Annotated in this window: 49 protein-coding genes and 2 pseudogenes (2 of these 51 running past the window's edge); 18 read left to right on the plus strand and 33 right to left on the minus strand. The window is 73.0% G+C overall.

From position 1 onward, the window contains the following. From JQX11_RS33645 to JQX11_RS25210, 3 genes and pseudogenes are all read right to left on the minus strand, one after another. Positions 1-318: pseudogene (locus JQX11_RS33645) on the minus strand (hypothetical protein); its annotated part reaches 969 nt to the left of the window's first position; the annotation flags it as partial. A gap of 336 nt (positions 319-654) precedes the next feature. Further along, positions 655-1608 (minus strand): annotated as a pseudogene (locus JQX11_RS33650) (transposase); the annotation flags it as partial. Positions 1609-1649: 41 nt separating this feature from the next. Beyond that, positions 1650-2717 (minus strand): SatS C-terminal domain-containing protein, encoded by a 1068-nt coding sequence (locus JQX11_RS25210; protein ID WP_204927429.1) that lies wholly within the window; start codon positions 2715-2717, stop codon positions 1650-1652. 151 nt (positions 2718-2868) lie between these two features. Between JQX11_RS25210 and JQX11_RS25215 the strand changes: the two genes are divergently transcribed. Continuing rightward, positions 2869-3210, plus strand: a complete 342-nt coding sequence (locus JQX11_RS25215) for a PadR family transcriptional regulator (RefSeq protein ID WP_204927430.1) — start codon at positions 2869-2871, stop codon at positions 3208-3210. 54 nt (positions 3211-3264) lie between these two features. On the opposite strand, the gene JQX11_RS25220 is transcribed toward JQX11_RS25215, so the two are convergent. The 7 genes from JQX11_RS25220 to JQX11_RS25250 form a co-directional block, all read right to left on the minus strand. Beyond that, on the minus strand, positions 3265-3933 hold the full coding sequence (locus JQX11_RS25220) for a permease prefix domain 1-containing protein (RefSeq protein WP_204927431.1): 669 nt from the start codon (positions 3931-3933) through the stop codon (positions 3265-3267). Positions 3934-4022: 89 nt separating this feature from the next. Then, positions 4023-5849 carry a thiol reductant ABC exporter subunit CydC gene (gene cydC, locus JQX11_RS25225; protein ID WP_204927432.1) on the minus strand — a complete coding sequence of 609 codons (1827 nt, stop codon included), beginning with the start codon at positions 5847-5849 and terminating at the stop codon, positions 4023-4025. Continuing rightward, complete coding sequence (gene cydD / locus JQX11_RS25230; RefSeq protein ID WP_204927433.1) at positions 5846-7531, minus strand: thiol reductant ABC exporter subunit CydD; 1686 nt, start codon at positions 7529-7531, stop codon at positions 5846-5848. The genes cydC and cydD overlap by 4 nt, the downstream gene beginning before the upstream one ends. Continuing rightward, a complete protein-coding gene (locus JQX11_RS25235; protein WP_204927434.1) occupies positions 7528-8535 on the minus strand; it encodes a cytochrome d ubiquinol oxidase subunit II in 1008 nt (335 codons plus the stop codon). The genes cydD and JQX11_RS25235 overlap by 4 nt, the downstream gene beginning before the upstream one ends. Before the next feature lie 12 nt (positions 8536-8547). Beyond that, positions 8548-9798, minus strand: coding sequence for a cytochrome ubiquinol oxidase subunit I (locus JQX11_RS25240; RefSeq protein WP_204927435.1), 1251 nt, complete (start codon positions 9796-9798; stop codon positions 8548-8550). A 97-nt stretch (positions 9799-9895) separates the two neighbouring features. Further along, positions 9896-10801, minus strand: coding sequence for a M56 family metallopeptidase (locus JQX11_RS25245; protein WP_204927436.1), 906 nt, complete (start codon positions 10799-10801; stop codon positions 9896-9898). 10 nt (positions 10802-10811) lie between these two features. Continuing rightward, the gene (locus JQX11_RS25250; protein ID WP_204927437.1) at positions 10812-11294 is read right to left on the minus strand and encodes a BlaI/MecI/CopY family transcriptional regulator; all 483 of its coding nucleotides are present in this window, start codon (positions 11292-11294) and stop codon (positions 10812-10814) included. A gap of 214 nt (positions 11295-11508) precedes the next feature. Between JQX11_RS25250 and JQX11_RS25255 the strand changes: the two genes are divergently transcribed. Next, complete coding sequence (locus JQX11_RS25255; RefSeq protein WP_204927438.1) at positions 11509-14949, plus strand: fibronectin type III domain-containing protein; 3441 nt, start codon at positions 11509-11511, stop codon at positions 14947-14949. A gap of 15 nt (positions 14950-14964) precedes the next feature. Here the strand turns inward: JQX11_RS25255 and JQX11_RS25260 are convergent, their stop codons facing one another. Genes JQX11_RS25260 through deoC form a run of 3 tightly spaced genes read right to left on the minus strand, consistent with a single transcriptional unit; the run spans position 14965 to position 18198 of the window. Next, positions 14965-15789 carry an aldehyde dehydrogenase family protein gene (locus JQX11_RS25260; protein ID WP_204927439.1) on the minus strand — a complete coding sequence of 275 codons (825 nt, stop codon included), beginning with the start codon at positions 15787-15789 and terminating at the stop codon, positions 14965-14967. Then, complete coding sequence (locus JQX11_RS25265) at positions 15782-17233, minus strand: aldehyde dehydrogenase family protein (RefSeq protein WP_204927533.1); 1452 nt, start codon at positions 17231-17233, stop codon at positions 15782-15784. The genes JQX11_RS25260 and JQX11_RS25265 overlap by 8 nt, the downstream gene beginning before the upstream one ends. 5 nt (positions 17234-17238) lie before the next feature. Further along, positions 17239-18198: a deoxyribose-phosphate aldolase gene (deoC, locus tag JQX11_RS25270; RefSeq protein WP_204927440.1), complete on the minus strand. Its 960-nt coding sequence runs from the start codon at positions 18196-18198 to the stop codon at positions 17239-17241. A gap of 150 nt (positions 18199-18348) precedes the next feature. On the opposite strand from deoC, the gene upp reads away from it, so the two are divergent. Continuing rightward, positions 18349-18981 (plus strand): uracil phosphoribosyltransferase, encoded by a 633-nt coding sequence (gene upp / locus JQX11_RS25275; RefSeq protein ID WP_088643926.1) that lies wholly within the window; start codon positions 18349-18351, stop codon positions 18979-18981. Between the two features lie 193 nt (positions 18982-19174). After that, positions 19175-19858: a GOLPH3/VPS74 family protein gene (locus tag JQX11_RS25280; RefSeq protein WP_204927441.1), complete on the plus strand. Its 684-nt coding sequence runs from the start codon at positions 19175-19177 to the stop codon at positions 19856-19858. 107 nt (positions 19859-19965) lie between these two features. On the opposite strand, the gene JQX11_RS25285 is transcribed toward JQX11_RS25280, so the two are convergent. The 5 genes from JQX11_RS25285 to JQX11_RS25305 all read right to left on the minus strand — a co-directional run bounded on the left by JQX11_RS25285 (position 19966) and on the right by JQX11_RS25305 (position 25828). Next, on the minus strand, positions 19966-20169 hold the full coding sequence (locus JQX11_RS25285; protein ID WP_204927442.1) for a DUF397 domain-containing protein: 204 nt from the start codon (positions 20167-20169) through the stop codon (positions 19966-19968). Between the two features lie 48 nt (positions 20170-20217). Next, entirely contained in the window at positions 20218-20421 is a 204-nt protein-coding gene (locus tag JQX11_RS25290; protein ID WP_204927443.1) for a DUF397 domain-containing protein, read from the minus strand. Then, on the minus strand, positions 20414-21274 hold the full coding sequence (locus JQX11_RS25295) for a helix-turn-helix domain-containing protein (RefSeq protein WP_307826349.1): 861 nt from the start codon (positions 21272-21274) through the stop codon (positions 20414-20416). Before JQX11_RS25295 ends, JQX11_RS25290 begins: the two co-directional genes overlap by 8 nt. A 629-nt stretch (positions 21275-21903) precedes the next feature. Then, the gene (locus JQX11_RS25300; RefSeq protein WP_204927445.1) at positions 21904-23580 is read right to left on the minus strand and encodes a phospho-sugar mutase; all 1677 of its coding nucleotides are present in this window, start codon (positions 23578-23580) and stop codon (positions 21904-21906) included. 91 nt (positions 23581-23671) lie between these two features. Beyond that, positions 23672-25828: a serine/threonine-protein kinase gene (locus tag JQX11_RS25305; protein WP_204927534.1), complete on the minus strand. Its 2157-nt coding sequence runs from the start codon at positions 25826-25828 to the stop codon at positions 23672-23674. Positions 25829-26058: 230 nt separating this feature from the next. On the opposite strand from JQX11_RS25305, the gene JQX11_RS25310 reads away from it, so the two are divergent. Beyond that, positions 26059-27642 carry an acyl-CoA mutase large subunit family protein gene (locus JQX11_RS25310; RefSeq protein WP_204927446.1) on the plus strand — a complete coding sequence of 528 codons (1584 nt, stop codon included), beginning with the start codon at positions 26059-26061 and terminating at the stop codon, positions 27640-27642. A 672-nt stretch (positions 27643-28314) separates the two neighbouring features. Next, positions 28315-29577, plus strand: coding sequence for an amidohydrolase (locus tag JQX11_RS25315; RefSeq protein ID WP_204927447.1), 1263 nt, complete (start codon positions 28315-28317; stop codon positions 29575-29577). On the opposite strand, the gene JQX11_RS25320 is transcribed toward JQX11_RS25315, so the two are convergent. Further along, the gene (locus tag JQX11_RS25320; protein WP_204927448.1) at positions 29534-30553 is read right to left on the minus strand and encodes a DUF4349 domain-containing protein; all 1020 of its coding nucleotides are present in this window, start codon (positions 30551-30553) and stop codon (positions 29534-29536) included. The two genes, JQX11_RS25315 and JQX11_RS25320, sit on opposite strands and share 44 nt — an antisense overlap. 121 nt (positions 30554-30674) lie before the next feature. On the opposite strand from JQX11_RS25320, the gene JQX11_RS25325 reads away from it, so the two are divergent. The 4 genes from JQX11_RS25325 (at position 30675) to JQX11_RS25340 (ending at position 34167) form a co-directional block, all read left to right on the plus strand. Then, positions 30675-31304 carry an MBL fold metallo-hydrolase gene (locus tag JQX11_RS25325; protein WP_204927449.1) on the plus strand — a complete coding sequence of 210 codons (630 nt, stop codon included), beginning with the start codon at positions 30675-30677 and terminating at the stop codon, positions 31302-31304. 3 nt (positions 31305-31307) lie between these two features. Continuing rightward, positions 31308-32279: a hypothetical protein gene (locus tag JQX11_RS25330; protein ID WP_204927450.1), complete on the plus strand. Its 972-nt coding sequence runs from the start codon at positions 31308-31310 to the stop codon at positions 32277-32279. A 31-nt stretch (positions 32280-32310) separates the two neighbouring features. Further along, positions 32311-33060 (plus strand): SCO6745 family protein, encoded by a 750-nt coding sequence (locus JQX11_RS25335; protein WP_204927451.1) that lies wholly within the window; start codon positions 32311-32313, stop codon positions 33058-33060. Positions 33061-33210: 150 nt separating this feature from the next. Then, positions 33211-34167, plus strand: coding sequence for a GNAT family N-acetyltransferase (locus JQX11_RS25340; RefSeq protein ID WP_204927452.1), 957 nt, complete (start codon positions 33211-33213; stop codon positions 34165-34167). Between the two features lie 139 nt (positions 34168-34306). Here JQX11_RS25340 and JQX11_RS25345 read toward each other — a convergent pair whose 3' ends face one another. Beyond that, positions 34307-34762 (minus strand): gamma-glutamylcyclotransferase, encoded by a 456-nt coding sequence (locus JQX11_RS25345; protein ID WP_067304651.1) that lies wholly within the window; start codon positions 34760-34762, stop codon positions 34307-34309. A gap of 106 nt (positions 34763-34868) precedes the next feature. On the opposite strand from JQX11_RS25345, the gene JQX11_RS25350 reads away from it, so the two are divergent. Next, a complete protein-coding gene (locus JQX11_RS25350) occupies positions 34869-36272 on the plus strand; it encodes an NAD(P)H-quinone dehydrogenase (protein ID WP_204927453.1) in 1404 nt (467 codons plus the stop codon). Between the two features lie 69 nt (positions 36273-36341). Here the strand turns inward: JQX11_RS25350 and JQX11_RS25355 are convergent, their stop codons facing one another. Together JQX11_RS25355 and JQX11_RS25360 are read right to left on the minus strand one after the other, a co-directional pair. After that, complete coding sequence (locus tag JQX11_RS25355) at positions 36342-36674, minus strand: helix-turn-helix domain-containing protein (protein WP_088643940.1); 333 nt, start codon at positions 36672-36674, stop codon at positions 36342-36344. Beyond that, positions 36671-37039 carry a type II toxin-antitoxin system RelE/ParE family toxin gene (locus tag JQX11_RS25360; RefSeq protein ID WP_204927454.1) on the minus strand — a complete coding sequence of 123 codons (369 nt, stop codon included), beginning with the start codon at positions 37037-37039 and terminating at the stop codon, positions 36671-36673. Before JQX11_RS25360 ends, JQX11_RS25355 begins: the two co-directional genes overlap by 4 nt. A gap of 477 nt (positions 37040-37516) precedes the next feature. Here JQX11_RS25360 and JQX11_RS25365 point away from each other — a divergent pair, with 477 nt between their 5' ends. Further along, positions 37517-37795 (plus strand): excalibur calcium-binding domain-containing protein, encoded by a 279-nt coding sequence (locus tag JQX11_RS25365; RefSeq protein WP_088643942.1) that lies wholly within the window; start codon positions 37517-37519, stop codon positions 37793-37795. A 194-nt stretch (positions 37796-37989) separates the two neighbouring features. After that, entirely contained in the window at positions 37990-39204 is a 1215-nt protein-coding gene (thrS, locus tag JQX11_RS25370) for a threonine--tRNA ligase (RefSeq protein ID WP_204927455.1), read from the plus strand. A gap of 52 nt (positions 39205-39256) precedes the next feature. Here the strand turns inward: thrS and JQX11_RS25375 are convergent, their stop codons facing one another. From JQX11_RS25375 to JQX11_RS25390, 4 genes are read right to left on the minus strand one after another with little or no spacing between them, the layout of a single operon-like run. Continuing rightward, positions 39257-41290, minus strand: a complete 2034-nt coding sequence (locus JQX11_RS25375) for an ABC transporter ATP-binding protein (protein WP_204927456.1) — start codon at positions 41288-41290, stop codon at positions 39257-39259. Further along, on the minus strand, positions 41287-43020 hold the full coding sequence (locus JQX11_RS25380) for an ABC transporter ATP-binding protein (RefSeq protein WP_204927457.1): 1734 nt from the start codon (positions 43018-43020) through the stop codon (positions 41287-41289). Before JQX11_RS25380 ends, JQX11_RS25375 begins: the two co-directional genes overlap by 4 nt. Beyond that, positions 43014-43544, minus strand: a complete 531-nt coding sequence (locus JQX11_RS25385) for a MarR family winged helix-turn-helix transcriptional regulator (RefSeq protein WP_204927458.1) — start codon at positions 43542-43544, stop codon at positions 43014-43016. Before JQX11_RS25385 ends, JQX11_RS25380 begins: the two co-directional genes overlap by 7 nt. Positions 43545-43569: 25 nt before the next feature. Further along, entirely contained in the window at positions 43570-44016 is a 447-nt protein-coding gene (locus JQX11_RS25390; protein ID WP_204927459.1) for a DoxX family protein, read from the minus strand. A gap of 85 nt (positions 44017-44101) precedes the next feature. Here JQX11_RS25390 and JQX11_RS25395 point away from each other — a divergent pair, with 85 nt between their 5' ends. Beyond that, positions 44102-44671: a TetR/AcrR family transcriptional regulator gene (locus JQX11_RS25395; RefSeq protein ID WP_204927460.1), complete on the plus strand. Its 570-nt coding sequence runs from the start codon at positions 44102-44104 to the stop codon at positions 44669-44671. A gap of 277 nt (positions 44672-44948) precedes the next feature. On the opposite strand, the gene JQX11_RS25400 is transcribed toward JQX11_RS25395, so the two are convergent. Both JQX11_RS25400 and JQX11_RS25405 read right to left on the minus strand, forming a co-directional pair. Next, positions 44949-46388, minus strand: a complete 1440-nt coding sequence (locus JQX11_RS25400; protein ID WP_204927461.1) for a GuaB1 family IMP dehydrogenase-related protein — start codon at positions 46386-46388, stop codon at positions 44949-44951. Between the two features lie 80 nt (positions 46389-46468). Next, positions 46469-48220, minus strand: a complete 1752-nt coding sequence (locus tag JQX11_RS25405) for an acetyl/propionyl/methylcrotonyl-CoA carboxylase subunit alpha (protein ID WP_204927462.1) — start codon at positions 48218-48220, stop codon at positions 46469-46471. Between the two features lie 130 nt (positions 48221-48350). On the opposite strand from JQX11_RS25405, the gene JQX11_RS25410 reads away from it, so the two are divergent. From JQX11_RS25410 to JQX11_RS25420, 3 genes are all read left to right on the plus strand, one after another. Beyond that, positions 48351-49013, plus strand: a complete 663-nt coding sequence (locus JQX11_RS25410; RefSeq protein ID WP_307826351.1) for a PadR family transcriptional regulator — start codon at positions 48351-48353, stop codon at positions 49011-49013. A gap of 117 nt (positions 49014-49130) precedes the next feature. Then, on the plus strand, positions 49131-50090 hold the full coding sequence (locus JQX11_RS25415) for an ATP-binding cassette domain-containing protein (protein WP_204927463.1): 960 nt from the start codon (positions 49131-49133) through the stop codon (positions 50088-50090). A 17-nt stretch (positions 50091-50107) separates the two neighbouring features. Continuing rightward, positions 50108-50863, plus strand: coding sequence for an ABC transporter permease (locus tag JQX11_RS25420; protein WP_145917889.1), 756 nt, complete (start codon positions 50108-50110; stop codon positions 50861-50863). Positions 50864-51032: 169 nt separating this feature from the next. Here JQX11_RS25420 and JQX11_RS25425 read toward each other — a convergent pair whose 3' ends face one another. The 5 genes from JQX11_RS25425 to JQX11_RS25445 all read right to left on the minus strand — a co-directional run bounded on the left by JQX11_RS25425 (position 51033) and on the right by JQX11_RS25445 (position 55693). Beyond that, complete coding sequence (locus JQX11_RS25425) at positions 51033-51686, minus strand: O-methyltransferase (protein ID WP_204927464.1); 654 nt, start codon at positions 51684-51686, stop codon at positions 51033-51035. A 9-nt stretch (positions 51687-51695) separates the two neighbouring features. Further along, positions 51696-52352: a Maf family protein gene (locus tag JQX11_RS25430; RefSeq protein WP_204927465.1), complete on the minus strand. Its 657-nt coding sequence runs from the start codon at positions 52350-52352 to the stop codon at positions 51696-51698. Between the two features lie 10 nt (positions 52353-52362). Next, entirely contained in the window at positions 52363-53520 is a 1158-nt protein-coding gene (locus tag JQX11_RS25435) for a S8 family serine peptidase (RefSeq protein WP_307826352.1), read from the minus strand. Positions 53521-54883: 1363 nt separating this feature from the next. Further along, positions 54884-55354, minus strand: a complete 471-nt coding sequence (locus JQX11_RS25440; RefSeq protein WP_204927466.1) for a hypothetical protein — start codon at positions 55352-55354, stop codon at positions 54884-54886. Positions 55355-55480: 126 nt separating this feature from the next. Further along, the gene (locus tag JQX11_RS25445) at positions 55481-55693 is read right to left on the minus strand and encodes an acyl-CoA carboxylase epsilon subunit (protein WP_204927467.1); all 213 of its coding nucleotides are present in this window, start codon (positions 55691-55693) and stop codon (positions 55481-55483) included. A 91-nt stretch (positions 55694-55784) separates the two neighbouring features. Between JQX11_RS25445 and JQX11_RS25450 the strand changes: the two genes are divergently transcribed. Further along, positions 55785-57671 carry the 5' portion of a serine/threonine-protein kinase gene (locus JQX11_RS25450; protein ID WP_204927468.1) on the plus strand. It continues 201 nt past the right edge of the window, so 1887 of the gene's 2088 nt are visible here — the first part of the coding sequence; the start codon lies at positions 55785-55787; its stop codon lies off the right edge, out of view.

Below are 57671 nucleotides of genomic sequence, written 5' to 3' on the forward strand. Positions count from 1 at the left end.
CCAGTTCGCCCGCGACCCAGGCGGGGCGGTGGGCTGCTCCGGCTCGGGCCGGCTGACCGGCACCGGGACGTTCAGGTCGGTGGCGCTGAATCCGCCGGTGGGGGCGGAGAGCGCACCGGCGGTCTTCGGCCGGGGCGGGATCACGGTGCGCTGCCGCTCGGCGCGGGCGTTGTTGATCGCGGCGGTGGTCAGCGTCGGCCGGAACGGCTCACCGGCCTCGGCGGGCGGCACGGTGCCGCGCTGTGCCGGAGCGATCGGGGTGATCCCCGGGGGAGGCGGCGGCGGAGCCGAGACCGGCCGGTTCGTCGGGGCGTCCATCCCGCGACGGATCGGCGGGATCATGGTGGTCGGAGCATCCGACCCGCGATGGGCCGCCGGCATGCCCGGGTCGGTACGCGCGGGCGGCACCGAGGTCGGCAGGCCGGCCGCAGCGGCCGGGGTGACCGGTGCCGGGGCTACCGGCGGCGGCGTGATCGGGGCGGGTGCCACCGGCGGCGGGCCGAGCGGTCGGGGCGCGGCCGGCATGCCACTGCCGGGGACCGGCTCGGGACGGCTACGGCGGCCGGTCGGTACCGGCGGCGCCGGCTCGGCGGGCCGGACCGGACGCAGCCCGGGGCCGGTGCCGCTGATCCCGGTCAGCTCGGCGACCTGCTCGCCCCGACGGGCGGCGGCGCGGCGACCGGGCAACGGGCTCGGGACGCTGACCCGGGTGGCGAGCGCGCCCACCAGGGCCTCGCATCCGGCGTCACAGGCGCGCACCGCGGCGACCGACTGCCGGACGGTCTCGGCGACGGCGGAGGTGAGCGCCCGGTTGACGGTGGCCCGGCGCGGGGTCTCGGAGACGGCCACCCGCAGCGCGGTGACCGCCGCCTCGATCTCCCCGGCCTCGGCGACCCCGTCGGCGGTGAGCCGTGCGGTGACCGCCTCGGCGGCCACCGACATGTCCCGGCCCCGGGCCGACGTGCCGGTGAGCATGTTCGGCTCGGGCAACGCGTCGAGGACGGCCAGCGCCACCGGCTCGGCCGGGTCCGGGTAGGCCCGCAGGGCCGCCGGGTAGAGCTCGCGGAGCACCTCGCGCAGGGCCACGGCGGCGGAGTGCCGGCCGCTGGACAGGGCGGCGTGGGCGGAGAGGACCTGCTTGAACCCGGCCAGGTCCCGGGGTGCCGGGAGGGTGACCGCGGAGAGCGCACCCGCCTGGAGGGCACGGGCCAGGCCCACCGCCCGCCGCTCGGCCGGCGCGGACTGCATCTCCTCCAGGGAGTCGTCGTCGGCGAACCGCTCGGCGAAGTCGTCGACCGAGTCGTCGTCGGCGATCGCGAGTGGACGGCCGGCCGCGCTCAGCAGTGAGGTGACCGCGTGGTCGTCGCTGTCGGCCGCGATCGCCACGCCGCTCGGCCCGCCCGACCGCTCCACGAACAGCGTGACGAGCCGGGCGTAACCGGCCGCGTCGTCGCTGATCTCGTGGACATGCAGCAGACGGCCTGCGTCGTCGACCACGGCGGACGTCAGCGTCGATCCGGCCGAGGCCGGTCGGTCGGCCGGATCTGCCGAGGCCAGACCGCAGTACACGCGCACGAGCGCCAAGGCGTCGTCCTCCTCCCGGGACACCGGTCTATTCACTGCCAGCCACTGATGCTCCCCGCTCGGGGTCAGTCGCGCCAGTCCACGACGGCAGAGATCTTGCCGACAATGGTGCGCCATCCCAAGCTTGCGGTCTGGGCCCCGATTTTTTTCAGCCGCCTACGGCCGAGAAATCCACCGACTCCGCCGTTGACAGAAGCGCGGAGCGCCTCGTCGAGGTCGTCCAGGCTCGAACCGGCCGAGAGCATGTCCAGCACGGCGGGTAGCCGCAGCGCGTACGACAGGTCGCGGGCGACCTCGCCGGCCTCGATGAGCAGGGTCGGGTCCCACGTGTCGTGCCCGCCGCGCAGGTTCTCCACGACCAGGTCGAGCTCGTAGGTGTCCTCGTCGCGCGGGGCGATGTCGGCGGGCTCCACCCGTTCGGACAGTTCATTCCAACCGTCCAGTTGAGACAGGTCGTTGGGCGCGCCGGAGCGGATGAAGCTGACCAACGACTCGGGCGTCTTGAACAGCAGCAGCCGGCCCTTGTGGCTCAGGAAGACCGGCACCTCCTCGTCGCCCTCGGCGTCGGCTTCCTCGTCGCCGTCGCCGTCGCCGTCGCCGTCGCCGTCGGTGTCGGTGTCCGTGTCGTCGTCGGTGGCATCGGCGTCCGGGTCGACGGTGTCGGTGTTCACGTCGGCGGTGTCGCGCTTGCGGTCGGCCCGCTTGCCGTCGCCCTCGGCCTTGGTGTCCGCCTCGTCGTCCTCGGCCGTGAGGGCGGCGAACTCCTCGTCGAGGATGATCACCTCGTCGTCGTCCTCGGCCTCGACGACCTGACGCCGGGCCAGGAAGGGGTCGTCCTCGTCGCGCTCGACGACGTCCGTCGGGGTCAGCTCGCGTGCCGGCCGGTACGCCCGGAGCGTGAAGCCGGTGCCGGCGGGCAGGGCGATCTCGACCGGATCGATGTTCAGCTCGTCCCAGAGCGAGCGGTCGACCGGGCCGGGCTCCACGTCGGGCCCGGTCGGCCCATCGGTGTCGCCGAGCTCGGGTTCGTCGGCGTCGGGCCGTTGGGGCGACTGGCGGGCCACGCTGACCTCCGTGTGCGTCGGGTTTAACCATCCGGCGACCGCGCGGTCGCCGAGTGACTCTGGGCACATACCCTAATGGGCGTCCCTGCGTCGGCGGACCCCGCACCCCGGCGGCACCGCGAACCCGCACCTCGGCGGCGCTGTGAACCCGCACCCCGGTGGCGTCCGGGGCCCGTGTCCCGCTGGCGGTCCGGCGGGTCGACAAGTAGCGTAACTACACATGAAGGCTCAGGCGCTGCACGGTCACCTCGACGCCCTGCTCCTGGCCGTGCTGGAGCAGGGGGAGCTGCACGGATACGCCGTCATCGAGGCACTGCGCGTCCGCAGCGACGGGCAGCTCGACCTGCCGACCGGCACCATCTACCCCGCGTTGCGTCGGCTGGAGCGGGCCGGCCACGTGGCCAGCTCCTGGAGCACCGTCAACGGTCGGGAGCGGCGCACCTACCGGCTCACCGACTCCGGCCGGGCGTCGCTGGCCGGTGAACGGGCCGGCTGGCGCGAGTTCAGCGCGACCGTCGGCCGGTTCCTCGACCCCGCCGCCCCACCCCCCGGCCCGGCCTGACCGCCGGCCCGGCCCCGACTTGGCCGCGGCCGGGCCGTCGCCGGGGACGCGGCGTCAGCGGGTGGCCACCAGCCACAGCCGGGTGGCCCGGAAGAGCGTGAAGTAGGCGGCACCGGCCAGCACCGAACCGATGATCATCGGCGGCCAGGTCAGGGCCGCGTCCCACAGCCCGGCCGACCAGGCGAACAGCGCCACCCCGGCGACCGCGCCGACGACCAGCGTGCCGGCCAGCCCGAGCCCGAGCAGCCGCTCGGCCGGCGGGCCGCTGCGGCCCCGCCGGGCCGCCCAGCGCCCGCCCAGCAGGGCCGCCAGCGCCAACCCGGCCACGACCAGCCAGATCCCGTCCACCGAAGCGGCGAGCACCTGGTAGCCCGGCGGCGGGGGCGGCCCACCGCTCCAGCTCGACCCCTGCCAGGTCAGGTCACCGCCGAGGGTCAGCACCACGGCGATCAGCAGCGCCCGCCGGGACAGCCCGCGCAACGCCCCGGCGGCGAGTTCCGCCTGGTACGTCGGGGCCAGCTCGGCAGGTGTCCCGAAGTCGGCCACGGCCCGCCGCTCGGCCTCCCGCGTCGGCAGCCCCCGCTCCCGGTACGCCTCGGTGGCGTCGTCCAGCGCGTCGCGTACCTCGCGGAGCATTTCGGTCCGTAGCCGTGCCGGACCCCGCAGCCGGGACCCCAGGTCCCGCAGCCGCTCGTCGATCGCCGTCCCGTCGCAGGCACGCATGGCACCACCCTGTCACGTGCCGGTGCGCCCGCGCGTCGGGGAGATCCCCGGACCCGCGCCCCGGGGCCGGCCCGGGACGCCGCGCCGGGTCAGGGCGTCAGGGCCAGGTAGCCGCGTTCGGCGGCCGCCTGGAGCAGCCACTGGTCCCGGTACCAGCCGGGGGCGGCGACCAGCTCGGTGTGCCGTCCCCGCTGGACGACCCGCCCCGCGTCGAGCACCACGATCTCGTCCAGCCCGGCCAGGCCGCTGAGCCGGTGAGTGATCACCAGGACCGAGCGTCCGGCGGGGGTGGCCGCCAGCGTCCCGGCGAGCACCGCGTCGGCGGCGACCGGGTCGAGCCCCTCGGTCGGCTCGTCCAGCACCAGGACGCCGGGCGCGGCGAGCAGTGCCCGGGCCAGCGCGAGCCGCTGCCGCTGCCCACCGGAGAGCTGACCGCCCTCCTCACCGACGACGGTGTCCCAACCGTCCGGCTGTTCGCGTACCCAGTCCAGCAGGCCGGCGGCGCGGGTCGCGTCGACCAGCTCCGCCTCGTCCGCGTCCGGTCGGCCGAGCAGCAGGTTCTCCCGGACCGAGGCGTGGAAGACGTACGCCTCGGCGAGCAGGCCACCGACCGCCCGGGGCAACTCCTCGGGCGGGTACGCCGAGACGTCCCGGCCGGCGAGGGTGACCCGGCCGGCGTCGGGTCGTACCGTCCCGGTCAGCACGGCGGCCAGGGTGCTCTTGCCCGCCCCGCTCGGCCCGACCACCGCGATCCGGCGTCCGGCGGGCAGGTCGAGGTCGAACCCGGCCAGCGCCGGGGCGGCCCCCTCCCGGTACCGGACGACGACCCCCTCGAACCGCACGTCGGGCCCGGTCGTGGTCGCGTCCACCGGGACGCTGTCCGCCGCGTCGGTGCCGGGTTCCGGGGTCGGCCGCTGCCGACCGGGGTCACCGTCGGGGGCGTCGTCGAGCAGGGCGGCCACCCGGGCCAGGCCGGCGCGGAGCTGGGTGTGCTGACGCGCCGCGCCGACCAGCGCCAACGCGATCTCCACCGCGGCGAGGGTGCCGACGGCGAGCACCCCCACCAGCACCCCGGACACGTCGGCGCGGAGCGCGGCGAGCACCACCCCGGCGGCGGTCAGCCCCGCCACCAGCACCCCGGCCGCGTCCACCGCGAACCCGGTCGCGGCGAGCCGGCGCTCCAGCCGGGCCAACCGGTCGGCGCGCCGGGTCGCGGCCCGCAGCGCCTGCCCGGTGGCCCCGAAGGCGGCCAGGTCGGCGGCACCGTGGGTGAGGTCGACGGCGTCGGTGGCGAGTGCGCCGCGCAGCGGCGCGACCTCGTCGGCGGCCCGGCGGGTCAGCGCGGTGGCCAGCACCGGCAGCGCCACCCCGGCGACCAGCAACCCGACCGCGAGCACCCCGGCGGCGGGCAGCGAGACCAGCGCGGTCCCGCCGACGGCCAGCACCCCGACCAGGGCGGCCGCCGCCCCGGGCACGAGTACCCGCAGCAGCAGGTCCTGGACGGCCTCGACGTCGGAGACCAGCCGGCTCAGGGCGTCCCCGCTGCGCTGTCCGGCCGGCCCCCGACGGGCGGCGAGGCTGGCGAAGACCCGGGCCCGGACGTCGGTGATCATGCGGAGCACGGCGTCGTGACCGGCGAGCCGTTCGGTGTAGCGCAGCACCCCCCGGCTGACGGCCAGCGCCCGGACGGCGACGATGGCGACGGTGAGCCGGTCCAGCGGTGGCTGGCCGGCGGCGCTCATCAGCAGCCAGGTGGCGGTGGCCATCAGGGCCAGCCCGGCGAGTTCGGTGGCCGACGCGAGCAGCCCGGCCCCGACCAACCGGCCCAGGTACGGCCGGGCCAGCCGCAGCACCACCCGCTCGGGTCCGGTGCCCGGCGGCGGGCCTCCCGCGCCGGGGGGAGGAGCGGTGCTCATCGGCCGGCCTCCGCGGTCGGGGTCAGCTCGGTGACCCGGCCGGCGTCGACGTGCAGCACCCGGTCGGCGTCGGCCAGCAGGGCCGGCCGGTGCGCCACCAGCAGGGCGGTACGCCCGGCGACCAGCCGCCGGGTGGCGTCCAGGACGATCGTCTCGCTCGCCGTGTCCAGCCGGGCGGTCGGCTCGTCGAGCAGCACCAGCGGGGCGTCCCGGAGGAAGGCGCGGGCCAGGGCGACCCGCTGCCGCTGGCCGCTGGACAGCCCGTGGCCGCGCTCGCCGAGCAGCGTGCCCAGCCCGTCGGGCAGGGCCGTCACCACCTCGTCCAGCGCGGCGTCGGCGACCGCGCGGGCCAGCCCGGCGTCGGGGGTGTCGGGTGCGCCGAGCCGGATGTTGTCGGCGAGCGTGGCGGCGAACAGGTGGGCCCGCTGCGGCACCCAGGCGATCTGCCGACGCCAGTCGTCGGGATCGACGTCGGCCAGGTCGACCCCGGCGACGGTGATCCGGCCGGCGGTCGGGGTGACGAAGCCGAGCAGCAGGCCGAGCAGGGTGCTCTTGCCGGCACCGCTCGGCCCGACGACGGCGATCCGTTCGCCGGGCCGGATGGTGAGCGTGACGTCCCGCAGTGCGGTGGTCCGCTCGTAGGCGACGGTGACACCGGAGAAGACGATCTCGCCGTCGCCGGCCGGCGTCCGGGCGGGTCCGGCGGTTGCCGGGGCACCATCTGCCGCGCCGTCCGGTACGGCGGAGACGGTCAGTGCCTCGTCCAGCGCCGTCAGCCCCTCCATGCTGGCGTGGAACCGGCTCCCGGCGGCCCGCAACGGCAGGTACGCCTCCGGGGTGAGCAGCAGCACCAGCAGCGCGGTGGCCAGGGTGATCCCGCCGTCGAGCAGCCGGATGCCGACCGGCACCGCGACCAGCGCCACCGACAGGGTGGCGACCAGCTCCAGCACCAGCGCGGAGAGGAAGGCGATCCGCAGCGTCCCCATGGTGGCCACGCGGTGCCCGTCGGCCATCCGGCGGACCACCCCGGTCTGCGCCCGTGCCCGGCCGAACGCGCGCAGGGTGGGCAGCCCGGCGACCATGTCGAGGAAGTGCCCGCCGAGCATCGACAGCCGCCGCCACTGCCGTTCGGTGGCGGCCTGCGCCTGCCAGCCGAGCAGCGCGCCGAAGACCGGGATCAGCGGGAGGGTCAGCACGATGATCAGCGCCGAACTCCAGTCGGCGAAGACCAGCCGGGCGAGCACGGCGGCGGGCACGGTGACGCTGAGCACGAGTTGGGGGAGGTAGCCGGTGAAGTAGGCGTCCAGGGCGTCGAGGCCGCGCCCGGTGAGGGTGGCGAGCTGTCCGGCCCGCCGGCCGGCGACCCAGCCGGGCCCGTGCCGGCCGACGGCGGCGAGCAGGTCGGCGCGGAGCGTCGCCTTCACGGTGGCGGCGGCCCGTGCGGCGACGGTGCCCTGCCCCCAGGTGACCAGGGCCCGGCCGCCGACGGTGGCGACGAAGCCGGCCAGCGCGCCGGTGTCCAGCCGGCCGTCGATGCCGGCGGCGAGCACCGTGGCCAGGGCGGTGGCCTGCCCGACGACCAGCAGCGCGGTGAGCCCGCCGAGGGCCGCGAGCACGGCGAGGTCGCGCCGGGCCGCGGGGACCCGGCGCAGCAGACGCGGGTCGAAGGGACGGCGGTTCACCAGTACACCGGTGCCCTGCCGTCGGTCCGTCCCCGGAACACCCACCAGCACATCGCCTGGAAGCCTAGTAGGGCCGGCAGGAGGGGCAGCAGCAGCCAGCCCAGCAGCTGCGTCGTCGGCCCGCTGGCCGCCGCGTCGGTGACGGTCATGGTGGCCGCCGGGTCGACCGTGGAGACCAGCACCGCCGGCCAGCGGGCGGCACCGACGAGGGCCACCGGTAGCGCGAGGGTCGCGCCGGTGGCGGCCAGGGCCACCCCGGGCCGACCCCGGCGCAGCGCCGCGCGGGCCGCCAGCAGCGCCCCGACCAGCACCACCACCAGCAGTACGGCGGGCAGCGGCTGGCGGGTCGCCGCGCGTACCCGGTCGGAGAGCAGGCCCAGCGCGGTGGCCGTGGTGACCGCGGCGAGCGCCCCGACGAGGAGCCGACGGGCCAGCCGGGCGGTCGCCGGGGCGTCGGCGGCCGGCAGGCGCAGGGTGAGGAACGTCGCACCGTGCGCGGCGGCCAGGGCGAGCAGGGCGAGCCCGGTGGCGGCGACGAACGGGGTGGCCAGGTGGGTCTGCCCGGCGACGTGGCCGGTGGCGTCGATCGGCAGGCCCTGGAGCAGCCCGGCGAGCAGGGCGCCCCAGCCGAAGGTGGCCAGCGCGCTGCCGGCCACGATCAACCGGTCCCAGGCCCGGCGGGCGGTCGGGCCGGCAGGCCGGCTGCGGAGCTGTACCCCGACGGTGACCAGGATCACCCCGGCCAGGGCCCCGGCCACGGCGGGGTAGTGGCCGGAGAGGAGTTCGCCCTCCAGGGTGGGGAACGCGCCGAAGAGGATGCCGACGGTGGCCACCAGCCACACCTCGTTGCCGAGGAGGAACGGGCCGAGCGCGGTGAGCCGGGCGCGGTGGGCGGCCGGGGTGTCGCGCCGGGCGAGCAGCAACCCCACCCCGTAGTCGTAGCCGGCGAGGACGAGGTAGCCGGCGAAGAAGAGGCCGAGCAGGGCGTACCAGAGCAGGGGCATCGGGGGGTCCTGTCAGGCGAAGGCGGGGGTGGGGTGACGCGCGTCGTCGGGCGTGCCGGGCGGGCGGCCGAGCGCCGGGTCGACCGCGCCCCGGGCGGCGTGCCGGGCGAGCAGCGTCCAGTTGGTGACGGCGAGCGCGCCGAGCAGCAGGCTGAAGCCGATCAGTGAGGCGAGCATCAGGCCCGGGTCGACGCGGGAGACGGCCTCGTCGGTGGGGAGCAGCCCGTACGCGGCCCAGGGCTGCCGGCCGACCTCCCGGGCGAGCCAGCCGAGGATCACCGCGACGAACGGCAGCGGCAGGGCGAGCAGGACGAGCCAGAGCGGGAACCGCAGCCGGATCATCCAGTCCCGCCAGAGCAGCGGCAGCAGCAGCCAGACGCAGCCCAGGGTGAACCCGATGAGGATCATGAAGCCGAGCCCGACGTTGGACAGCACCGGCGGGGTGTAGTCGCCGGGGCCGAACCGGGTGGTCCACTCGGCGATCCGGGCGTCGGCGGTCGGGCCGGCGTCGAACTTGGTGGGTTGCAGCTCGCCGACCGGGCCGAACTGGGCGAAGCCGAACCCCTGCACCAGGCTGACCGACAGGGCGGCGGTGACCAGCCCGATCCGCAGTGAGGTGCGGTGCAGGGCGAAGTCGGCGGTCCGTCGGAGCAGGTGCCAGGCGCTGACGGAGGCCATCAGCATGCCGCCGGTGAGCAGGCTGGCGGCGATCACGTGGCCCAGCGCCATGCCGAGGGTGGGGTTGGTGAGCAGCGCTCCGAAGTCGGTGAGGTGGGCGACCCCGTCCCGGAGCCGGTAACCGACCGGGTGCTGGAGCCAGGCGTTCGCCACCATGATCCAGAAGGCCGAGGCGTACGCGGTGAGCGCGACCCCCCAGAGCAGTGCCAGGTGTACGCCGCGCCGCAGCCGGTGCCAGCCGAAGATCCACATGCCGAGGAACGTCGACTCCAGGAAGAACGCCACAAGCGTCTCGATCGCCAGCGGGGCCCCGAAGACGTTGCCGACGTAGCGCGACAGCCCGCTCCAGTTCAGCCCGAACTGGAACTCCAGCACGAGGCCGCTGGCGATGCCGAGCACGTAGTTGATCACGTAGAGCTGGCCCCAGAAGCGGGTCATCCGCTCCCACTTCGGGTCCCCGGTCAGCACCCAGGTGGTCTGGAGGCCGACCAGCAGGGTGACCAGGCCGATGGTGACCGCCACGAAGAGGAAGTGGATCGAGGTGGTGGTGGCGAACTGGAGGCGCGCGAGGAGCAGGGTGTCCATGAACCTCTCCAGAGGTAGTCCCGCTTGTCGTAGCAATACTACATGTAGCTTGGCTACCTATTGGCGCGCGTGGAACCGCCGCCCGGTATCCGGGGCGTCAGCTCAGGAACAGCGAGATCGGCAGGGCGGCCAGGGTGGTCGTCACCGCCAGCGCGGCGGCCCCGAGCAGCCGGGGCGGCCGGTCCGCGACCAGCAGCCGCTGCACCCGTACGTCGATGTCCCGGTCACCGAGACCGAGCGTGCCGGCCGGGGTGATCCGGTGCCCGGCGGCGGCGAACCGGCGCAGCGCCCCCGCCAGCGGCGCCTCGGCGTGCAGCGCACGGGCCTTGTCGTCGGCCCGCATCTCGACCAGCAGGGCGACCCGCTCGTGGGCGGCGCCGACCCAGCGGAACCACGGCAGCGCGCGGCGCAGCGCGGTGAACGGCAACAGCACCAGGTCGTGCCGCTCCTGGGCGTGCGCCCGCTCGTGGGCGAGCACCGCCGCCAACTCGGCCCGGTCCAGCAGGCTGAGGGTGCCGGCGCTGACCACCACCCGGGGCCGCACCCCGGGCAGGCAGTACGCGGCGGCACCGGGATGGTCGAGCACCAGCGCGCCGGGGATCGCCGGGTCCCGGCGGGCGACCAGGGTGAGCAGGTCCCGGTGCCGCCGCTGCGCCCGCACCGTGGAGTGCACGCTGCGGACGGTCGTGCCGAGCAGCACCGCGCCGATGCCGAAACCCACCCCCACCAGACCCAGGTGGACGGCGGTCACCCCGGCCGGCAGGGTGCCGTGGGCCAGGTCGTCGGCGAGGGCCAGCAGCGCCCCGCCGGTCGGCCGGTCGTACGCGGTCAGTCCCAGCGCCATCGGCAGGCCCATCGCGGACAGGCCGAGCGCCAACCCGACCGCCTGCCAGCAGACGATCGCCACCCGGGGGGCCCGCCACGTCCAGGTGGCGCGGGCCAGCACCTGGGCGGTCAGCCAGCAGGCCAGGACCGCCCCGGCGAAGTGCACGGCGTACGCCACGGCGGCCGCCCTACCGGTCCGTGGCCTCGTCGACGGCCCTGGCCCGGCCGGCGCGCGGATCCCCGACCCGGTCGGTCAGCCCGGCCCCGGTCGACCCGGCGTCGGGTCCGGCCGGTGCCGGGTCGGTCAGCCCCGCCTCCGCGCCGAGCGCCGCCCGCAGCACCTCGGCCTCGGTGCCGGTCACCGAGCGGGCGAAACGCACCAGCGCGGCGTCCCGGCTGCCACCGAGGTCGAGGGCGTCGAGCATGAGCTGGGCGATGTGCGCCTCGCGGCTGGCGGCGGCCCGGTAGCGCCAGGCCCGCCCCTCGCGTTCGCGCTGCACCATGCCCTTGCCGGCGAGCCGGTCCAGCACGGTCATCACCGTCGTGTACGCCAACTCGCGCCCGTCCAGCGCCTCGGCGACCTCGCGCACGGTCACCCCGTCCGACGTGCCCGGGACCCCGTCCCAGAGCACGTCCATCACCGCCCGCTCAAGATCGCCCAACCGAGTCACCAGGTAATCCTACCCCCGGTAGTACGACCGGTTGTCGGACCACCTGACGACCCGGAGGCGGGTGGCCCCTCGGGCCGGTGCGGACGCCGGTCGATCGAGGCCGACCGGGGCCGTTCGGACCTGATCCGGCCCGGCGCTGTCCGTTGCCGGACCGTCCACTGTCAAAGGTCCGACCCCGGCTGGTAGACGATCTCCAGTCTGTGAAGGAGGCACCGTGAAGGCTCACGTCCGTCGGCTGACCGTCGTCCTCGCCGCGACGGCTCTCGGGTCGTTCCCGGCCGTGCCGGCGTCCGCCGCCGGGGTGCCGGCCGCCCCCGTCTCCGTCGCGGCCGAGGTCGACGGGCTGGCCCTGCGGGTCGAGTGGACACCTCCCACCGACCGCAGCGGCATCACCGGCTACCGGGTGAGCACGGTCCCCGCCGGGCTCTCCCTCGACCTTCCGGCCGACGCGCACCGCGCCGTGCTCGCCGGGGTGCGCCCGAACACCGGCTACGTCGCCCAGGTGACCGCCCTGGCCGGGGCCGAGCAGTCGACCCCCACCCGGGCCGGTGGGACCGTCACGGTGACCGCGCCGGGCGGTTCCCTGGTCGCGGTGCCCCCGGCCCGGCTGCTGGACACCCGCGCCGGGCTGGGCGCGCCGGCCGGTGCCACCCGGCAGGTGACCCTGACCGTGGCCGGGCGGGGTGGCGTCCCCGCTACGGCGGTGGCGGCGGTGGCGTTGAACGTCACGGTCACCGCCCCGGCCGGCGGCGGCTTCGTCACGGCGTACCCGGGCGGCACGGCCCGACCGACGGCCTCGAACGTGAACTACGCCCGGGGGCAGACGGTGGCCAACCTGGTCGTGGTGCCGGTCGGCGCGGACGGCACCGTCGTGCTCTACTCGTCCGCCCCGACCCACCTCGTGGCCGACGTCGCCGGCTGGTTCTCCACGGCCGGTACGGCCTCACCCGCCGCCGGCCTGTTCCACGGCCTGACCCCCGCCCGCCTGGTCGACACCCGCAGCGGGCTCGGCGGAACCACCCCCGGCCCGGACGGGCAGCTCGACGTCCAGGTGACCGGGGCCGGCGGGGTGCCCGCCTCCGGGGTGTCGGCCGTGGTGCTCAACACCACCGTCGCCGGCGCCGACACCGCCGGTTTCGTGACGGCCTACCCGGCGGGGCAGCCCCGCCCGACCGCCTCGACGCTGAACTTCGTGGCGCGGCAGGTCCTCGCCAACCGGGTCATCGTGCCCGTCGGGGCCGACGGCAGGGTGAGCTTCTACAACCGGGCCGGGTCGACCCCGCTCGTCGTCGACGTCACCGGCTGGTTCAGCGACGGGTCGGACCAGTCGGTCGGCGGGGCCTACCTGGCCAGCGTCCCACCGACCCGGATCGTCGACACCCGCAGCGGCCTGGGGGCCGCGAAGGGGCCGGTCGCCGGGGGTGCCTCGCTCCCGGTGGCCGTGGCGGGCCGGGCCGGTCTTCCGGCGGCCACCGCCGCGTTGCCACCCACCGGGTTGGTCGCCAACGTGACGGCGGTCCAGCCGACCAGCGCCGGGTTCCTGACCGTCTATCCGTCCGTCACCGCCCGACCGACCGCCTCGGACCTCAACTTCACCCCGGGCGCGGTGGTGCCCAACCTCTCCGTCGCCCCGCTCGGTGTCGACGGCGGCGCGCTGGTGCACAACTCGGCCGGTGCCACCCACGTCGTCGTGGACGTGGTCGGCTACTTCCTCGGCGACACGGCGGTGCCCAGCAGCACCCGCCAGGTGAGCGCCGGTGACGTCCGCGCGGTGACCGGCGCACCCGACGGTGACCGCCAGGTGGTGCTGGCCCCGACGGCGGCGACGCCGCAACCGGGTGAGGTGCTGTCCGCCGGGCCCGGCGCGGCGACCCCCGACGGGCTGCTGGTCAGGGTCGTCGACACGGGCACCGACGCCCAGGGCAACCGGGTGCTGGCCACCGAACCGGCGACGTTGCAGGAGGCGTTCGGGGCCGGGCACTTCGCGATGTCGGCCCCGCTGTCCGCCGACGACGTCGTGGCCGCCGGCACCCCGGCCGGGGCGGGGCCCGCCCCCCTCACCCCGGACCGGTTACGGCGGAGGCTCGCCGGTCGGGAGGCGACCAGCCCGGTGGGGCAGGGCATCAACCGGACGGTGAGCTGCTCCGGGGGCGGCTCGGTCGCGGTGGTGGGAAGTGTCAGCGTCAGCCCGTCGGTCGACCTGGCGGTCGAGTGGGGCTGGTTCTCGGTGCAGTCGGTGACGTTCACCGGCACCCTCTCCCAGGACGCCGCGCTGACCGCCACCGCGAAGGCGGCGAGCGGCTGCCACCTCGGGCCGGTGCCGCTGCTGCCCACGCCGATCCGGTTCACGCCGATCACGTTCAGCATCGGGCCGGTGCCGGTGGTGGTCACCCCGCAGGTGCAGTTCTACCTGTCGGCCGAGGGCACCGTCAGCGCCCAGGTCACCGCCGGTGCCACCCAGCACGCCGAGGGCACGCTGGGGCTGTCCTGGTCCGGGGCCAACGGCCTGCGGCCGATCGCCCGTACGAACAGCAGCTTCACCTACACGACGCCCACCCCGACCGGCGGCGCGTCGGTGGCCGCGCGGGTGGGCCCCCGGCTCGAACTCTTCCTGTACGGGGTGGCCGGCCCGTACCTGACGGCGGACGGCACCGTCGGCCTGTCGGCGAATCCGGCGGCCGAACCGTGGTGGACGCTGACCGGTGGCCTGGACGCCGGAGCGGGCATCGCACTGCCCTCGCTCGGCTTCGACCAGAGCAATCCGTCGATCCTGCGCTACCGCCGGACCCTCGCCCACGCCCCCTGGCCGCAGCACCTCTACGCGGTGGAGTGCGTGAGCAGCGACTGCTACACCACGCTGCGCCTGGTGCAGACCGACGACCGGGGTGGCAGCCGGCGGCAGATCGGCGGGACCTTCTCCGGCGGCGTGATGGGCCTGGCGGTCAACCCGGCCGGCACCGAGGTGATCTACCAGCGGACCTTCTCCGGCCGGGGCAAGCCGCTCTTCGTCCGCAACGTGGCGACCGGGCAGGACCGTCAGCTCACCGCGCAGGACCCGAAGTGCACAGGCATCGACACCTTCGACACGTTCCCGGTGTGGTCCCCGAACGGCGCGACCGTCAGCTTCTCCCGCAGCAGCAGCTTCGGTAACTACACCTGCCCGTCGGACGGCGTCTACGTCGTCCCCGCCGGTGGCGGCACCCCGACCCGGGTCAGCGCCAACCGGTGGGACGGGCCGCCGTCCTGGAACCCGACCAGCGACCGGTGGGCGGTGACCACCGCCACCCAGCCGGCGACGCTCTACACCAGCGCCCCCAACGGCAGCGGGAAGAAGACCCTCTACACCGGGGGACGCGACGAGGGGTTCAGCCCCGCCGCCTGGTCGCCGGACGGCGCGACGATCGCCTTCGGCACGGTCAACGGCCGGGTGTACGGCTACTCGCCGGCCGGCGTCCGGCTGTGGAGCCTGACGCCGGCCAACTACTGCACCGGCTACCCGGTCGCCTGGTCCCGGGACAGCGAGTCCGTCTTCTACCTGGGCTGCCCGGCGGGGGACCACTCCCGCACCGTCTACCGGATCAACGCGGCCAACGGTGCGGCCCCCGCCCCGATCACGTTCGACCGCCCGGTCGTCGCGCTGGCGGTGGGCCGCTGACCGACGCCCGGACCGTCACACCCCCTTGGGGTGCCAGACCGTCTTGGTCTCCAGCAGGGCGGTCATCCGGCCCAGGCCCGGGTCGCCCGTCCAGTCGTGGTCGGCCGGGGCCGGCCGGAGCACCCGCTTGAGGTTCTCCGCCGCCCGGCCCTCCAGGTCGGTCGCCAGCTCGGGGTCGGTCACCCCGGTCAGGTCGATCGCGTTGACGTCCAGGTGCGCGGCCAGCGTCGGCGCGGTCTCGGTGATCCGGCCGGTGAGCAGGTTGACCACCCCACCGGGCAGGTCGGAGGTGGCCAGCACCTCGGCCAGGGTCACCGCCGCCAGCGGGGCCGCCGGGGAGGCCGCCACCACCACCGTGTTGCCGGTGACGATGGCCGGGGCGATCACGCTGACCAGGCCGAGCAGCGCCGGGGACTCGGGGGCCACCACGGCCACCACCCCGGTCGGCTCGGGCGCGGAGAGGTTGAAGTACGGCCCGGCCACCGGGTTCGCGCCGCCGTACACCTGGGCGAGCTTGTCGGACCAGCCGGCGTACCAGACCCAGCGGTCGATCGCCGCGTCCACCTCGTCGCCGGGGACGCCGAGCGCGACGAACTGCTCGCGCCGGCCCTCCAGCATCTCGGCCACCCGGTAGAGGATCTGACCCCGGTTGTACGCGGTCGCCCCGGCCCAGCCCTTCACGGCGGCGCGGGCGGCGACCACGGCGTCCCGCGCGTCCTTGCGGGAGGCCAGTGACACGTTCGAGTCCTGCACGAGATACGACCGTCCCGACTCGCTGCGCGGGAACTTCCCGCCGATGAAGAGCTTGTACGTCTTGCGTACCGCGACCCGCTCAGACATTGAGGTACGCCTCCAGCCCGTGCCGGCCACCCTCGCGGCCGTAGCCCGACTCCTTGTAGCCGCCGAACGGCGAGGTCGGGTCGAACTTGTTGAACGTGTTGGCCCAGACCACCCCGGCGCGCAGCCGGTCGGCGGTCCACAGGATGCGCGAGCCCTTGTCGGTCCAGATCCCCGCCGACAGCCCGTACGGCGTGTTGTTGGCCTTCTCCACGGCCTCGGCCGGGGTACGGAAGGTCAGCACGGACAGCACCGGGCCGAAGATCTCCTCGCGGGCGACCCGGTGGGCCTGGGTGACCCCGGTGAAGATGGTCGGCGCGAACCAGAACCCCCGCTCGGGCAGCTCGCACGGCGGCGACCAGCGCTGCGCGCCCTCGGCGGCCCCGGCGTCGGACAGCTCCCGGATGCGGGCGAGTTGGGCGGCCGAGTTGATCGCCCCGACGTCGGTGTTCTTGTCCAGCGGGTCGCCGACCCGCAGCAGCGCCATCCGCCGCTTGAGCGCGTCGAGCACCTGTTCGGCGACGTTCTCCTGGACCAGCAGCCGGGAACCGGCGCAGCAGACGTGGCCCTGGTTGAAGAAGATGCCGTTGACGATCCCCTCGACGGCCTGGTCGACCGGCGCGTCGTCGTAGACGATGTTGGCGGCCTTGCCGCCCAGCTCCAGGGTGACCTTCTTGCCGGTGCCGGCCACCGACCGGGCGATGGCCTTGCCCACCTCGGTGGAGCCGGTGAAGGCGACCTTGTCCACGCCCGGGTGCTCCACCAGCGCCCGGCCGGTGTCGCCCGCGCCGGTGACGATGTTGACCACGCCGGCCGGCAGGTCGGCCTGCTGGCAGATCTCGGCGAACAGCAGCGCGGTCAGCGGGGTGGTCTCGGCGGGCTTGAGCACCACCGTGTTGCCGGCGGCGAGCGCCGGGGCGACCTTCCAGGCGAGCATGAGCAGCGGGAAGTTCCACGGGATGACCTGCGCGGCCACCCCGAGCGGCTGCGGGTCCGCGCCGCCGTGCTGGCTCGTCGGCCTCCCGCCGAACCCGGCGTACGACAGCTTGTCGGCCCAGCCGGCGTAGTAGAAGAAGTGCGCGGCGACCAGCGGCAGGTCGACGTCCCGGGACTCCCGGATCGGCTTGCCGTTGTCCAGCGACTCCAGCACCGCCAGCTCACGGGAGCGTTCCTGGATGATCCGGGCGATCCGGTACAGGTACTTGGCCCGGTCCCGGCCCGGCATCGGACCCCAGACCTTGTCGTACGCCTTGCGGGCGGCGCGGACCGCGCGGTCGACGTCCCGGGTGCCGGCCCAGGTGACCTCGGCGAGTACCTCCTCGGTGGCCGGGTTGACCGTCTTGTCGAGCTGCTCGCCGTCGACGAACCCGCCGTCGATGAACAGCCCGTAGGACGACCTGATGTCGACGATCGCGCGCGACTCGGGCGCAGGGGCGTATTCGAACATCATGCTCAGTCCAGGGTGAAGTAGTCGGGACCGGAGTAGGTGCCGGTCGTCAGCTTGGTGCGCTGCATGAGCAGGTCGTTGAGCAGGCTGGACGCGCCGAACCGGAACCAGTCCGGGCTCAGCCAGTCGGCGCCGACGGTCTCGTTGACCATCACCAGGTACTTGATCGCGTCCTTGGTGTTCTTGATCCCGCCGGCCGGTTTGACGCCGACCTGCCGCCCGGTGGCGGCCCGGAAGTCGCGGACCGCCTCCAGCATCACCAGGGTCACCGGCAGGGTCGCGGCGACCGGGACCTTGCCGGTGGAGGTCTTGATGAAGTCGCCGCCGGCCAGCATCGCCAGCCAGGAGGCCCGGCGGACGTTGTCGTGGGTGGCCAGCTCGCCGGTCTCCAGGATCACCTTGAGGTGGGCGTCCCCGCACGCCTCCCTGGTGGCGACGATCTCGTCGTAGACCTCGGCGTAGCGGCCGGCCAGGAACGCGCCCCGGTTGATCACCATGTCGATCTCGTCGGCCCCGGCGGCGACGGCCGACCGGGTGTCGGCGAGCTTGACGTCCAGCGGGGCCTGCCCGGACGGGAACGCGGTCGCCACGCTGGCCAGGTGGACGGCGCTGCCACGCAGCACCTCGGCCACGTGCGGCACCATCGCCGGGTAGACGCAGACCGCGCCGACGTGCGGGCAGGTCGGGTCGGCCGGATCCGGCCGCAGCGCCTTGGCGGCCAGGGCGCGGACCTTGCCCGGGGTGTCGGCCCCCTCCAGGGTGGTCAGGTCGACCATCCGGATGGCCAGGTCGATCGCCTGCGCCTTGGCGGTGGTCTTGATCGAGCGGGTGCCGAGCTGTGCCGCCCGCTGCTCCGCGCCGACCTGGTCCACCCCGGGCAGGCCGTGCAGGAAGGTCCGCAAAGCGGTCTCGGATCGCCCCAGCTCGGACAGGTCCGACCGGGCCGACGTCGTTGTCGCCGTCATGCCCCGAATACTACGCAGCCGCGAGTCGGGTGATCCTGGTCACAGCGCCTCGGGGTGACCGGGCCTACCCACCGGGCCGGGGGTGAGCGACGTCGCCGCCCGCCGCGCACCCGTACTGCCGGCCGACCGGGACCGGTAGGTTGAGCGATCGTGGACGTACACGTCATTGACCACCCGCTCGCCCAGTCCCGGCTGACCGCCATGCGGGACGCCCGGACCGACTCGTCGTCGTTCCGGGCCGCGCTGCACGAACTCACCACCATGCTGGTGTACGAGGCCGCGCGCACCTTCCCCGTCGAGAAGTACCCGGTGCAGACCCCGGTCACCGGTGCCGAGGGGACCCGGTTGGCGAACCCGCCGCTGCTGGTGCCGGTGCTGCGGGCCGGCCTCGGGATGGCCGACGCGGCGCTCGGGCTGCTGCCGGAGTCGTCGATGGGCTTCGTCGGCCTGGCCCGCGACGAGGAGACGTACGAGCCGCGCGCGTACATGGAGTCGCTGCCCCGGGAGCTGGCCGGCCTGCCGGTGCTGGTGCTCGACCCGATGCTGGCCACCGGTGGTTCGCTGGAGCACTGCTGCCGGCTGCTCGCCGACCGGGGCTGCACCGACATCACGGTGCTCTGCGTGCTCGCCGCGCCGGTCGGCATCGCCCGTCTGGAGCGGTCGGGGCTGCCACTGCGGCTCGTCACCGCGTCGATCGACGAGGGGCTGAACGACAACATGTTCATCGTCCCCGGCCTGGGTGACGCCGGTGACCGCCAGTTCGGCGGGATGCCCCGCTTCTGACCGGCCCGCCGCCGGTGCTTCTCACCTGCCCAGCGCCGGTGCTTCTCACCTGCCCACCGTCGGTGCGACCGGCGTGAGCAGGCGGGCGGCCGGCAGGTCGCGGGGGAGCGGTCGGAGCGGCCGGGGGCGTTGCCCTCCCACCCCGAGCGAGTCGGTGAGCGCGGGGTGCGTTCAGGCGCTACCGTCTCGGGCCATGACTGGTGTTGCGCTGGCGGAGGAGTTGTTGCTCCTCGCGTATGACGATGAGACCGGCAAGGCGACCATGCCCCGGATCAGCCTCGACCTGGGGATGGCCGCCGCCGTCCTGGTCGAGCTGGCCCTTGCCGGCCGGATCGCGTACGTCGATGGGAACCTGGCGGTGACCGACCCGACGCCGGTCGGCGAACCCATCCTGGACGGGGTGCTGGGCCGGATGGCCGCCGACACCCCGCACAGCCCCTCCTCCTGGGTGCAGCGGCTGCGGCACGGCCTGCGTGACCGCATCCTCGGCGACCTCGTCGAGCGGGGCGTGGTGCGTGACGTCGAGGAGACCGAGCTGGACTTCATCGTGGTGCACCGCTACCCGACCACCGACCCGTCGGTGGAGCAGGACAGCCGGCGGCGGCTGGCCGAGGCGCTGGCCGGCGAGCAGCTTCCCGACGAGCGGACTGCGGCGCTGGCCACCCTGGTGGCGGTGCTGCGGATGGAACCGGCGCTCGGCCTGACCGGCAGCGCCGCGCAGGACGCCCGGCGTCGGCTGGAGGAGATCGCGGGCGGAGCCGGGTTCTCCGGCACGATCAGCCTGGAGGAGTCGGTGGTCCGCCCGTCGGTGGCCCTGGTGGTCACCGCCCTCGGGCAGGCCGTCGACCAGGCGCTCGGCAAGCGCGCCGTGGGCTGAGCCGGGCGGGCACGGCGGCCTCAGCGGACGAGCGGGGACCGGCTCTGGGCGGGTGAGCCGGTCTTCAGTGGATGAGCGGGCCGGTCTTCGGATGAGCGGGCCGGTCTTCAGCGGGTGAGCCGGTGGGCCCTGACGTGGGTGACAAAGGCGGACCAGGCGGCGGGTGGGACGGTGAGGGTCGGGCCGGTCGGGTCCTTGCTGTCGCGGATGCCGATGATGCCGGGGAGGTTGTCGGCCACCTCGACGCAGTCGCCGCCGTTGGTGCCGCTGCGGGTGCTGGTGCGCCAGTGGGCGCCGGTCAGGTCACTCATGGCACTCTCCCCGGATCGCGTCGATCGGCTCGGTCGATTGTCGTGCCGTCAGCGGGTGAGCCGGTGGGCCCTGACGTGGGTGACGAAGGCGGACCAGGCGGCGGGTGGGACGGTGAGGGTCGGGCCGGTCGGGTCCTTGCTGTCGCGGATGCCGATGATGCCGGGGAGGTTGTCGGCCACCTCGACGCACTCGCCGCCGTTGGTGCCGCTGCGGGTGCTGGTGCGCCAGTGGGCGCCGGTCAGGTCACTCATGGCACTCTCCCCGGATCGCGTGGATCAGCTCGGTCGATTGTCCCGCGTCGAGGGCGAGGGAATCCAGCCCCTTCCATACCCGTTCGTAGGCGGCGATCTCTGCCGGCTGGTCGAGGTAGAGCGCGCCGGTGAGCCCTTCGACGTAGACGGTCGGCGGCTCGCTCGGGCTGCCCAGCGCCGAGGGCGGGAAGTCGAGCAGCACGAAGGTGCCGGCCTCGGCTGCCAGTGGCGGCCCGGCGGTCAGCGGCAGCACCCGGATCGTGATGTTGTGCCGCTCGCCGACGGCCACCAGGTGCCGGAGCTGGTCGGTCATCACCGACCGGCCCGGCACCGGGCGGCGCAGCACCGCCTCGCTGAGGATCACCGTCAGCGCGGGGGCTGGTGGGAGCCGCCGGGCCAGCAGCCCCTGCCGCTGAATGCGGAGGCTGACGATCTTCCTTCGTTCCTCCTCGCCCAGCTCGGGCCGGTTGTGCTGGAAGAGCGCGGTGGCGTAGCCGGGAGTCTGCAACAGCCCCGGCACCAGCTCGGCGTTGTAGTAGCGAATGCTGCTGGCGACGTTCTCCAGGCCGACGTAGAGCGAGAACCAGGCCGGCACGGCGCTCCCGTGGGCGTGCCACCACCCCTCGGCCCGGCTCACCTCGGCCAGCCCCAGCAGCACGCTCGTCTGGTCGGGGGTGGCCCGGTAAAGCTCGCAGAGCACCCGGACGTCCGGCGTCTTGGCCGACGTCAGGCCCCGCTCGATGCGCCAGAGCTTCTGCCGTGAGCAGTCCAGCTCCCCGGCCGCTGCTTCGATGCTCAGCCGGGCGTCCTCCCGCAGTTGGGTGAGCAGCCTGCCGAGCTGCCGTCGTGGCACGGTCGAACTGTTTGTTTCACGCACCGTGCAACACCTTTCCGGCTGAAATGAAACAACGAGTCGCCGCCGATGCAACATCGGATAGAACGCATACCGGTGACGTCAGGAAAATGGCGAGGGCAATGCACCGATGCTAATCGCGCGAGCGTTTGGTGTGCAAGGGATGACACAGGGCGACATTGGTGTCGGGTCCCGGCTGGCCGGCCATGAGCGAGACACCCCGCCGCCCTCGGCAGGCTGCCCACCGACCCCACGGCCGGATCGCGCGGAGGACCTGCACGCCCGCCCGACCACAGAGGGCTGCCGTTTCCCGGCCAGCGGGCCGGGCCGGGACGCCCCGTTCGACAACCCTCCCGGGTCGTGTGCGGAATTCGGGGAGAGTCGCGCCATGTCGCCGAAATAGCGGCATCCCCAGGCTCGGATACCGCTATTTCGGCCACATCGAGTTGATTGTGCGGCAGGTTGCCCCGCATCCCGACCGGAAGCGCAATATCCCGGTTGGCCGATTCGGTGGGTGAGGCCGCAATATCGCCGACATTGCGGTATCCACCCCGTCCGGATACCGCCATATCGGCCACATCGAGTTGATCACGCGCCGTACGCGCGGCGGAAGACGCGGCAGGCGGGGGTCAGATGCCGAGGGCGGTGGCCACCTCGGCACGCAGCGTGGTGAGCGCCGCCGCCGCCCGGGTCCGGGCCGCCGGCACGTCGCCGGCCGCGACCGGCTCCACCACCTCCAGGTACGCCTTGAGCTTCGGCTCCGTGCCCGAGGGACGGATCACCACCCGGGCGGCTGCGGTCCGCAGGATCACCACGTCGGCGTCGGGCAGCAGATCCTGCGCCCCGGTGACCGGCGCACCGATCAGCGTGGTCGGGGTGGCCGCCCGCACCCGGGCCATCGCGTCGGCGATGATCCGCAGGTCGTCCACCCGGACCGACAACTGGTCGGTGTGGTGCACGCCGAACTCGGCGGCCAGCTCGTCCAGCCGGTCGGTCAGGGTGCGCCCCTGCGCCTTCAGCCCGGCGGCCAGCTCGGCGACGGTCAGCGCGGCGGTGATGCCGTCCTTGTCGCGTACGTGCTCGGGGGCGACGCAGTAGCCGAGCGCCTCCTCGTAGCCGTACACCAGCGGCGGCGTCCCGCCCCCGGCCCGGACGATCCACTTGAACCCGGTCAACGTCTCGTCGTACGCCCGGCCCCGGGCCGTGCACATCGCCCGGAGCAGGGACGACGACACGATCGTGGTCGCGTACAGGCCGTCGACGCCACGGCGCATCAGGTGGTCGGCGAGCAGCACCCCCACCTCGTCCCCGCGCAGCATCCGCCACCCCGTCCCGGTGCCGGCCGGCTCGCGGACCACCACCGCGCAGCGGTCGGCGTCCGGGTCGTTGGCGATCGCCAGGTCGGCGTCGGTGGCGTCGGCGAGGGCCACCAACCGGTCCACCGCGCCGGGCTCCTCCGGGTTGGGGAAACTGACGGTGGGGAAGGCCGGATCCGGTTCCGCCTGGTCGGGCACCACCCCCGGGGTCGGAAAACCCGCCCGCGCGAAGGCCGCCGTCAGCACCGCCGCCCCCACCCCGTGCAACGGGGTGTACGCCACCCGCAGGTCACGCGGCCCGCCCGGGGTGATCACCGCGACGGCCCGCTCCACGTACGCGGCGACCAGGTCGTCGCCGAGCACCTGGCCGGGCGGGCCCAGCGGCACCTGGGCCAGCGGGCCGACCGCCCGGATGGCCGCCTCGATACCGGCGTCGGCGGGCGGCACGATCTGTGCCCCCGCGCCGAGCGCCCCACCGAGCTGGGCACCCAGGTAGACCTTGTAGCCGTTGTCCTGCGGCGGGTTGTGACTGGCCGTCACCATCACCCCGGCCACCCCGCCGAGCTTGCGCACCGCGTAGGCCAGCACGGGGGTGGGCAGCGGCCGGGGCAGCAGCAGCGCCGGCCGGCCCGAGCCGGTGGCGACCCGGGCGGTGCGCTCGGCGAACTCCCGGGAACCGTGCCGGGCGTCGTACCCGATGACCAGCGGACCCTCGCCGCCCTCGGCGGCGAGCCAGCCGACCAACCCGGCCGCCGCCCGGGTGACCACCGCGAGGTTCATGCCGTTCGGCCCGGCGCGCAGCGGGCCGCGCAACCCGGCCGTGCCGAAGGTCAACGGGCCGGCGAACCGGTCGGCCAGCTCCGGCGCGCTGGCCGGCAGCTGGTCGAGCACGGCCCGCAGCTCGTCCCGGCTGGCCGGGTCGGGGTCGTCGTCGAGCCAGCGTCGAGCCTGGTCGCGAATCCGGTCGAGGTCAGTGGTTTCCGCCGCCATTGCCCCTTGATAGCACGGCGGTGGTTCGCCGGGCCCGGTCGACCCGGATCACCTCGCCGGGCGGACCGGACCGGCCCGCCCGGCGACCGGCTCAGCTGGACCCGGTGAGCTGGAACGACTTGACCATCTCGTCGAAGATCGGCTTGCTCTCGGTGAACCTGGCGTCGTTGGCGGTGAGGTAGAACGAGTAGATCCGGCCCTCGTGCACCAGACCCCGCCACACGCCGTGCCGCTTGGTGTCGCCCTTGCCGCAGGTGTACTCCAGCTCGGCGGCCGGCTTACCGGCCAGCGTGTTCTCGGTGATCCCCACCTGCTGGTAGGGCTCCACGCAGGACCGGGACCGGGTACGCAGGTTGTCGCCGGCCACCTCGGCCCAGCGGACCGAGGAACTGCCGCCCCGCTCGACCAGGATGCGGACCTTGCGGGTGTCGTCCTGCGGGTCGATGTAGTCGACCCAGTCACCGGCGCTCTTGCGTGCCCACCCCTTCGGCACGTTCACCCGGATGCCCTTGGCGTCGTGCGCCTGCGTCTCGAACCCCCCGCCGGCGGGTGCGCTCGGGCCGGCCTGCGGGGGTGGGGTCGACTCCGGGTCGCCGCCGCTGAACAGCGCCACCGCGCCGATCAGCAGCACCACGGCCAGGCCGCCGGCCGCCGCGAGCTGGAGCTTGCGCGGCCAGCCCTTCACCGTGCCGACCAGGCGACCGCCGGCACCCTTCGCCCGGCCGAGCGCGCCACCGCCCTCCCCGCCCGGCGGCGGGGGCGGCGACGTCCACGACTGACCGGTGCCGGGGATGGACCACTGCCCGCCGTACACCGCCTGGGTCGGCTCGGCGTTCCCGCCGCCGCCGTAGATGGCCTGGGTCGGCTCCGCCGCCCCGTAGGCGGGCCGGCCGGCCGGGGTGCCCGTGCCGATCCGCTGGGTGGCGTCGGCGGTGCCGCCACCGATGCGCTGGGTGGCCTCCGGCGGGGTGCCCGGGGTGATCCGCTGGGTGGCGTCCGGGGTGATCCGCTGGGTGGCCTCGGTCCTGCCGTACGTCCCGGCGGTCGGGCCGGTCGGCAACGCACCGGCGGTGGGCCCGGTCGGCGGCATCGCGCCGGTCGGGGTGTGCAGCGGGCCGGCGAGCGCGTCGGCGCTGGTGTCGTCGAGGGCACCGGCGGAGGAGGTCGCCACCGGCTCGGGACGTTCGCCCCGGCGCAGCTTCGCCAGCCGGTCGGTCAGCGACTCACCGGCGGCCAGCATCGCCCGGCCGCCGATCTGCCCGCTCGGCTTCGACTCGGCCGGCGGCGCGGCGATGGCCGGCGGCCCCGACGGACGCTGCACCGGCACCACCGAGTACGGGTCGGTGATCGAGTTGACCGCCGTCGCGGTGCTGGTCAGCGGGCCGGCGAGGAGTTCGCGCAGCATCGCCCGCGCGGTGTGCACGTCGAGCCGGCGGGCCGGGTCCTTCTCCAGCAGGCCCATCAGCACGCGGGTCAGCGGGCCGCTGCGCTGCGGGGTGGCCGGCGGGTCCTCGACCACCGCGTGCATCGTCTCGATCGGGTCGCCCTTGTCGAACGGGGGCCGCCCCTCGACCGCCGTGTAGAGGGTCACGCCGAGCGAGAACAGGTCGCTGGGCGGGCCGAAATCCTGCCCCATGGCGCGTTCGGGGGAGATGAAGTGCGGCGAGCCGAGCACCATCCCGGGGGTGGTGAGCTGGACGTCGGTGGGCATCCGGGCCACCCCGAAGTCGGTCAGCACGCAGCGGCCGTCGGTGCAGATCAGCACGTTCGCCGGCTTGACGTCGCGGTGCAGCACCCCGTTGGCGTGCGCCACCTCCAGCGCGCCGAGCAGCGCGATGCCGATCTTGGCGACCGCGCGCCCGGCCACCGGGCCGTCCTCGATCACCATGTCGGCGAGGCTGCGGGCGTCCAGCAGCTCCATCACGATCCACGGCCGGCCACCCTCGGTGACCACGTCGTACACCTGGACCACGGCCGGGTGCTGGATCGCGGCGGCGGCGCGCGCCTCGCGCAGGGTGCGTTCGTACATCGCGTCCCGGTCGCTGGGGGCCAGCCCCGGCGGCAGGACGACCTCCTTGACCGCCACGTCACGTCGCAGCAGGGTGTCTGTCGCGCGCCAGACCGTGCCCATGCCGCCGTTGCCCACCGAGGAGCGCAACTCGTACCGGCCGCCGATGGTGGTGCCGGGTGCTGCACGTCCGTTGGGGGGACTCACTGGTCCGCCGCTCCACGTCGGGATCTGAGTCACAGGAAAAGCCACCGGGAAAGTCGAGGGGGCTGGGACACAACCTCTCTATCTTGCTGGTTCCGACGCCCGATGCGAAACCCGACGCGGCGGACCTTTGTGCTATCCGACCGTACCCACCGTCGGGTCGAACGGTGTGTACCTGGCCGTTCACCTCCCGTCGACCGATGCCGAACCGAGATGTGCGCCATCCCTCACCCCACCGATGCCGCCGCGCGTCCTACCATCCGTGGATGAGTGAAGCGCGGGCGAGCGAGTCGGGGTTCCCCATCAAGGGTGTGTACACGGCTGCGGACCTCCCCCCGGAGCTGGACTCCCGTCTGGGCGAGCCGGGTCGTTACCCGTACGCCCGGGGGGTCTACCCCACGATGTACACCTCCCGGCCGTGGACGATGCGGCAGTACGCCGGCTTCGGCACCGCCACCGAGTCCAACGCGCGCTACCACCAGCTGCTGAAGGCCGGCACGATGGGCCTGTCGGTCGCCTTCGACCTGCCCACCCAGATGGGCTACGACTCCGACGACGCCATCGCCAGCGGCGAGGTGGGCAAGGTCGGGGTGGCGATCGACTCCATCGAGGACATGCGGCTGCTCTTCGACGGCATCCCGCTGGACAAGGTCTCCACCTCGATGACCATCAACGCGCCCGGCTCGGTGCTGCTGCTGCTCTACCAGCTCGTCGCCGAGGAGAACGGCCTGTCCGGCTCGGCGCTCAACGGCACCATCCAGAACGACATTCTCAAGGAGTACATCGCCCGGGGGACGTACATCTTCCCGCCGAAGCCGTCGCTGCGGCTGGTCGCCGACACCTTCGCGTACTGCCGCAAGGAGGTGCCGAAGTGGAACACCATCTCCATCTCCGGCTACCACATGGCGGAGGCCGGCGCGACGCCCGCGCAGGAGATCGCGTTCACCCTCGCCAACGGCGTGGAGTACGTCCGGGCCGCGCTGGCCGCCGGGCTGGCGGTGGACGACTTCGCCCCCCGGCTGTCGTTCTTCTTCGTGGCCCGCACCACCCTGCTGGAGGAGATCGCGAAGTTCCGGGCCGCCCGGCGGATCTGGGCCCGGCTGCTGCGTGACGACTTCGGCGCGAAGGACCCGAAGTCGATGATGCTGCGGTTCCACACCCAGACGGCGGGGGTGCAGCTCACCGCCCAGCAGCCCGAGGTGAACCTGGTCCGGGTGGCGATCCAGGGGCTCGCCGCGGTGCTCGGCGGCACCCAGTCGCTGCACACCAACAGCTTCGACGAGGCGATCGCGCTGCCCACCGAGAAGGCCGCCCGGCTGGCGCTGCGCACCCAGCAGGTACTGGCGTACGAGACGGACCTGACCGCCACCGTCGACCCGTTCGCCGGGTCGTACGTGGTGGAGGCGATGACCGCCGAGATCGAGGCGGCGGTCAACGACCTGATGGACCGGGTCTTCGACCACGGTTCGGCGGTGGACGCGATCGAGGCCGGGTTCCAGAAGCGGGAGATCGAGCAGTCGGCCTACCGGTTCGCCCAGCAGATCGACGCGGGGGAGCGGGTGGTGGTCGGGCTGAACCGCTTCCAGATCGACACCGAGGAGCCGTACGAGCCGCTGCGGGTGGACCCGACGATCGAGGCGACCCAGGCGGAGCGGCTGGCCCGGCTGCGGGCCGAGCGGGACGGCGCGGCGGTCGACCGGGCCCTGGCCGAGCTGCGGGCCGCCGCCGAGGGCGACGAGAACGTGCTCTACCCGATGAAGGAGGCGCTGCGGGCCCGCGCCACGGTGGGCGAGGTCTGCGGCACGCTGCGCCAGGTCTGGGGGACGTACCGCCCGAGCGACCGCTTCTGATCCCGGCCGGACCGCCGCGGTCCGGCCGGTGCGCCGCCCGCGACCCGGCGGGCGCGCCGCCCCCGACGTTTTGATCCACACGGCGACCTCCGCCGGCAGCCCGCTGCCGGCAGGGGTCGCCGTCGTCGTCCGGTCGGGGCCGCTAGGGGTCGCCAGGCGGGAGGGGCGGGGCTACCGTCGGTGACGACCTGGCGGTGGTGTGACGGTCGGTTCGCCCGGCTGGTGGGTGGTCCGCGCGGCCGGGGCGTGCGGCGCGGGGTTCGTGGGTAAACCGGTGCGGATGAACGGGACGGACAGCATGTCCGGGCGGGCCCGGAGACGCCGTGTCACGGTCGGGAACCGGTTGACCACCCGGCGGCGTCGGCTAATTGTCGGACCGGCGGTCAACCGGGGCGACCAATGCGACAATTCGGATACGACGGCCCCGGATCGACGCCGATTTCGCGACCGCCCAATCGGTTACGCGTTGTAGGAGGTGGGGGGCAGATGACGGCGTCCGACCGCGATCTACCTGCTGTCCCGCAGATATTCGAGCCCTCCCACCAGGGCTTACGTGACGCTGTGCGCTCTGATCGCTACCGTAACGAGGTTGCGCAGCGTCACCATCGGAGGTCTAGGCTGTCTGCTGTCCTCCCTGAAGATCCATCCATTTCTAGTGATCGAGAATTCGACGTGACGAGTGCGTTGACGCTGCCGAACGGCAGCCAGCTGGCGTCGTCCTGGCCGGAGGCGCCGTCCGGGTCCCAGCCCCTGCCCCACGATCTGGATCACCTGCTCGCGCTGCGGGTGCCCGGTCTGATCGCCACCCGTCGCCACCTCCACTCCCACCCGGAACTGTCCGGGGAGGAGTTCGAGACGGCGGCGCTGATCGCCCGGGAACTCACCCTCGCCGGGTTGCACCCCCGACTGCTGCCCAAGGGCAACGGGGTGATCTGCGACATCGACGGGCGGCCGGACGGTCCGGTCGTCGCGCTCCGCGCCGACATCGACGCGTTGCCGCTGACCGACCCCAAGGAGGTCCCCTACCGGTCCACGGTGGAGGGGGTCTGCCACGCCTGCGGTCACGACGTGCACACCGCGGTGCTGCTCGGCGTCGGCATGCTGCTGGCCCAGCTCGCCGACGCGGGCCAGCTCGACGGCCGGGTCCGGCTGATCTTCCAGCCGGCCGAGGAGATCCTGCCCTGCGGCTCGCTGGAGGTCATCGAGGCCGGTGGCCTGGAGGACGTCGTCCAGATCTTCGCGCTGCACTGCGACCCCAACCAGCCGGTGGGGAAGGTGGGGCTGCGGGTCGGCCCGATCACCGCGGCGGCCGACAACGTCACCGTGAGACTCACCGGGCCCGGCGGGCACACCGCCCGTCCGCACCTGACCGTCGACCTGGTCGACGCGCTCGGCCGCCTGGTCACCGAGGTTCCGGCCCTGGTCACCCGCCGGGTGCCGGCCAACAGCGGGCTGCTGCTGGTGTTCGGCCACGCCTCGGCCGGCACCCGGTACAACGTCATCCCGTCCGAGGCGTGCGCGGCCGGCACCCTGCGGGTGATGGACCGCGACACCTGGGAGCGGGCCCCCCAGATCGTCGCTCAGGTCGTCCGGGACGTCATCGCGCCCACCGGCGCCACCGTCGACCTGGAATACCTGCGCGGCCGGCCGCCGGTCAGCAACGACGCCCGCGCCATCGGCATCCTCACCGCCGCCACCGCCGCCGCGCTCGGCCCGGAGGGGATCGCGGAGACGCCGCAGAGCATGGGCGGCGAGGACTTCTCCTGGTACCTCGAACACGTCCCCGGCGCGTTGGCCCGGCTCGGCGTCGGCCGGGTCGGCGGCCCCACCGTCGACCTGCACCGCGCGTCGTTCGACGTCGACGAGCGGGCCATCCCGGTCGGGGTGCGGCTCATGGTGCAGACCGCGTTGCGGGCACTGGCGGCGGTCCGCTAGGCACCGGCGGGTGGCCCCCGCCGCCCGGTCCACCAGGCATCGGCGGGTGGCCCCCGCCGCCCGGTCCCACCGGCGGCGCGGGCCGCCGCTGGCGGCGTCGCCGACGCAGCAGCACCACGGCCACCGTCACGGGCACCCCGATGAGCAGCAGCCAGGGCAGCAACGCCCCCAGCACGGTGAGCAGCACGCCCATCGAGGCGAGGAAGACGGTCCAACCGCCGCGCAGGCCCACCATGAAACCGGTCCGGTCCTCCTCCTGCCCGTCGTCGGCCGTCGAGGCGTCCCGGCCGACGAAGGTCACCGTGACCGTGGAGAGCGCCGTCAGGTCGGCCAGCCGACGCTTCTTCGCCTCCAGCGAGGCCAGATCCGCCTCCCGGCGGCTCACCTCGTTCTCCAGCGAGACCAGCTCGGACACCGTGTTGGCGCGGGCCAGCAGCCGCCGGGCACTGTCCACCCGGGCCCGCTGGGTGGTGATCCGGGCGTCCAGGTCGACGGTCTCCTCGGTGACGTCCTGGGTACGGATCTCGCGGCGCTGCTGCCGTCCGTAGGTGGCCAGCTCGTCGACGAGCGCGGTGAACTTCGCCGCCGGCACCCTCAGCTCCAGTTCCGCCTGCGCGGACGCCGAGACGCTGCGCCGCTGGTCGCCGCCGACGAACCCGCCGGTGGCGGTGACCGCCGCCACCGCCCGCCGGGCCGCCGCCTCCACGTCGTCCACCTGCACCCGCATCGTTCCGGTGTAGATGATCGCCCGCTGGTCGACGCGCAGGTCGGCGGCGCCCGTACCGGCCTGTCCCGCCGCCGCGTCCCGGTCCGGTGCCGCGCCCCCCGGTGCCCCCTGCACCGGCGCCTTCTCCTGCGGCGCGGAACCGGCCGAACTGCCGTCGCGGTCGGCCGCCCCGCACCCGGCCAGCAGCAGCGCCGCCAACCCCATCGCCGCCAGGGCCCGCGCCCCGGTTCCCGCCGTCCTCAGTGTCATCCCCGCTCCCGTCGTCGTCCGTCCCCCGGTTCCGGGGCGATAGCTCGGACGCGGCGCACGGCCGCTCCGGTTCCGGCAGACTGCGCTGAGGACATCACGATTCGATATTCGAGGAGTCACGATGCGGCTCACCAAGTACACGCACTCCTGCCTCCGCATCGAACGCGACGGGGCGGTGCTGGTCGTCGACCCCGGCGTGTTCAGCGAGGCGGCGGCGCTGGACGGGGCGGACGCGGTGCTGGTCACCCACGAACATCCCGACCACCTCGACGTGGCCGCGCTCACCCGGCGGCTGGACCGGGCACCACTGCCGGTGTACGGGCCGGCCGCGCTCGGGGCGGTGCTCGGCGACGCGGCGCAGGCGCTCACCCCGGTCGCCCCGGGCGACACCTTCACCGCCGCCGGCATCCCGGTCCGCGCCGTCGGCGGCCGGCATGCCGTCATCCACCCCGACATCCCGGTGGTGGAGAACGTCGGCTACCTGTTCGACGACACGGTCTACCACCCAGGCGACGCGCTGCACGTCCCCACCGACGTCGAGGTGCAGACCCTCTTCGCCCCGATCCACGCGCCCTGGTCGAAGTTCTCCGAGGTGGTCGACTTCATCCGGGCGGTCGCCCCGCGCCGGGCGTACGCCCTGCACGACGCGCTGCTCAACGACAACGGCTACGGCGTGCTCGACCGGCAGTACACGGCGCTGTCCCGTACCGACTACCAGCGGCTGGAGCCGGGCAGCCGGATCGACGCCTGAACCGTGGCCGTCGACGAGTCCGAGCTGGCCCGGCAGCTCTACCGCACCCCGCCCGACCGGTTCGTCGCCGCCCGGGACGCCGCCGTCGCCGAGGCCCGCCAGGCCGGCGACCCGGCCACCGCCCGGCGGATCGCCGGCTGGAAACGACCCACGGTGGCGGCCTGGCTGGTGAACCTGCTCGCCCTGGACCGTCCCGAACTGGTCGCCGACCTCGGGCCGCTGGCCGAGGCGCTGCGCACCGCCCAGCGTGACCTCAAGGGCCCCCGGCTGCGGGAACTGTCCGCCCAGCGGCGGGAACTGGTCGCCGCCCTGGTCACCGAGGTACGCCGGATCGCCGCCGGCCTTCCCGAGGCGCCGCCCGCCGCCCGGCTCCCGCTGGCCGAGGTCGAGGCCACCCTGCACGCGGCGCTCGCCGACGCCACGGTCGCCGAACAGGTCCGCACCGGACGGCTGCTGAAGGCGGTGCACCATTCCGGCTTCGGCGAGGTGCCCCGCCCGCAGCTCCGACTGGTCACCGGCGGCGCAGCGGCGGCTGCCGGCGGCGGGGTGGAGCGTGCCGGCGGCGGGGAGGCGGACGTCGTACCGCAGCGGGAGGCCGACCGGGGCGGGGCGCGACGGGCCCGGGACGCGCAGGCGGCGGCGCGGGCCGAACGGGCGAAGCGCCGCCGTGCCCTGGACCGGGAGCTGACGGCTGCGCGGGCCGCCCAGCGGCAGGCCGAACGGGACCTGGACGGCACGACGACGGCCGAGCGGGACAGCGTCGCGGCGCTCGACCGGATCGAGGGGGAACTGGCCGAACTGGAGCGTCGTCGGGCCGTCGCCGAACAGGAGCTGAGCCGGGCGAAACTGGCCCGCCGGGCGGCCGAGCGGACGCTGACCGTGGCCCGCCGCCGCACCGGTGAGGTGCAGGGCGCGATCGAGGCGGTGGATGCCGAAGAGGCGGACCCCACGGCGGGCGGTGAGGAGGCAGACTGAACGCGATGAATGCGTGTTGCGGGCGTGCGGGATGACGCCGGAGCAGGTGGCCGCCGGGAGCAAACCCGCCGTGCTGGAACTGGGGGAGTTGTTCACCCGCTGCCCGGGGACCCTGCGCCGGGCCAGGACGATGGGCATCCCGGGCTGGGCGTTCTATGTCACCGGGCGGGCCGGCGCACTGGGCGACATCCGGGCCGAGACGGTGGCGGCGGCGCTCGGCTTCCTCGCCCCGGAGGCGGTCGCCGACGGATGGGACACCGCCGTGCGGGTGGTCCGGCCGTTGGAGGTGGCCACCGCCCACCTGACCGAGTGCTGCCGGTGGGGTGCCCAGCATCTCGACGACCTGCCCGGCACACCCCGGCTGACCGCCCTGCTGGAACGGGTGGTGGCCGCCGCCGACGCGACGGGCATGCCGCTGTTCGCCGCCTGGCGGGCGATGCCGCTGCCCGCGCACGCCGAGGGTGCCCGGGCCGCCGTGGCGCTGCTGCTGCTGCGGGAACACTTCACCGGGGCCTACCTGCTCGCCGTACGGGCCGCCGGGATGACCCCGCTGGAGGCGGTGCTGGCCGGGCCGGAGGGGGAGGCCGGGGCGGCGGCCTGCGGGTGGTCCCCGCCGTATCCGCCGGTCGGGCCGCTGGTGCGGCGTCGGCTCTGGGCCGAGGCGGTGACCGACCGGTTGGCCGCGGCCGGGTTCCGGGCGCTGCGTCCGGCGGAGGGCCGGGAGCTGATCGAGTTGCTCACCGACGTACGGGCCCGGCTGCGCGCCGACGCGGACGGCTGACCCGCCGCCCGGGCCGGGTCCGACGCGGCCCGGTCCGGTGCCGCCCCCGACCGCCCGGTCAGCCGGTGGTCGGTCGCGGACCGGCGTGACCGGCCGGTGGCCCGGAAAATCGGCGGCGGGGTGGCGGGCGGGGCTGCCAGGATCTGCGGCGTGACACTTCCCGCCGGTTGGACCGCCCGCCGCCCCACCCTGGACGACGTGCCCGCGCTGCTCGCCGTGGTGCACGCCGCCGACACGTTCGCCATCGGTTACCCCGACTTCGACGCCGACGACGTCCGGGCCGCGCTGACCGCGCCGTTCTTCGACCCGCAGCACGACTCGTGGGTGCTGACCGATCCTGATCATCGGGTGGTCGGCTGGAGCGTGGTCGACAACCCGACCGGGGTGGGCCGCGAACAACTCGACGTCTTCGTCGACCCGGAGCGGGCGACGGCGCTGCGGGCCGTGCTGCTCGACCGGATGCTGCACCGCGTCGCCGAACGCGCCACCGAGCGGGGCCGGCCCGCGCTGACCGTCCGCGCCGCCGTCTGCGCGCCGGAGACCCGCTGGGCCGGCGAGCTGACCGCCGCCGGGTTCACCCGGGCCAAACGGTACGTGCGGATGAGCCGGTCGCTGGCCGACCTGCCCGCCGAGCCGCCGCCCCCGCCCGGGGTGACCGTCCGGCCGGTGCGGGCCGGTGACGAGGCCGACCTGCGGCTGTTCCACCACATCCACGACACCGCCTTCCGGGACACCCCGGACTACGAGCCGGCCGGGTTCGAGGGCTGGCGGGACCGGCTCACCGACGGTGGGCGGGTCTGGGACGAGTGGTTCATCGCCGAGGTCGACGGCGCGCCGGCCGGCGCGCTCAACTCGTCGGACCAGGCGCTGGAGCAGGATTCGGGCTGGGTACGCACACTGTCGGTGCTGCCCGCGTACCGGCGGCGCGGGGTGGGTGCGGCGCTGCTGCGGCGGGCGTTCGCGGTCTACGCGGCCAAGGGCCGGGGACACGCCGGGCTCGGCTTCGACCTGGCCAACCCGACCACCCCGGTCACCCTCTACCGGTCGGTCGGGCTGCACGAGACCCGTTGGATCGACCTGTACGAGCGCAGCGTGCCCGCCGCCTGAGCGGTCCGGCCCGGGTGCGTGCCGGCTGTGGTGCGGGCCGGCTGCCGTGGACCGGCCCGGTGTGGGCCGGGTGACGCCCGGCGGGGTCGCCGTCGGGTGGCCCCGCCGCCGGGAGCACACTGGACGGGTGCGATACGCGTTACGCCGAGGCGGTGCCGGTGGGGCGGGACCGCAGCTCGGAGACGTAGTCGTCGGGCGCGCCCGCCTTCTCGGCGGCGTTGGCGATCTCCGACAGGTACCAGGCGGTCGGCAGGCCGCCCTCGTAGCCGTCGAAGACGTACACCCAGGCGGTCACGTCCCCGTCCAGCGTCGAGACCCGCACGGTGAGTTTGCGGTACGTGCCGGCGGTGACGCCCTCCAGCTCGTCGAGCTGGGCGGCGTCGTACGGGTCGATGTCGTACAGCGCCACGAAGACCCGGTCACCCGGGGACTCGACCACGGTGCTGACGGAACCCTCCCAGCCGATCACGTCCTCACCGGCGAAGGTCAGCCGCCACCCCTCCAGCCAGCCGACGCCCACCATGGGCGAATGCGGGCAGTAGGCCCGCATCCGGGCGGGGTCCAGGTTTGAGCCGTAGGCCGCGTAGTGACGCACGGCGATGACGATAGCCCGGCGAACGGGTGGGGGAGAATACGACAGTGCGTGTCGGACGGGTTCGGGAGAAGAAAGTCACTGTGAGCACCGAGGAAGGGCGAGGGCTGTGAGCCACATCGTGATCATCGGCGGGGGGCCGGCCGGCTACGAGGCGGCCCTGGTCGCCGCCCAGCTGGACGCCGACGTCACCGTGGTGGAGGCCGAGGGCGCGGGAGGGGCGTGCGTGCTCTCCGACTGCGTCCCCTCGAAGACCTTCATCGCCAGCTCGGAGGTGGTGACCGGCTACCGGGACACCGACGAGTTCGGCATCCACTCCGACGGCCTGGAGGCGGTCACGGTCGACGCGCCGGCCGTGCACGCGCGGGTGAAGCGGCTCGCCCTGGCCCAGTCCGCCGACATCCACGCCAAGCTGATCAAGGCGGGCGTGACCTTCGTCGCGGGCACCGCCCGGATGGGTGAGGACACTCTCGGTCACACCCACCGGGTCGTCGTCACCCCCGCCGACGGCGGCGCGGAGTACGCGATCGACGCCTCCACCGTGCTGGTCGCCACCGGCGCCACCCCGCGTCAGCTCCCCACCGCGCTGCCCGACGGGGAGCGCATCCTCACCTGGCGGCAGGTGTACGACCTGCCCGAGCTGCCCGCCCACCTGATCGTGGTGGGTTCCGGCGTCACCGGGGCCGAGTTCGCCAGCGCCTACCTGGCGATGGGGGTCGAGGTGACCCTGGTGTCCAGCCGGGACCGGGTGATGCCGCACGAGGACGCCGACGCGGCGATGGCCATCGAGCACGTCTTCCGCAGCCGGGGCATGACCATCCTCAACAACTCCCGGGCGGACGCGGTCCGACGCGTCGGCGACGGCGTCGAGGTGGTCCTCTCCGACGGCCGGGTGGTGACCGGTTCGCACGCCCTGATCGCCGTCGGCTCGATCCCGAACACCGCCGACCTCGGCCTCGCCGAGTACGGCGTCGAGCTGGCCAAGGGCGGCTACGTCACCGTCGACCGGGTGTCGCGTACCAACGTCCCCGGCATCTACGCCGCCGGCGACTGCACCGGGGTCCTGCCGCTGGCCAGCGTCGCCGCGATGCAGGGTCGGATCGCGATGTGGCACGCCCTCGGTGAGGCGGTCCGGCCGTTGCGGCTGCGTACCGTCGCCGCGAACGTCTTCACCGACCCGGAACTGGCCACCGTCGGCGTCTCCCAGGACGAGGCGGACGCCGGCCGGACCCTGGCCCGCCAGGTGATGTTGCCGCTGACCGGTAACGCCCGCGCGAAGATGGACGACCTGGCGGACGGCTTCGTCAAGCTGTTCTGCCGCCCGTCCACCGGCCAGGTGGTCGGCGGCGTGGTGGTGGCTCCCAAGGCCAGTGAGCTGATCCTGCCGATCACCATGGCGATCGAGAACAACCTCACCGTCAACGAGCTGGCCCAGACCATCACGATCTACCCGAGCCTGTCCGGTTCGATCACCGAGGCCGCCCGTCAGCTCATGCTCCATGAACTCGAATGACCCCCTGACCCGGGTCGGGCGTCGGTCGTGCTCCGGCCGATATCCGACCCGGGCCGGGACGGCGTGTGGTCAGGCCACGTTGAGCCGGATGTTTCCGATGCGGGCGACCACGTCCACCTGGCCGCCGAGGCCGGTGACATAGGCGCGGAGCGATTCCAGGCTGGTGTGCTCGCCGTTCTCGATCTGGCTGATTCGGGCCTGGGACAGGCCGGCGGCCTCGGCGAGCTGTTGTTGGGTCATGCCGAGCTGCCGGCGGATGTCGGCCAGTTGCGCGCCGCTGACGGAGGCGAGCATCCTTTCCCGGAACCGACCACGACGGGTGACCCGCTCGGGGTCGTCCCAGGATGGGTCGATCTCACGCGCCTTGGCCCTGACCTCACGCCAATCGGAACCGTTGCTCATCGTTGCGCTTCCTTAAGTGCGATCAGGTGTTCCTCGAACCTTATGTCGGCGAGCGGCACGGCCTTCCGGTACCAGCTCTGCCACTGACCCGACTTGTCGCCGGCGACCAGGAAGACCGCCTCACGTAGCGGATCGAAGGCGAAGATCATCCTGATCTCCGTGGTGCCACTCGACCCTGGTCGCAGCTCTTTCATGTGATGGAACGAGCTGCCCTTGAGCCGGTCCACCAGTGGACGTCCCAGCGCCGGGCCGTGCTCGGCGAGCAGGTCGATGGCCTCACCCACCAGATCCGCGCTGGCCGGATCGACGCGGCACAGGTCGAGGAACCACGCCTCCACCTCGGGATGCAGCCTGACGTCCCACACCTGCCAAATATAAGCGATCCTTATGGGCTTGCCGAGGTTTCCCGCACCGGAGACCGGGCCGGTCGCGCTGGCCACGGCCACCGTCGGTGACCGCGTGGCTGCGCACACCAGGGTGGTGTGCCGCCCGCCGCACGGCGGCTGCCGCCCGGCGCGGCCGTCGGGAGGGGGTCGGCGAAGCGGAGGGCGTCGGCGTACCGTTGAGTACGCGGTCCCCACACCGTCAGGTCCCCCGTTCCTGACGAGCGGGCCGTCGAGGGTCGCCGGCAGGTCCCGTGCCGGCGACCCTCCCCTTTCCGGCACCGCCACCACGACGGGTACGCGTGTCACTGCCGGTGCGGCGCATCCGCGCCGAATTCGGCGGAGGGATGATCGCCGTTCGGGCACAGCGGTTGTCGGCACGCGGACAGCAGGCTCCGCCCACGGCTGCCGCTCGGATAGCGTCCCGGGCCCAACCGACATTCTTCCGGAGGCTCGCAGATGCTTTCCACGCTGGTGCGGGGTGCGCTCGTCGTGACCCTGGCGCTCGGCAGCACCCTCGTCGTCGTGACCGGCCCGGCCGAGGCGGGGGCGACGAGGTACAAGAACTGCACCGCGCTGAACAAGAAGTACAAGCACGGGGTGGGCAGGAAGGGCGCGAAGGACAAGGTCCGGGGCAGCACCAAGCCCGTCACGAACTTCACCGTGTCCGACTCGGTCTATGCCAAGAACACCCACCTGGACCGGGACAAGGACAAGGTCGCCTGCGAGAAGCGCTGAAAATGCGGTCGCGCCGGGCGTCGCGCAGGTCGTACGGTGACGGCATGCGCAGTGCTGTGGTGACCACGACGCCGGGAGATCCCGGCGTGCCGCACTGACGTCTTCCGTCGACGAGGCCCCGGGCGATCCGCCCGGGGCCTCGTGGCGTTGCGGGCACGGTCGCCTCCGGGTCGTACCCGATCAAGGAGCGCGACATGATCGACCACCGTAGGCTCGGCCGCGAACTGGACCTGTTCGTCTCCGACCCGCTGGCGGGCGCCGGGCTGCCGATCTGGCTGCCGGCCGGCGCGGCGGCCCGGCACGCCGTCGAGGAGTACGTCCGCGAGCTGGAACGCCGGGCCGGCTACCAGCACGTGTACTCCCCGCCGCTGGGCAGGCGCGAGTTGTTCGCGCTCTCCGGGCACCTCGGCCACTTCGCCGACGAGATGTTCCCACCGATGCGGATGGGCGACGACGAGTTGCTGCTCCGGCCGGCGCTCTGCCCGCACCACGCGCTGGTCTACCGGGCCCGGGGCCGCTCCTACCGGGAGTTGCCGCTGCGCGTCGGCGAGCTGGGCGGGATGTACCGGGCGGAACGGTCCGGGGTGCTCGGCGGGCTGGCCCGGGTGCGGGCGATCTCGCTCAACGACGCGCACAACTTCTGCACCCTGGAGCAGGTCGGCGACGAGGTGCGGGAGATCCTGCGGCTGATCCACCAGGCGCACGCGGCGCTCGGCGTCCGCCCGGCCGGGTTCCGGTTGTCGCTGCGCGGGCCGGGCGCGAGGTACGTCGGCGACGACGCGTCCTGGGCACGCGCCGAGGAGCTGCTGCGGGCCGCCCTCGACGGGGTGGACCACGTGGAGTCGCCCGGTGAGGCCGCCTTCTACGGCCCGAAGATCGACATCCAGGTGGTCGACGCGGCCGGCCGGGAGTCGACCATCTCCACCGTGCAGATCGACTTCGACAAGCCGGAGAAGTTCGACCTGTCGTACACCGATGCGGCGGGTGCCCGGCAACGGCCGGTGCTGGTGCACCGAAGCCTGGTCGGGAGCATGGAGCGGCTGTTCGCCTACCTGATCGAGGCGCACGAGGGCGCCTTCCCGCCCTGGTACGCCCCGGTGCAGCTGCTGCTCCTGCCGGTCGACGCCGGGCAGGCCGACGCGGTGGACCGGGTGGCCCGGCAGGCGGTCGACGCCGGGCTGCGGGTCGAGGTGGACGCGGGCGGCTCGCTGGGTGCCCGGGTCCGCGACGCGGCCCGCCGCCGGGTGCCGTACGTCGGGGTGGTCGGTGCCCGGGAGGCCGCCGACGACGCGGTGGCCCTGCGGCTGCGCGACGGCCGCAGCCTCGACCCGATGCCTGCGGCGGACGCGGTGCGGCTGATCGACGCGGTGGTGGCGGCCCGCTCGGCGCAACTGCTCCCCGCCGGCTGACGGTGCGGGGGCCGGGGGACGACGCCCCCCGGCCCCCGCACCGGTCCGTCACTCAGCCCCGGGCCGGTGCCGGTGCCGCCGCTGCCGGTGCGGCCTCGTCCTCGACCACCGCTGCGGCGAACTGCGCCTGGTAGAGCCGGTGGTACGCCCCCCGCGCGGCGAGCAGTTGCTGGTGGGTGCCCTGCTCGACGATCCGCCCGTTCTCCATCATCAGGATCAGGTGGGCGTCGCGGATGGTGGACAGCCGGTGCGCGATGACGAAACTGGTCCGGTCGGACCGCAGTGCCGCCATCGCCCGTTGCAGCAGCACCTCGGTGCGGGTGTCCACCGAGCTGGTCGCCTCGTCCAGGATCAGCAGCGACGGCTCCGCCAGGAACGCCCGCGCGATGGTGATGAGCTGTTTCTCACCGGCGCTGACGTTGCTGCCCTCCTCGTCGATGACGGTGTCGTACCCGTCGGGGAGGCTACGGACGAACCGGTCCACGAAGGTGGCCCGCGCGGCGGCGAGGATCTCCTCCTCGGTGGCGTCCGGCCGGCCGTAGGCGATGTTGTCCCGGATGGTGCCGCCGAAGAGCCAGGTGTCCTGGAGCACCATGCCGATCCGGCCGCGCAGGTCGTCGCGGCGCAGCGTGGTGATGTCCACCCCGTCGAGGGTGATCCGCCCGGAGTCCAGCTCGTAGAAGCGCATCACCAGGTTGACCAGGGTGGTCTTGCCGGCGCCGGTCGGGCCGACGATGGCCACGGTGTGACCGGGCTCGGCGACCAGGGACAGGTCGTCGATCAGCGGGGTCTGCGGGTCGTACCGGAAGGAGATGTTCTCGAACTCGACCCGGCCGTGCGGTTCGACGACCCGGGCCGGGGTGGCCGGGTCGGGGCTCTGCTCGTCGGCGTCGAGCACGGCGAAGACCCGCTCGGCGGAGGCCACCCCGGACTGGAGCAGGTTCGCCATCGAGGCGACCTGGGTCAGCGGCTGGGTGAACTGCCGCGAGTACTGGATGAACGCCTGCACGTCGCCGAGGCTCATCGCCCCCGACGCCACCCGCAGCCCACCGACCACGGCGATCGCCACGTAACTGAGGTTCCCGACGAACATCATCGCCGGCATGATGATCCCGGAGATGAACTGGGCGCCGAAGCTGGCCCGGAACAGCTCCTCGTTCTTGGCGTGGAAGCTGGCCTCCACCTCCGGCGAGCGACCGAAGACCTTGACCAGCTCGTGGCCGGTGAACGCCTCCTCGATCTGGCCGTTCAGCTCGCCGGTGTGGGTCCACTGGGCGATGAACTTCTGCTGCGACCGCTTGGCGATCTGCTGCGTCACGATCACCGACAGCGGCACCGCGACCAGCGCGACCAGCGCCAGCAGCGGCGAGATCCAGAACATCATCGCCAGCACGCCGACCACGGTCAGCAGCGAGGTGAGCAGTTGGCTCAGCGTCTGCGACAGGGTCTGCGAGATGTTGTCGATGTCGTTGGTGACCCGGCTGAGCAGCTCGCCGCGTGGCTGCCTGTCGAAGTAGGGCAGCGGCAGCCGGTTGAGTTTCTCCTCCACCTCGGCGCGCAGCCGCAGCACGGTGGCCTGGACCACCCCGTTGAGCAGCCAGCCCTGCCACCACATCAGCAGGCTGGCGGCCACGTAGAGGCCGAGGGCGAACAGCAGCGTCCGGCCGAGGGCGTCGAAGTCGATCCCCGCCCCGGGGACCACGTCCATCCGGGCGACCATGTCGGCGAGGTTGTCGTTGCCGGCGGCCCGCATCCCGGACACCGCCTGGTCGACGGTGGTGCCGGGGGGAAGCTGCCGGCCGATCACCCCGGCGAAGATGATGTCGGTGGCGTGGCCGAGGATCTTCGGCCCGATCACGCTGAACCCGACGCTGGTCACCGCCAGGGCGATGATGCCGGTCAGCGTCACCCGGTGCGGTCGCAGCCGGCCGAGCAGCCGGCGGGCCGACGGCCCGAAGTTCATCGACTTCTCCGCCGGCATGCCGGCGCTCATCCACGGCGGCCCGCCGCCGCGCCGGCCGGCCGCCGGCAGCCGCTTCGGCGTGGTCTCCTCCGGGGCCTTCTTCTGCTCGGGTACGGCGGTCATGCCGGCACCCCCGCAGTCTGCTGCGACGCCACGATCTCGGCGTACGTCGGGCAGGTGTCGAGCAGCTCGTCGTGTCGGCCCATCCCGACCACGCCTCCGTCCTCCAACACGATGATCTGGTCGGCGTCGATGATCGTGGAGACCCGTTGGGCCACGATCACCACTGCCGCGTCGGCGGTGACCGGGCGCAGCGCGGCCCGCAACCGGGCGTCGGTGCCCAGGTCGAGAGCCGAGAACGAGTCGTCGAACAGGTAGATCTCCGGCTTACGGACGAGTGCCCGCGCGATGGCGAGGCGTTGCCGCTGCCCGCCGGAGACGTTCGTGCCGCCCTGCGCGATCGCCGCGTCGAGGCCACCGGGCATCTGGGCCACGAAGTCGCGGGCCTGGGCGATCTCCAACGCCGTCCACAGGTCCTCGTCGGTGGCGTCGGGATTGCCGTAGCGCAGGTTGCTCGCCACCGTGCCGGTGAACAGGTACGGCTTCTGCGGCACCAGGCCGATCCGCCGCCACAGCTCCTCCGGGGCCAGCTCGCGGACATCGACCCCGTCGACCAGCACGGTGCCGGCGGTCGGGTCGACCAGCCGGGGGATCAGGGTCAGCAGGGTGGTCTTGCCGGCGCCTGTCGACCCGATCACGGCGGTGGTCCGCCCCGGGGTGGCCCGGAACGAGATGTCGTGCAGCACCGGCGCGCTGGCCCCCGGGTACTGGAAGGCCACGCCGCGCAGCTCCAACTCACCGTGCCCGTCGACCCGGGTGACCGGGTCGGCCGGTGGCACCACAGTGGACTCGGTGTCCAGCACCTCGGTGACGCGTTCGGCGCAGACCGCCGCGCGCGGCACCATCATCAGCATGAAGGTGGCCATCATGACGGCCATCAGGATCTGCATCAGGTACGCCAGGAAGGCGGTCAGCGCGCCGATCTGGATCTGCCCGGAGTCGACCCGCTGGGCGCCGAACCACAGCACGGCGACGCTGGAGACGTTGAGCACCAGCATCACCACCGGGAAGATCAGCGCCATCAGCCGGCCGACCCGCAGGGCGGTGGCGGTCAGGTCGGCGTTGGCCACCCCGAACCGCTGCGTCTCGTACGGCTCCCGGACGAACGCCCGGACCACCCGGATGCCGGTGATCTGCTCGCGGAGCACCCGGTTGACCGTGTCGATGCGGGTCTGCATGAGCCGGAAACCGGGCACCATCTGGCGGATGACCAGGCCGAGCGCGACGGCGAGCACCGGCACGCTGACCAGCATCAGCCAGGACAGGCCGATGTCCTCCCGCAGCGCCATCACCACCCCGCCGACGCTCATGATCGGCGCGGCGACCAGCATGGTGCAGCTCATCAGCACGAGCATCTGCACCTGCTGCACGTCGTTGGTGTTGCGGGTGATCAGCGAGGGCGCGCCGAAGCGGGCCACCTCGCGGGCGGAGAACCGGTTGACCTGCCCGAAGATCGCCGCCCGGACGTCCCGGCCGAAGGCCATCGCGGTTTGCGCGCCGAAGTAGACAGCCGTCACCGCGCAGGCGATCTGGACCAGGCTGACCAGCAGCATCCAACCGCCGGTACGGATGATGTAGTCGGTGTCGCCCCGGGCCACCCCCAGGTCGATGATGTCGGCGTTGAGGCTCGGCAGGTAGAGCGAGGCCATCGTGCCGACGAACTGGAGCAGCACCACCGCGCCCAGTGGCCGGTGGTAGGGCCGCAGGTAGCGGCGTAACAGACTGATCAGCACGGATGGCTCCCGGGCCTCGGGTGGTCGGTCGTGTCCTGGTGCTGTGTTGACAACCTCTTGTCCTCCCCGTCGGACATGGTCGTGATGACCTCGATCAGGAAATCCCGGATCACCTCGCGTCGGGCCGGGTCGGCGTCGACGGAGGTGAGCGGGGTGTCGGTGCGCATCCGGTCGACCAGGGAGCGGATGTGTTCCCGCCCCTTGTCGGTCAGCGCCAGTCGTACGCTGCGCCGGTCGGCCTCGTCGCGGCGACGCTCGACGAAGCCGTCCCGTTCGAGGGTGTCGACGATCCCGGTGAGGGTGGCGGGCCGGACGAAGCAGCGGTCGGCGACGTCCCGGTGGGTGGCGTCGTCGAGGTGGTTCAGGGTGAACAGCACCCGCATCCCGGCCGGGGTGAGGCCGTGGTGTTCGGCCAGGTAACGCCCCCAGTGCTGGTCGACGAGGTGGCCGGCGACCGACAGTAGTCGCCCGAGCGGGACGTCATGGAGCACGGCGGGGAAGACGATGAGTGGTTCCCTCTGCACGGTGAGTATGTTAGCCCCCGAACCGTCAGGGGCCAAACAGAATGGTCAGAGCGGTGCCGACGTACAGGATCTGCATCGCCGTACGTGTGCCCAGCGGGGTGACCGGGCGGCCCGCCAGCGTCAGGCGTCGCCGGGCCGCCGAGACGTTCGCCGGGAACATCGCGACCATCAGCAGTGCCAACCCGGCGGCGCTCGGACGGGCGGTGGCCGGGATCAGCAACCCGACCGCGCCGGCCAGTTCCAGCACCCCGGTGACGGTGACCAGCATGGCGGGTCGGGGCAGTCGGGGCGGGACCATGGCGATCAGATCCTCCCGACGGGGTGCCATGAAGTGGGCGAAACCGGTCATGACGAACAGCAGTGCCAGCCCGAAACGGAGGGCGGGGTGCCAGCCGTCGAGCGCGTCCACGCCGGCCAGTCCGGCCAGGCGCGCGACGGCGGCCCCGACGAGCAGGGCGATGAACGGAACCATGGATGCCTCCTCGGTGGCAAATCTTTATACTGACAAGATTTGATCGCCGATGGTCTTCTTGTCAATGCAAAGTTATCCTGGTGTCGTGACCGTCACCCGGCCCTACCACCACGGCGACCTGCGCCGCGTCCTGCTCCAGGCGGCGGTGACGGCGATCGAGGAAGCCGGGCCGGCGGCCCTGAGCCTGCGCGACCTCGCCCGTCGCACCGGCGTCTCCCACGCCGCCCCGACCCACCACTTCGGCGACAAGGCGGGACTGCTCACCGCTCTCGCCGTCGAGGGGTTCGACCTGCTCGCCGCCGCCCTGACCGCAGCCGGCGACGACCTGCTCGACGTGGGCGTGGCGTACGTGGACTTCGCCGTCCGTCACCGGGCGCACTTCGAGGTGATGTTCCGACCCGACCTCTACCGGGCCGACGCCCCCGAGGTCCGGGCCGCCCGGGAACGGTCCGGCGCGGCGCTGCACACCGGCGTGGCGACCCTGCCGCCGGACCGGGCCGAGCCGGGCGAGGCGCGCACGGACGCGCTGGCCGCCTGGTCGATCGTGCACGGCTTCGCCACCCTGTGGCTCTCCGGCGCACTACCCCCCGACGTCGAGGCCGACCCCCGCACCGCCGCCCGCACCGTCATCCGCCGCCTCTTCCCCCCACCCTGACCCCCTCCCGAGCCCCGCGTCTCGCCTCACGCCCCGCCCCCCACGCCCCGCCTCCCTCGCCCCGGTGATCAAGAGATTCGCGTCAGATCACCGCTCCGAGTTGACGCAGACCTCTTGATCACCGGGGCCGGCGGGGCGGCCGGTGCGGTGATCAAGAGGAATGAGTCAACCGGCGGGGTGTGGGTGACGCAAACCTCTTGATCACCAGGGTCAGACCGGGGCGAGGCAGAGACCGGGACGGGGGCCAGACAGGGGGCAGGAGAGGGGGCAGGGGGAGTTACCAGCTGGTGGGGAGGGGCATGCCTTCGGTGTAGCCGGCGTGACTCTGGACGCCGACCAGGGCGCGCTCGTGGAACTCGTCCAGGGTGCGGGCGCCGGCGTAGGTGCAGGCGCTGCGTACCCCGGAGACGATCTCGTCGATCAGGTCCTCGACGCCGGGGCGGGCCGGGTCCAGGTACATCCGGGCGGTGGAGATGCCCTCCTCGAAGATCGCCTTGCGGGCCCGGTCGAAGGCGCTGTCCTCGGCGGTCCGGGCGCTGACCGCACGGGACGAGGCCATCCCGAAGCTCTCCTTGTAGCGTCGGCCGTCCGGCTCGGTGTAGAGGTCACCCGGCGACTCGTAGGTGCCGGCGAACCAGGAGCCCACCATCACGTTGGAGGCCCCGGCGGCCAGCGCCAGCGCCACGTCCCGGGGGTGGCGTACCCCGCCGTCGGCCCAGACGTGCCGGCCCAGGGCGCGGGCCGCCGCCGCGCAGTCCAGCACGGCGGAGAACTGGGGCCGGCCGACCCCGGTCATCATCCGGGTGGTGCACATCGCGCCCGGCCCCACCCCGACCTTGATGATGTCCGCGCCCGCCTCGACCAGGTCGCGTACCCCCTCGGCGGTGACCACGTTGCCGGCCGCCACCGGGACCGGGGGGTCGAGCTTGCGGACCGCCCGCAACGCGGACATCATCCGTTCCTGGTGCCCGTGCGCGGTGTCCACCACCAGGGTGTCGACCCCCGCCGCGAGCAGCGCCTCGGCCTTGCCGGTGACGTCACCGTTGATGCCGACCGCCGCCGCGATCCGCAGCCGCCCCCGGTCGTCGACGGCCGGCTTGTAGAGGGTGGCGCGTAGCGCACCCTGCCGGGTGAGCACCCCGACCAGGCGGCCGTCGTCGTCGACCACCGGGGCCAGTCGCCGCCGTCCCGCGTTGAGCCGCTCGAATCCGGTACGCGGGTCCGCGTCGGCCGGCACCGTGTGCAGCTCGGTCGACATCACGTGCTGGAGTTGGGCGAACCGGTCCACCTCGTGGGTGTCCGCCTCGGTGACCACCCCCACCGGCCGGCCGGCCTCGTCGACCACCACCACCGCGCCGTGCGACTTCTTGGGCAGCAGGTGGATGGCGTCGCCGACGGTGTCGGTCGGGCCGAGCGTGATCGGGGTGTCGTGCACCAGGTGCCGCTGCTTGACCCACTCGACCACGGTGGCGACCACCTCGATCGGGATGTCCTGCGGGATGACCGCGATCGCGCCGCGCCGGGCCACCGTCTCGGCCATCCGCCGGCCGGCCACCGCCGTCATGTTCGCCACCACCAGCGGGATGGTGGTGCCGGTGCCGTCACCGGTGGACAGGTCGACGTCGAGCCGCGAACCGACCTCGGACCGGGCCGGGGCCATGAAGACGTCGTTGTAGGTCAGGTCGTGCGCGGGCACCGCGCCATGAAGGAACCTCACCCCGCCATCATTCCCGCTTCCGGCCCGTCCCGCCGCCGTCGGTGGCTCACACCACCCTGCCCATGCGGGGGTCGTACGGCTCAGGAGATGGTGCAGATCGCCGCGCCGGCGCTGAGCACCGCACCGACCTCGGCGGCGAGCCCGGCGACCGTGCCCGCCTTGTGCGCGTGCAACGGCTGTTCCATCTTCATCGCCTCCAGGACGACGACCAGGTCCCCCTCGGCGACGGTGTCCCCGTCCGCGACGGCGATCTTGACGATGGTGCCCTGCATGGGGGAGGTGAGGGCGTCGCCGCTGACCGCCGTACCCGTGCCGGTGCCACCACCCCGGCGGGCCGGCCTGCGGGCGGCGGGGGCGGCGGTGGTCGTACCCCCGGTGAGGCCGGCGGGGAGGGTGACCTCCAGCCGCTTGCCACCCACCTCGACCACGACGGTCTCGCGTGCCGCCGCCGCCTCGGCGGGGCCGGCGGTCGGGGTGAACGCCGGGATGGTGTTGTCGAACTCGGTCTCGATCCACCGGGTGTGCACGGTGAACGGCTCGCTGGTGAACGCCGGGTCACGGACGACGAGGCGGTGGAACGGCAGCGCGGTGGCCATCCCCTCGACGACCATCTCGTCGAGCACCCGGCGGGCCCGTTCGATCGCCTCGGCGCGGGTCTCGCCGGTGACGATCACCTTGGCCAGCAGCGAGTCGAAGTTGCCGCCGATCACGTCGCCCGCACCCACCCCGGTGTCGACCCGGACGCCGGGACCGGTGGGCAGGCGCAGCGCGGTGATGGTGCCGGGGGCGGGCAGGAAGTTGCGGCCCGGGTCCTCGCCGTTGATCCGGAACTCGATGGCGTGCCCGCGCGGGGTCGGGTCCGCGGTGAGCCGCAGCTTCTCGCCGTCGGCGATCCGGAACTGTTCGCGGACCAGGTCGACGCCGGCGGTCTCCTCGGTGACCGGGTGCTCCACCTGGAGCCGGGTGTTGACCTCCAGGAAGGAGATGGTGCCGTCCGCGCCGACCAGGTACTCCACCGTGCCCGCGCCGTGGTAGCCGGCCTCCCGGCAGATCGCCTTGGCGCTGTCGTGGATCTGGCGGCGCTGCGCGTCGGTGAGGAACGGCGCGGGGGCCTCCTCGACCAGCTTCTGGTGCCGTCGTTGCAGGGAGCAGTCCCGGGTGCCGACGACGACCACGTTGCCGTGCCGGTCGGCCAGGACCTGCGCCTCGACGTGCCGGGGCTGGTCGAGGTAGCGCTCGACGAAGCACTCGCCGCGACCGAACGCGGCGACCGCCTCCCGGGTGGCCGACTCGAACAGGTGCGGGATCTCCTCCAGGGTGCGGGCCACCTTGAGGCCCCGCCCGCCCCCGCCGAAGGCGGCCTTGATGGCGACCGGCAGGCCGTGTTCGACGGCGAAGACGGTCACCTCGTCGGCGTCGGCGACCGGATCGGCGGTGCCGGGGACCAGGGGCGCGCCGGCGCGCTGGGCGATGTGCCGGGCGGTGACCTTGTCACCGAGGTCGCGGATCGCCTGCGGGGTCGGTCCGATCCAGATCAGGCCCGCGTCCAGCACGGCCTGGGCGAAGTCGGCGTTCTCGGAGAGGAAGCCGTACCCCGGGTGTACGGCGTCCGCGCCGGCCCGCCGGGCCACCTCGATCAGCTTGTCGATGCGCAGGTAGCTGTCGGCGGCGGTGTCACCACCGAGGGCGTACGCCTCGTCGGCGAGGGTGGCGTGCAGGGCGTCCCGGTCGGAGTCGGCGTAGACGGCGACGCTGCCCAGGCCGGCGTCGCGACAGGCCCGGATGACACGGACGGCGATCTCGCCACGGTTCGCGATGAGTACCTTGCGCACCTGGTGCTCCTCCCGGGGTCGTTGCCTCGGGAGTGTATCGGCAGCCCGGAGGCCCCCTAACGATCACTCAGTGTGGGATGTCGCACTGTGGGGTGCTCGACTAGTCAAACTTGGTTATTACGCTTGTGTGGTGTCTGCGACTCGGTTGATGATCCTGGGGCTGGTCCGGTGGATGCAGCCCGTGCACGGCTACGACGTGCGCCGCGAGCTGTTGAGCTGGGGTGCCGACAAGTGGGCGAACGTGCAGCCCGGCTCGATCTACCACGCGTTGCGCAAGCTGACCGAGGAGGACCTGTTGCGGACGGTCGCCACCGAGCAGGTCGGTGCCCGTCCGGCGCGCACCACGTACGAGGTGACGCCCAAGGGGGACGAGGAGTTCGAGACGTTGCTGCGGGCGCAGTGGTGGCAGTTGCACGAGGTGCCGGACCCGTTCGCGTCGGCCTTCTCGTTCCTGCCGGCGATGCCCCGCGAGGAGGCGGCGGCGGCGCTGCGCAACCGGGCGAATCTGCTGCGTGCCGGTGTCGAGTCGATGCGTGCCTCGTTGGACTCCGACTGGGTGCGCAACAGCAGACCGGTGCACGTGACCTGGATGTTCGAGCTGTGGTTGGCCCGGGCCGAGGCGGAGATGGCGTGGTGCGGGCGGATCGCCGAGCGGATCGACTCGGGGGTGTCGTACCTGCCTGCTGGGCTGACGGGGACGGAGGTCTGGCCCGGCTGGACCGACGGCGCTCCACCGCGCGGCGCGACCGACGGCGCTCCTCCGCTCGGCGAGAAAAGCAATAATCAACGTTGACTAGAAAAGCTATATCGCGTTAGCCTGCTTTCCGGCCCGTTGGCGGGAGCGCGCCGCATGGCGTCACGGGGGCAGACGACGGCCGGCACCACCCGGCCCGGACGACCAGGAGTAAAGATGATCGAGACCAGAGGGCTGCGGAAGTCGTTCCGCTCCCGGCAGGGTCGGGAGACGAAAACGGTCGACGCCGTCCGGGGGGTGAACCTCCAGGTCCCGGCGGGAGAGATCTTCGGCTTCCTCGGCCCCAACGGCGCCGGCAAGACCACCACCCTGCGGATGCTCGCCACGCTGATCGAGCCGGACGGCGGTGAGGCCACCATCGCCGGCGCCGACCTGCGCAAGGACCCGGCCGAGGTACGCCGCCGGATCGGCTACGTCGCCCAGGGCGGCAGCACCTGGGACGAGAGCACCGCCCGCGAGGAGCTCGTCCTGCACGCCCGGATGTACGGCATCGGCAAGGCCGACGCGCACCGCCGCGCGGTCCGCGCCCTGGAAGCCTTCCAGCTCACCGAGTACGCGGACCGCAAGTGCAAGACCTACTCGGGCGGCCAGCGGCGACGGGTGGAGATCGCCCTCGGCATCATCCACGAGCCGAAGATCGTCTTTCTCGACGAGCCGACCACCGGCCTCGACCCGCAGAGCCGCGCGCACATGTGGGACGAGATCCGTCGGCTGCGTACCGAGGGGATGACCGTCTTCATCACCACGCACTACCTCGACGAGGCCGACGCGCTCTGCGACCGAATCGCGATCATGGACCACGGCGAGGTGGTCGCCGAGGGCACCCCGGCCGAGCTGAAGCGGGAGATCTCCGGCGACGTGGTGCTGGTCGGCCTGGACGTGGCGAGCACCCCGCAGGCCGCCCAACTCCTCGACAGCGAGGAATACCTCAACAAGCTGGAGACCGTCGACGAGGGCGGGCTGCGCCTCTACGTCGACGAGGGCGCCACCGCCATCCCGCAGGTCCTGCGCCGGCTCGACCACGCCGGGCTGGTCATGAGCTCCATCGAGCTGCACCGCCCCAGCCTCGACGACGTCTTCCTCACCAAGACCGGCCGCTCGCTGCGCGAGTCCTGAGACACCGGAGACCACGGATGAAATTCGCCCGCGACACCTGGCTGATCTTCCAACGCCAACTTCAACTGCTGCTGCGCAACCCGGTCTGGGTCTTCGTCGGCGTCTTCCAGCCGGTGATGTACCTGCTGCTCTTCGCCCCGCTGCTCAAGCCGGCACTGAACGCGCCCACCCAGGCCGCCGCGTACAAGATCTTCGTACCCGGCCTGCTGGTGCTGCTCGCCATCTTCGGCGGGCTGTTCCAGGGCTTCGGCCTGATCGCCGAGCTGCGCGCCGGGGTCATCGAGCGGTCCCGGGTCACCCCGATCAGCCGGCTCGCCCTGCTGCTCGGCCGCTCCCTGCGCGACGTCGTCTCGCTGATCGTGCAGGCGGTCATCATCACCCTGCTGGCGCTCCTGTTCGACCTGCGGGTCTTCATCGGGGACCTGCTGCTGGCATACCTGATGCTGGCCCTGATCGCGCTGATGACCTCGGCCGTCTCGTACGGCGTCGCGCTCAAGGTCAAGAGCGAGGACGCGCTCGCCCCGTTGATGAACACCGTGGCCCAGCCGGTGCTGCTGCTCTCCGGCATCCTGCTGCCGCTCACCTTCGCCCCCGGCTGGCTGCAGGGGGTCGCCGAGTGGAACCCGTTCTCCTGGGCGGTCGACGGCACCCGGGCGCTGTTCGCCGGTGACCTCGCCAACGACAAGGTGTGGCAGGGGCTGGCCATCATCGCGGTGCTCGCCGCCGCCGGCGTCTTCTGGGCGGCCCGCCAGTTCGCCCGCAGCGTCCGCTGACGATCCCACCCCGGGCGGGGCCCGGTCACGCGCCCGTCGCGTCGGACCGGCGCCCCGCCCCGGGGAGGTGATCGACTTTATGTCGTCGATGTAGCGGTATCGGTGCGAGGTGGACACCGCAACATCGGCCCAGGGGAGTCGATCGTGCCGGGCTCCCCCGACCGGCCGATCAACGCACCCGGGCGAGGGTGACGCCGTCGGCGAGGGGCAGCAGCACCGCGTCGACGCGTACGTCGGCAAGCACCTCGTCGTTGAAGGCGGCGATCGCCCGGTCGGCCTCGTCGCGCGGGGCGAGCACCCGGCCGGCGCGCAGCGTGTTGTCGACCGCGATCACCCCGCCGGCCCGCATCCGGGGCACCAGCTCCGCCCAGTAGACCGGATAGCCGACCTTGTCGGCGTCGATGAAGGCGAAGTCCAGGTGACGCTCGTGCGGCAACTCCCGCAGCGTCTCGGCAGCCGGGCCGATCCGCAGCTCGATCTTGTCGGCCACCCCCGCCCGCTGCCAGTACGACCGCGCGATGCCGGTGAACTCCTCCGAGATGTCGAAGCAGGTCAACCGGCCGTCCTCGGGCAGCCCCCGGGCGATCGCCAACGACGACAGCCCGGTGAACGTGCCCACCTCGACGGCCTGCCGGACGCCCAGCAACCGGGTCAGGAAGGTAAGGAACGCCGCCTGCTCCGGCGCCACCTGCATCTCGGCGTGCGCCGGCAGCACCGCCCGCGTCTCCTCTGCCAGGTCACGGATGATGTCGTCCGGCGGGGAACCATGGGCGACGATGTAGGCCTGTAGTTCCGGCGTCAGCGGCAACGGCTTCGTGGTCATGACCGGACGTTAGCCGAGCGGCTCGACCTCCTGGGCGCCCGGCGCGACCTTCGTCCACAGGTCCGTGATGCTCAGCCCCAGATCGTGCAGGAGTCGACGGAGCAGCGGCAACGACAAACCGACCACCGTGCCCGCATCACCCTCGATCCCGGTCAGGAACGCCCCACCCAACCCGTCGATGGTGAACGCGCCGGCCACCGCCAACGGCTCGCCCGTGGCCACGTACGCCGCGATCTCCGCATCGGTGACGTCGGCGAAGTGCACGACCGTCGAGGCCACCGCCCCGACCTGCGATTCGTTCCCCACCTCGACCAAATGGTGGCCGGTGTGCAGCACCCCACTGCGTCCACGCATCCGCTCCCACCGGCGGGTCGCGTCAGCCGCGTCCGCCGGCTTGCCGAGGATCTCACCGTCGAACGCGAGCACCGAGTCACAACCCAACACGAGCGTCCGCGCGTCCGGAGTGGAACGCAGCCGGTCGGCGACGGCCTGCGCCTTGCGTCGGGCCAACTCCAGACACAGATCCTCGGCCCGTTCCGCGACCACCAGGGATTCGTCGACGCCACTGACCAGCACGTCGGGTTCGATCCCGGCAGCCTGGAGCAACTTGCGGCGGGCAGGGCTCTGTGAGGCGAGCACGAGACGGAGCGGCAGGGAGTTCGACACGGGGCCGACGCTACCGGCTGATTCTCGGCGGCGGGTCGCCGGCACGTCGACGCCGACGCCACACCAGGAATCCACCGCCGGTCGCCGCGATCACCCCCAGCGTGACCCACCCCCGCACGGTGGCACCGCCGTCGCCGTCACCGCCGGCAGGCTGCGCGGCGGCACTCGTCGCGCCGCCCGGCGGGGTCACCGTCGCACCCTCGAAACCCAGCGGGGGTACGTCGGCGGTGAGCGCGGCCACCAGATCGATGACGCCGTAGCCGTACTCGTCGTCCCGGCCGGGCGGCCCCTTGTCGACAGCGGTCGCGGTGAGCCGGTGGACGACCTCGGCGGCGGGGAGATAGGGATACTTCGACCGGACCAACGCCGCAGCCCCGGCCACAATGGCGGTGGCATCGGACGTCCCGGTGCCCTTGCGGTACCTGCCGTTGATGCTGGTGCTGTAAATGTCCACCGCCGGAGCGACGACATCAATCTCCGGCCCACTCACAGAAATCGGTGCAAACTCGCCATTGCGACCTACTCCTCCGACCGCTACGACGCCCGGGTATGCCGCTGGATACCCGACATTGTGTAGATTTGGTTGATTTCCCGCCCCGGCTACAACAACAATGTCGGCATCAATGGCACTGCTGATCGATTTTTGCAGTCGAGTATCAGGCTCTCCCGCCATTGAGATGCTGATTACCTGCGCCTTCATTGATATGGCATAGTCGATCCCAATGGCTAATTTTTCAGTGCTGCCTAGATCGTTTTTGGGCTTGATCCTGATTGGTAATATATTCGATCTTGGGGCGATTCCCAGTGCGCCCCCGGTTTTTTGACCGTGTGCTGCGATTAATCCCGCCATTCCGGTGCCGTGGCTGTCGATGTCGCGAAGGCCGCCGCTGTCGCCGCCGACTGTAAGGTCGACTCCTTTGAGGAGATTATTCTGCAGGTCGGGGTGCTTGTCAACTCCTGTGTCTGGAACTGCTATCAAGACCCCTGAGCCCTGGCTAATCATATGCGCTTTGCCCACTTCCAAGTATCGAAGATGCCACTGATCTTCGCGGATTTTCCTGGCGGTGGGATAGTTGTCTTGGTTTACGATTTCAAGCGTGCTCGTCGGCGAGAGTGTCGCTATTAGCGTAATTGCAGCGAAGATTGAATAGGTGATTTTTGCTGTCACCGCTCGAACCCGATGGCTGGTCCGGGATCAATGGGGCCTTGCTCTTTGGGAGGGTTGACAACGGGAGGCACGCCTTCATCTATCTCCCATGGATGGTCTGGGTCCCAGCGACGTTCTTGTCTGTCGTCGGAAGGGCTGTCGTGACTCGTGTGCCTAGGTGAAGGGGGTTGAAGCCCAGCGACTGGAGGAATATGCATGTTGCTGAGGTGATTGATGCGTCCACCGCGAGGCCTTGATCCCGCTGCGCCTGTAGGTCCCGTCCCGGCCCCACCGCCGCCGATCACTCCGCCGACGGGATTAATGCGACGCGGTGAGTTTGTGCCACTTGGCTGCCCGGATCCAATTCCAGGCGCTCCTCCAATTATTCCTCCAGGAGGTCTTGGGTGAGGAGGATTGGGTGGCGAGGCTCCGTGAGGGCTGCCAAATTCCATACGAGCGGGGGTGCTGCTGGAGTGCCATGATGGATTTGAGTGGCCGTCTCTTCGGGGGGTGCTGCTTAGGAAGGAAGGTGGGGGAGGCGGAAAGGGGGACCCGGGGGTATTTTGTGGGGTAGTGCCGGGCGTTCCTTGTGCGGCCGAGGGGGGAAAGGTAGTTCCGGTGCCTGCGTTCCCCAGAATGGGGCCCGTGTGATGGATTCCTGTGGTCGATGCCATTCGCGCGTGCACGCCCGCTTTGGTCTTTTCTAGCCGACCCTCCTGGCGGGCAATGGGCACTGGCAAAATCGGTGGAATGGCAGGTTCCGGATAAGATCCATATATGTCAGGATTGCTCTGATCTACCCCTGGGATTGGTTTTGGTCTAGGTGGGGGTTTTTGGAGCATGGCTTGGGCCTGTTGGAGTTCGCCGCTGAGCCCGAACATCAATCCCCGTGCCTGCACGTTGAGCCGTTCGAGGTCCGCGTCGGTCACCGGCGGGTCCACCACCCGACTGCCCGCCGCCGCCCGGGGGTCGGCCAACGTCGCTTCGTACCCGCGCTTGCGGGCGAGCTTTTCGGCGTAGTCGTCGCGTATCCGCTTGAGTTCGGGCCTGGTGCTGTCGATGGCGCGGGCGACGGCGGCGAGGGCGTCGTGGTTGGCGGCCGCCGTGTCGTGGGTGCGCTGCACCCTGCCGATCAGCTCGTCGAGTTCCCCGAGGTACGTCCTGGCGGCGGCGTTCGTGGCCGGTGGCCAGGCCTCGGCGAGGCCGGCGCGGTACTGCCGGAGTTGCCGCAGGTGGTTCTGGGCGAGTTCACAGACCTTGCGCCAGCCGGCGACGTGCTTCCAGTGTCCCGGCGTCTCCTGGTCCTGGAGACACGCCCACATGCTGAGCACGTCCATCAGTTGCCAGTCGGTGAGGCCGGACGTCCGGCCGCTGCCCCGTTCGATCACGGCAGCACCACCGGGCCCGGATTCTCGGGGCTGTTGGGTTCGGGGGCCGTCCACGAGGAACGGTCGGTGAGCGGGGCGGACGCGGCGATCCGCGGGTTGTGCAGGGCGCGTTCGACGTCGGCCACCCGGGCGTCGGCGAACGCGTCGGAGCCCTGGTAGTCGGTGGCGATCCGGTGCGCTGCGGCGGCCAGCCGGCCGGTGTTGCCGGCGAGCCCGTGCACCAGGTCGGAGGTGGCCTGCTGGGTCTCCCAGTGCGCCTGGAGGAAGTGCACCAGCTCGATGAAGGCGTCGCACGGGTTGGGCACGGCGGCGGTCATGTCGTCGGCGATGTACCGCAGGTGCGGCGTGTAGTTCCGGTCGACCTCGTTCTGGAGCCGGTCGGCGAACTCCCTCATCTGTCGGATGTCGGCCTCGATGCCGCCGTAGTCACCCACCCCGGAAGCTGGGCGGCCCTCCTCTGGGATCACTGGCCCTCCCGACCGTCACGACGCCATCTCCCAGAGTGAGATTAGTGGCAAGGTGTCGGTCTCGGCAGCCCCGCCCCGCGCAGTGGGGCGGCTGCGCGTACCCGGGCCGCGCAGCGGGGGAGAGCGTCAGCGGGGCAGGCCGGAGGCGCGCCAGGCACCGTGACCGGGCGCGGGGGCCGCGCCGGCCGGACGGGCGCTGCGCGCCCACGCGGACCTCGCCGCCGGCGGGGGCGGACCGGCCGGCCGGGAACGGAGCGCGATCGCGCCCACCAGCGCGGCCAGTTCCTCGGCGGTCGGGACTCCCCTGACGACCCGGAACAGCGGCTCTTCGGCAGACATGACGCCAGGGTACGCGTCGACAACTAGACCCACGTCGCACAGTGGCGTGCCGGCGGTGTACGCGTTGGTGGGGCCGGGTACCGTCTCACCGATGTCTGACGTGCCTTCCCAACTCGTCGCTGACCGGTACCGGCTGCTCTCGCCGCTCGGTCAGGGCGGCATGGGCCGGGTCTGGAAGGCCCGCGACGAGGTGCTGCACCGGGACGTCGCCATCAAGGAACTCGTCCCGCCGCCGAGCCTGACCGACGACGAGCGCCGCGAGATGCGGGAGCGGTCGTTGCGTGAGGCGCGGGCGATCGCCCGGCTCAACCACGTCAACGTGGTCCGCATCTTCGACGTGCTGCGCACCGACGGCGACCCGTGGATCGTCATGGAGTACGTGGCGTCGAAGTCGTTGCAGGACACCCTCGCCGAGGACGGTCCGGTGTCGCCGGCCCGCGCGGTGGAGATCGGCCTGGGCGTGCTGGGCGCGCTGAAGTCCGCCCACAAGGCCGGGGTGATGCACCGGGACGTCAAGCCGGGCAACGTGCTGCTCGGCACCGACGGCCGGGTGGTGCTGACCGATTTCGGACTGGCCACCATCCCCGGCGACCCGAACGTCACCCGTACCGGCATGGTGCTCGGCTCGCCGGCGTACATCGCGCCGGAGCGGGCCCGGGACGGCACCGCCGGGCCGGAGGCGGACCTCTGGTCGTTGGGGGCGACGCTCTACGCGGCGGTGGAGGGCAAGTCGCCGTACGCCCGGCCGTCGGCGATCGGCACCCTGGCCGCGCTGGCCACGGAGCCGCTGCCGCCGGCCAAGAACGCCGGCCCGTTGAAGCCGGTGCTGACCGGCCTGCTCCGTAAGGACCCGACCGAGCGGATCACCGCCGAGGTCGCCGAGCGCATGCTGCGCCGCGCCGCCGGCAAGCGGGCCCGGGGCATCTCCCTGCTCGACGGGGTACGCCGACCGGGGCCGAACGGTCCGCGTGAGCCGCGTACCCCGGTGGTGCCGGCGCCCCGACCGGCGCAGGGCGGGACCGGTGCGAAGACCTCGTCGTCCCTGGCCGCCGCTGCGGGAGCCGCCACCGGCACCGCCGCCGCGAAGGCGGCAGCCGCCAAGGCGGCGGCGGACAGCGCCACCACGACGGGTGGCGCGGCGGAGCCGACGGTCGTCACCGGGGCGTCGACAGTGGGTACGGACGCCACCGCGACGGTGCCGGCCGGGGTGGACGCCGGGCCCACCACGAAGGTCACCCCGCCGACCGGAGCCGACGCCGCGTCGACCGGCCCGGGAGATTCGGCCGATGCTCCTGCGACCGGCGAGGACGCTGCGTCGAGCGGCGAGGCTGTCGCACCGGCCGACGCGGACGCCGCACCGACCAGCAAGATCGACACCCCGGTCCGGGCCGACCAGCCCGCGCCGGCCAACCCCACCGCCGTGCTGGACGCGCCGGTAAGCCCGCCCGCCGGGTCCGCCGGGGTCGCCTCCGTCCCGGTGTACGACGGGACGCCGCCGGACCACAAGCGCCGTAACCTGTTGATCGGCGCGCTGGTCGCGGTGCTGCTGGTGGGCCTGGCGCTGGCCGTCCCGCTGCTCACCCGCTCCGACGACCCGGGGAACGGCACGCCGCAGGCCACCGACCCGACGAGCGCCGCCGCGTCCTCCGCCGCCCCCACGTCGGCTCCGGCACCCCCGCCCCCGACGAGCGCCGCGCCCAGCCCGACGCCGTCGCCCACCCCTTCCACCGACCCGAACGCGTTGCCTGAGGGTTGGGAGATGTACCAGGGGCCGACGTTCAAAGTCCCGGTGCCGAAGGGTTGGCGGCGCAGCGTCCGTTCCGACGCGGTGGTCATCACCGAGCCGAACGGGGTTCGGGAACTGCTCATCCAGTGGACGTCCAGTCCGAAGAAGGACGCGGTCGTCGACTGGAAGGGCCAGGAACCGAACCGCCGCAACATCGTCAACAACTACGAGTACATCGACATCAAGGCGTGC

The organism is Micromonospora humida, from assembly GCF_016901255.1.
In the GTDB taxonomy this organism is placed as follows: Bacteria; Actinomycetota; Actinomycetes; order Mycobacteriales; family Micromonosporaceae; genus Micromonospora; species Micromonospora wenchangensis.

Excerpts from the sequence above, each read along its gene's own strand:
- JQX11_RS25210 (WP_204927429.1), bottom strand. The coding sequence starts at position 2,717 with ATGTGCCCAGAGTCACTCGGCGACCGCGCGGTCGCCGGATGGTTAAAC.
- JQX11_RS25215 (WP_204927430.1), top strand. The coding sequence starts at position 2,869 with ATGAAGGCTCAGGCGCTGCACGGTCACCTCGACGCCCTGCTCCTGGCC.
- JQX11_RS25220 (WP_204927431.1), bottom strand. The coding sequence starts at position 3,933 with ATGCGTGCCTGCGACGGGACGGCGATCGACGAGCGGCTGCGGGACCTG.
- cydC (WP_204927432.1), bottom strand. The coding sequence starts at position 5,849 with ATGAGCACCGCTCCTCCCCCCGGCGCGGGAGGCCCGCCGCCGGGCACC.
- JQX11_RS25235 (WP_204927434.1), bottom strand. The coding sequence starts at position 8,535 with ATGCCCCTGCTCTGGTACGCCCTGCTCGGCCTCTTCTTCGCCGGCTAC.
- JQX11_RS25240 (WP_204927435.1), bottom strand. The coding sequence starts at position 9,798 with ATGGACACCCTGCTCCTCGCGCGCCTCCAGTTCGCCACCACCACCTCG.
- JQX11_RS25260 (WP_204927439.1), bottom strand. The coding sequence starts at position 15,789 with ATGTCTGAGCGGGTCGCGGTACGCAAGACGTACAAGCTCTTCATCGGC.
- JQX11_RS25265 (WP_204927533.1), bottom strand. The coding sequence starts at position 17,233 with ATGTTCGAATACGCCCCTGCGCCCGAGTCGCGCGCGATCGTCGACATC.
- deoC (WP_204927440.1), bottom strand. The coding sequence starts at position 18,198 with ATGACGGCGACAACGACGTCGGCCCGGTCGGACCTGTCCGAGCTGGGG.
- JQX11_RS25280 (WP_204927441.1), top strand. The coding sequence starts at position 19,175 with ATGACTGGTGTTGCGCTGGCGGAGGAGTTGTTGCTCCTCGCGTATGAC.
- JQX11_RS25285 (WP_204927442.1), bottom strand. The coding sequence starts at position 20,169 with ATGAGTGACCTGACCGGCGCCCACTGGCGCACCAGCACCCGCAGCGGC.
- JQX11_RS25290 (WP_204927443.1), bottom strand. The coding sequence starts at position 20,421 with ATGAGTGACCTGACCGGCGCCCACTGGCGCACCAGCACCCGCAGCGGC.
- JQX11_RS25300 (WP_204927445.1), bottom strand. The coding sequence starts at position 23,580 with ATGGCGGCGGAAACCACTGACCTCGACCGGATTCGCGACCAGGCTCGA.
- JQX11_RS25310 (WP_204927446.1), top strand. The coding sequence starts at position 26,059 with ATGAGTGAAGCGCGGGCGAGCGAGTCGGGGTTCCCCATCAAGGGTGTG.
- JQX11_RS25320 (WP_204927448.1), bottom strand. The coding sequence starts at position 30,553 with ATGACACTGAGGACGGCGGGAACCGGGGCGCGGGCCCTGGCGGCGATG.
- JQX11_RS25325 (WP_204927449.1), top strand. The coding sequence starts at position 30,675 with ATGCGGCTCACCAAGTACACGCACTCCTGCCTCCGCATCGAACGCGAC.
- JQX11_RS25335 (WP_204927451.1), top strand. The coding sequence starts at position 32,311 with ATGACGCCGGAGCAGGTGGCCGCCGGGAGCAAACCCGCCGTGCTGGAA.
- JQX11_RS25355 (WP_088643940.1), bottom strand. The coding sequence starts at position 36,674 with ATGAGCAACGGTTCCGATTGGCGTGAGGTCAGGGCCAAGGCGCGTGAG.
- JQX11_RS25365 (WP_088643942.1), top strand. The coding sequence starts at position 37,517 with ATGCTTTCCACGCTGGTGCGGGGTGCGCTCGTCGTGACCCTGGCGCTC.
- thrS (WP_204927455.1), top strand. The coding sequence starts at position 37,990 with ATGATCGACCACCGTAGGCTCGGCCGCGAACTGGACCTGTTCGTCTCC.
- JQX11_RS25375 (WP_204927456.1), bottom strand. The coding sequence starts at position 41,290 with ATGACCGCCGTACCCGAGCAGAAGAAGGCCCCGGAGGAGACCACGCCG.
- JQX11_RS25390 (WP_204927459.1), bottom strand. The coding sequence starts at position 44,016 with ATGGTTCCGTTCATCGCCCTGCTCGTCGGGGCCGCCGTCGCGCGCCTG.
- JQX11_RS25415 (WP_204927463.1), top strand. The coding sequence starts at position 49,131 with ATGATCGAGACCAGAGGGCTGCGGAAGTCGTTCCGCTCCCGGCAGGGT.
- JQX11_RS25420 (WP_145917889.1), top strand. The coding sequence starts at position 50,108 with ATGAAATTCGCCCGCGACACCTGGCTGATCTTCCAACGCCAACTTCAA.
- JQX11_RS25425 (WP_204927464.1), bottom strand. The coding sequence starts at position 51,686 with ATGACCACGAAGCCGTTGCCGCTGACGCCGGAACTACAGGCCTACATC.
- JQX11_RS25445 (WP_204927467.1), bottom strand. The coding sequence starts at position 55,693 with ATGTCTGCCGAAGAGCCGCTGTTCCGGGTCGTCAGGGGAGTCCCGACC.